The organism is Limnobacter sp. 130, from assembly GCF_902506325.1.
Lineage (GTDB): Bacteria > Pseudomonadota > Gammaproteobacteria > Burkholderiales > Burkholderiaceae_B > Limnobacter.
The window spans coordinates 1,771,357-1,822,080 of the sequence record NZ_LR732328.1 but is presented as its reverse complement, the minus strand read 5'-3'; the positions used below and the strand labels follow the sequence as shown (position 1 = coordinate 1,822,080).

At 52.6% G+C, this 50,724-nt stretch carries 39 protein-coding genes, 3 tRNA genes, 3 rRNA genes and 3 pseudogenes (1 of these 48 only partly in view); 24 read left to right on the top strand and 24 right to left on the bottom strand.

Going from position 1 to position 50,724, the window contains the following annotated elements:
• The first annotated feature begins 226 nt into the window (after window positions 1-226).
• The 6 genes and pseudogenes from FRIGORI9N_RS08635 to FRIGORI9N_RS15460 all read left to right on the top strand — a co-directional run.
• Window positions 227-1,757: ribosomal RNA gene (locus tag FRIGORI9N_RS08635) — 16S ribosomal RNA — on the top strand.
• A 164-nt stretch (window positions 1,758-1,921) separates the two neighbouring features.
• Window positions 1,922-1,998 (top strand) — tRNA-Ile (locus tag FRIGORI9N_RS08630).
• 24 nt (window positions 1,999-2,022) lie between these two features.
• A tRNA-Ala gene (locus tag FRIGORI9N_RS08625) sits at window positions 2,023-2,098 on the top strand.
• Window positions 2,099-2,530: 432 nt separating this feature from the next.
• Window positions 2,531-5,413: ribosomal RNA gene (locus tag FRIGORI9N_RS08620) — 23S ribosomal RNA — on the top strand.
• A 244-nt stretch (window positions 5,414-5,657) separates the two neighbouring features.
• Window positions 5,658-5,770: ribosomal RNA gene (rrf, locus tag FRIGORI9N_RS08615) — 5S ribosomal RNA — on the top strand.
• Together the 16S, 23S and 5S rRNA genes with 2 tRNA genes alongside form the textbook arrangement of a ribosomal RNA operon.
• 47 nt (window positions 5,771-5,817) lie before the next feature.
• Window positions 5,818-5,922, top strand: a pseudogene (locus tag FRIGORI9N_RS15460) (transposase domain-containing protein); the annotation flags it as partial.
• 539 nt (window positions 5,923-6,461) lie between these two features.
• Here the strand turns inward: FRIGORI9N_RS15460 and FRIGORI9N_RS08610 are convergent.
• Complete coding sequence (locus FRIGORI9N_RS08610) at window positions 6,462-7,940, bottom strand: OmpP1/FadL family transporter (protein WP_236550829.1); 1,479 nt, start codon at window positions 7,938-7,940, stop codon at window positions 6,462-6,464.
• A 555-nt stretch (window positions 7,941-8,495) separates the two neighbouring features.
• Between FRIGORI9N_RS08610 and FRIGORI9N_RS08605 the strand changes: the two genes are divergently transcribed.
• Window positions 8,496-8,966 carry a TadE/TadG family type IV pilus assembly protein gene (locus FRIGORI9N_RS08605; RefSeq protein WP_159569491.1) on the top strand — a complete coding sequence of 157 codons (471 nt, stop codon included), beginning with the start codon at window positions 8,496-8,498 and terminating at the stop codon, window positions 8,964-8,966.
• On the top strand, window positions 8,959-10,587 hold the full coding sequence (locus tag FRIGORI9N_RS08600; protein WP_159569489.1) for a pilus assembly protein TadG-related protein: 1,629 nt from the start codon (window positions 8,959-8,961) through the stop codon (window positions 10,585-10,587). Before FRIGORI9N_RS08605 ends, FRIGORI9N_RS08600 begins: the two co-directional genes overlap by 8 nt.
• Window positions 10,588-10,852: 265 nt before the next feature.
• On the opposite strand, the pseudogene FRIGORI9N_RS08595 reads toward FRIGORI9N_RS08600, so the two are convergent.
• From FRIGORI9N_RS08595 to FRIGORI9N_RS08555, 9 genes and pseudogenes are all read right to left on the bottom strand, one after another.
• Window positions 10,853-11,305, bottom strand: a pseudogene (locus FRIGORI9N_RS08595) (integrase core domain-containing protein); the annotation flags it as partial.
• 126 nt (window positions 11,306-11,431) lie between these two features.
• Window positions 11,432-11,881: pseudogene (locus FRIGORI9N_RS08590) on the bottom strand (cytochrome d ubiquinol oxidase subunit II); the annotation flags it as partial.
• A gap of 78 nt (window positions 11,882-11,959) precedes the next feature.
• The gene (locus tag FRIGORI9N_RS15590) at window positions 11,960-12,124 is read right to left on the bottom strand and encodes an MbcA/ParS/Xre antitoxin family protein (RefSeq protein ID WP_371717161.1); all 165 of its coding nucleotides are present in this window, start codon (window positions 12,122-12,124) and stop codon (window positions 11,960-11,962) included.
• A 94-nt stretch (window positions 12,125-12,218) separates the two neighbouring features.
• A complete protein-coding gene (locus FRIGORI9N_RS08580) occupies window positions 12,219-12,791 on the bottom strand; it encodes a 3'-5' exonuclease (protein ID WP_159569484.1) in 573 nt (190 codons plus the stop codon).
• 4 nt (window positions 12,792-12,795) lie between these two features.
• A complete protein-coding gene (locus tag FRIGORI9N_RS08575; RefSeq protein ID WP_159569482.1) occupies window positions 12,796-13,164 on the bottom strand; it encodes a hypothetical protein in 369 nt (122 codons plus the stop codon).
• A gap of 3 nt (window positions 13,165-13,167) precedes the next feature.
• Window positions 13,168-14,697: an AAA family ATPase gene (locus FRIGORI9N_RS08570; RefSeq protein ID WP_159569480.1), complete on the bottom strand. Its 1,530-nt coding sequence runs from the start codon at window positions 14,695-14,697 to the stop codon at window positions 13,168-13,170.
• Window positions 14,694-15,848: a hypothetical protein gene (locus FRIGORI9N_RS08565; protein ID WP_159569478.1), complete on the bottom strand. Its 1,155-nt coding sequence runs from the start codon at window positions 15,846-15,848 to the stop codon at window positions 14,694-14,696. The genes FRIGORI9N_RS08570 and FRIGORI9N_RS08565 overlap by 4 nt, the downstream gene beginning before the upstream one ends.
• Before the next feature lie 2 nt (window positions 15,849-15,850).
• A complete protein-coding gene (locus tag FRIGORI9N_RS08560) occupies window positions 15,851-17,332 on the bottom strand; it encodes an Arm DNA-binding domain-containing protein (protein ID WP_159569476.1) in 1,482 nt (493 codons plus the stop codon).
• 9 nt (window positions 17,333-17,341) lie between these two features.
• Window positions 17,342-17,548 carry a hypothetical protein gene (locus FRIGORI9N_RS08555; protein WP_159569741.1) on the bottom strand — a complete coding sequence of 69 codons (207 nt, stop codon included), beginning with the start codon at window positions 17,546-17,548 and terminating at the stop codon, window positions 17,342-17,344.
• Window positions 17,549-17,761: 213 nt separating this feature from the next.
• Between FRIGORI9N_RS08555 and FRIGORI9N_RS08550 the strand changes: the two genes are divergently transcribed.
• Window positions 17,762-18,004, top strand: coding sequence for a helix-turn-helix transcriptional regulator (locus tag FRIGORI9N_RS08550; protein WP_159569474.1), 243 nt, complete (start codon window positions 17,762-17,764; stop codon window positions 18,002-18,004).
• Window positions 18,005-18,298: 294 nt separating this feature from the next.
• On the opposite strand, the gene FRIGORI9N_RS08545 is transcribed toward FRIGORI9N_RS08550, so the two are convergent.
• Window positions 18,299-18,374: transfer RNA gene (locus tag FRIGORI9N_RS08545), tRNA-Arg, on the bottom strand.
• 77 nt (window positions 18,375-18,451) lie between these two features.
• Between FRIGORI9N_RS08545 and FRIGORI9N_RS08540 the strand changes: the two genes are divergently transcribed.
• The gene (locus FRIGORI9N_RS08540; protein ID WP_159569472.1) at window positions 18,452-21,622 is read left to right on the top strand and encodes a DUF748 domain-containing protein; all 3,171 of its coding nucleotides are present in this window, start codon (window positions 18,452-18,454) and stop codon (window positions 21,620-21,622) included.
• On the opposite strand, the gene FRIGORI9N_RS08535 is transcribed toward FRIGORI9N_RS08540, so the two are convergent.
• Window positions 21,623-22,531 carry a LysR family transcriptional regulator gene (locus FRIGORI9N_RS08535; protein ID WP_159569470.1) on the bottom strand — a complete coding sequence of 303 codons (909 nt, stop codon included), beginning with the start codon at window positions 22,529-22,531 and terminating at the stop codon, window positions 21,623-21,625.
• A 119-nt stretch (window positions 22,532-22,650) separates the two neighbouring features.
• Here FRIGORI9N_RS08535 and FRIGORI9N_RS08530 point away from each other — a divergent pair, with 119 nt between their 5' ends.
• From FRIGORI9N_RS08530 to FRIGORI9N_RS08520, 3 genes are all read left to right on the top strand, one after another.
• A complete protein-coding gene (locus FRIGORI9N_RS08530) occupies window positions 22,651-23,427 on the top strand; it encodes a sulfite exporter TauE/SafE family protein (protein ID WP_159569468.1) in 777 nt (258 codons plus the stop codon).
• A gap of 49 nt (window positions 23,428-23,476) precedes the next feature.
• Complete coding sequence (locus tag FRIGORI9N_RS08525; RefSeq protein WP_159569466.1) at window positions 23,477-26,329, top strand: hybrid sensor histidine kinase/response regulator; 2,853 nt, start codon at window positions 23,477-23,479, stop codon at window positions 26,327-26,329.
• Window positions 26,330-26,454: 125 nt separating this feature from the next.
• Window positions 26,455-27,021, top strand: a complete 567-nt coding sequence (locus FRIGORI9N_RS08520) for a hypothetical protein (protein ID WP_159569464.1) — start codon at window positions 26,455-26,457, stop codon at window positions 27,019-27,021.
• A gap of 15 nt (window positions 27,022-27,036) precedes the next feature.
• On the opposite strand, the gene FRIGORI9N_RS08515 is transcribed toward FRIGORI9N_RS08520, so the two are convergent.
• The 5 genes from FRIGORI9N_RS08515 to FRIGORI9N_RS08495 form a co-directional block, all read right to left on the bottom strand.
• The gene (locus FRIGORI9N_RS08515; protein ID WP_159569462.1) at window positions 27,037-28,320 is read right to left on the bottom strand and encodes a triacylglycerol lipase; all 1,284 of its coding nucleotides are present in this window, start codon (window positions 28,318-28,320) and stop codon (window positions 27,037-27,039) included.
• A gap of 112 nt (window positions 28,321-28,432) precedes the next feature.
• Window positions 28,433-29,419 (bottom strand): amino acid ABC transporter permease, encoded by a 987-nt coding sequence (locus FRIGORI9N_RS08510; protein ID WP_236550828.1) that lies wholly within the window; start codon window positions 29,417-29,419, stop codon window positions 28,433-28,435.
• The gene (locus FRIGORI9N_RS08505) at window positions 29,416-30,243 is read right to left on the bottom strand and encodes an ABC transporter permease subunit (protein WP_159569460.1); all 828 of its coding nucleotides are present in this window, start codon (window positions 30,241-30,243) and stop codon (window positions 29,416-29,418) included. Before FRIGORI9N_RS08505 ends, FRIGORI9N_RS08510 begins: the two co-directional genes overlap by 4 nt.
• Before the next feature lie 12 nt (window positions 30,244-30,255).
• Entirely contained in the window at window positions 30,256-31,257 is a 1,002-nt protein-coding gene (locus FRIGORI9N_RS08500; protein WP_159569458.1) for an amino acid ABC transporter substrate-binding protein, read from the bottom strand.
• 14 nt (window positions 31,258-31,271) lie between these two features.
• A complete protein-coding gene (locus FRIGORI9N_RS08495; RefSeq protein ID WP_159569456.1) occupies window positions 31,272-32,057 on the bottom strand; it encodes a YdcF family protein in 786 nt (261 codons plus the stop codon).
• Between the two features lie 101 nt (window positions 32,058-32,158).
• On the opposite strand from FRIGORI9N_RS08495, the gene FRIGORI9N_RS08490 reads away from it, so the two are divergent.
• Together FRIGORI9N_RS08490 and FRIGORI9N_RS08485 are read left to right on the top strand one after the other, a co-directional pair.
• Entirely contained in the window at window positions 32,159-32,632 is a 474-nt protein-coding gene (locus FRIGORI9N_RS08490) for an acyl-CoA thioesterase (protein WP_159569737.1), read from the top strand.
• Between the two features lie 34 nt (window positions 32,633-32,666).
• Window positions 32,667-33,023: an Hpt domain-containing protein gene (locus FRIGORI9N_RS08485; protein ID WP_159569454.1), complete on the top strand. Its 357-nt coding sequence runs from the start codon at window positions 32,667-32,669 to the stop codon at window positions 33,021-33,023.
• A gap of 5 nt (window positions 33,024-33,028) precedes the next feature.
• Here the strand turns inward: FRIGORI9N_RS08485 and FRIGORI9N_RS08480 are convergent, their stop codons facing one another.
• Entirely contained in the window at window positions 33,029-34,630 is a 1,602-nt protein-coding gene (locus FRIGORI9N_RS08480; protein ID WP_159569452.1) for an ATP-binding protein, read from the bottom strand.
• Between the two features lie 414 nt (window positions 34,631-35,044).
• Window positions 35,045-37,708, bottom strand: a complete 2,664-nt coding sequence (locus tag FRIGORI9N_RS08475; RefSeq protein ID WP_159569450.1) for a penicillin acylase family protein — start codon at window positions 37,706-37,708, stop codon at window positions 35,045-35,047.
• Between the two features lie 228 nt (window positions 37,709-37,936).
• On the opposite strand from FRIGORI9N_RS08475, the gene FRIGORI9N_RS08470 reads away from it, so the two are divergent.
• The 4 genes from FRIGORI9N_RS08470 to FRIGORI9N_RS08455 all read left to right on the top strand — a co-directional run bounded on the left by FRIGORI9N_RS08470 (window position 37,937) and on the right by FRIGORI9N_RS08455 (window position 43,313).
• Complete coding sequence (locus FRIGORI9N_RS08470; protein WP_159569448.1) at window positions 37,937-39,448, top strand: CoA-acylating methylmalonate-semialdehyde dehydrogenase; 1,512 nt, start codon at window positions 37,937-37,939, stop codon at window positions 39,446-39,448.
• 6 nt (window positions 39,449-39,454) lie between these two features.
• A complete protein-coding gene (locus FRIGORI9N_RS08465; protein ID WP_159569446.1) occupies window positions 39,455-41,644 on the top strand; it encodes a cyclic nucleotide-binding domain-containing protein in 2,190 nt (729 codons plus the stop codon).
• Between the two features lie 70 nt (window positions 41,645-41,714).
• Entirely contained in the window at window positions 41,715-42,440 is a 726-nt protein-coding gene (locus FRIGORI9N_RS08460) for a triacylglycerol lipase (protein WP_159569444.1), read from the top strand.
• A 276-nt stretch (window positions 42,441-42,716) separates the two neighbouring features.
• Window positions 42,717-43,313 (top strand): CBS domain-containing protein, encoded by a 597-nt coding sequence (locus FRIGORI9N_RS08455; protein ID WP_159569442.1) that lies wholly within the window; start codon window positions 42,717-42,719, stop codon window positions 43,311-43,313.
• Window positions 43,314-43,317: 4 nt separating this feature from the next.
• Here the strand turns inward: FRIGORI9N_RS08455 and FRIGORI9N_RS08450 are convergent, their stop codons facing one another.
• Window positions 43,318-44,202, bottom strand: coding sequence for a LysR family transcriptional regulator (locus FRIGORI9N_RS08450; protein WP_159569440.1), 885 nt, complete (start codon window positions 44,200-44,202; stop codon window positions 43,318-43,320).
• A gap of 134 nt (window positions 44,203-44,336) precedes the next feature.
• On the opposite strand from FRIGORI9N_RS08450, the gene FRIGORI9N_RS08445 reads away from it, so the two are divergent.
• Window positions 44,337-45,335 carry a TerC family protein gene (locus FRIGORI9N_RS08445; RefSeq protein WP_371717160.1) on the top strand — a complete coding sequence of 333 codons (999 nt, stop codon included), beginning with the start codon at window positions 44,337-44,339 and terminating at the stop codon, window positions 45,333-45,335.
• A 63-nt stretch (window positions 45,336-45,398) separates the two neighbouring features.
• On the opposite strand, the gene FRIGORI9N_RS08440 is transcribed toward FRIGORI9N_RS08445, so the two are convergent.
• From FRIGORI9N_RS08440 to FRIGORI9N_RS08430, 3 genes are read right to left on the bottom strand one after another with little or no spacing between them, the layout of a single operon-like run.
• Complete coding sequence (locus FRIGORI9N_RS08440) at window positions 45,399-45,992, bottom strand: YceI family protein (protein ID WP_201301429.1); 594 nt, start codon at window positions 45,990-45,992, stop codon at window positions 45,399-45,401.
• Between the two features lie 13 nt (window positions 45,993-46,005).
• Window positions 46,006-46,563 (bottom strand): YceI family protein, encoded by a 558-nt coding sequence (locus FRIGORI9N_RS08435; protein ID WP_159569432.1) that lies wholly within the window; start codon window positions 46,561-46,563, stop codon window positions 46,006-46,008.
• Window positions 46,564-46,599: 36 nt separating this feature from the next.
• Entirely contained in the window at window positions 46,600-47,160 is a 561-nt protein-coding gene (locus FRIGORI9N_RS08430) for a cytochrome b (protein WP_236550827.1), read from the bottom strand.
• 171 nt (window positions 47,161-47,331) lie between these two features.
• Between FRIGORI9N_RS08430 and FRIGORI9N_RS08425 the strand changes: the two genes are divergently transcribed.
• Window positions 47,332-47,871, top strand: a complete 540-nt coding sequence (locus FRIGORI9N_RS08425) for a cytochrome c5 family protein (RefSeq protein ID WP_159569428.1) — start codon at window positions 47,332-47,334, stop codon at window positions 47,869-47,871.
• Between the two features lie 65 nt (window positions 47,872-47,936).
• Here the strand turns inward: FRIGORI9N_RS08425 and FRIGORI9N_RS08420 are convergent, their stop codons facing one another.
• On the bottom strand, window positions 47,937-48,614 hold the full coding sequence (locus FRIGORI9N_RS08420) for a TetR/AcrR family transcriptional regulator (protein WP_159569426.1): 678 nt from the start codon (window positions 48,612-48,614) through the stop codon (window positions 47,937-47,939).
• A 112-nt stretch (window positions 48,615-48,726) separates the two neighbouring features.
• On the opposite strand from FRIGORI9N_RS08420, the gene FRIGORI9N_RS08415 reads away from it, so the two are divergent.
• The 3 genes from FRIGORI9N_RS08415 to FRIGORI9N_RS08405 all read left to right on the top strand — a co-directional run.
• The gene (locus FRIGORI9N_RS08415) at window positions 48,727-49,623 is read left to right on the top strand and encodes an SDR family oxidoreductase (RefSeq protein ID WP_159569424.1); all 897 of its coding nucleotides are present in this window, start codon (window positions 48,727-48,729) and stop codon (window positions 49,621-49,623) included.
• A gap of 72 nt (window positions 49,624-49,695) precedes the next feature.
• Window positions 49,696-50,358 (top strand): NAD(P)H-binding protein, encoded by a 663-nt coding sequence (locus FRIGORI9N_RS08410; protein ID WP_159569422.1) that lies wholly within the window; start codon window positions 49,696-49,698, stop codon window positions 50,356-50,358.
• 36 nt (window positions 50,359-50,394) lie between these two features.
• On the top strand, window positions 50,395-50,724 hold the 5' portion of the coding sequence (locus FRIGORI9N_RS08405) for a response regulator (protein WP_159569420.1). It continues 36 nt past the right edge of the window; only the first 330 of its 366 coding nucleotides appear in the window; it begins with the start codon at window positions 50,395-50,397; the stop codon falls past the right edge of the window.

The following is a 50,724-nucleotide window of genomic DNA, read 5'->3' as shown; positions in this document are numbered from 1 at the left end:
TGAAGAGCAGCAAGGTTAGCAGAAATTTCGAAGCGATCTTTAACAAGTTAACAGCCGATAAGTGTGGGCACTGACCAGATGGGTTTAAGGTTTGTTCTTTTCTCAAAAAGAATGACTTTGAATCACGATTCAGAGTTAGTGCTCACGGAATAAAGTAAGTGAAGTTCAAATCGTCAAGGTTTGAATAACATCTACTCCGTCGAGTTTAGTAAATTTTGCAGAGATTAAACTGAAGAGTTTGATCCTGGCTCAGATTGAACGCTGGCGGCATGCCTTACACATGCAAGTCGAACGGTAACAGGGAGCTTGCTCCGCTGACGAGTGGCGAACGGGTGAGTAATACATCGGAACGTGCCCAGTAATGGGGGATAGCTCGGCGAAAGCCGGATTAATACCGCATACGCCCTGAGGGGGAAAGTGGGGGACCGCAAGGCCTCACGTTATTGGAGCGGCCGATGGCTGATTAGCTAGTTGGTAGGGTAAAGGCCTACCAAGGCGACGATCAGTAGCTGGTCTGAGAGGACGATCAGCCACACTGGGACTGAGACACGGCCCAGACTCCTACGGGAGGCAGCAGTGGGGAATTTTGGACAATGGGGGAAACCCTGATCCAGCAATGCCGCGTGTGCGAAGAAGGCCTTCGGGTTGTAAAGCACTTTTGTCAGGGAAGAAATCCTTTGGGCTAATACCCTAGGGGGATGACGGTACCTGAAGAATAAGCACCGGCTAACTACGTGCCAGCAGCCGCGGTAATACGTAGGGTGCAAGCGTTAATCGGAATTACTGGGCGTAAAGCGTGCGCAGGCGGTTGTGTAAGACAGGTGTGAAATCCCCGGGCTTAACCTGGGAATTGCATTTGTGACTGCACGACTAGAGTGTGTCAGAGGGGGGTGGAATTCCACGTGTAGCAGTGAAATGCGTAGATATGTGGAGGAACACCAATGGCGAAGGCAGCCCCCTGGGATAACACTGACGCTCATGCACGAAAGCGTGGGGAGCAAACAGGATTAGATACCCTGGTAGTCCACGCCCTAAACGATGTCAACTAGTTGTTGGGGATTTACTTCCTTGGTAACGTAGCTAACGCGTGAAGTTGACCGCCTGGGGAGTACGGCCGCAAGGTTAAAACTCAAAGGAATTGACGGGGACCCGCACAAGCGGTGGATGATGTGGATTAATTCGATGCAACGCGAAAAACCTTACCTACCCTTGACATGGCAGGAACTTTCCAGAGATGGATTGGTGCTCGAAAGAGAACCTGCACACAGGTGCTGCATGGCTGTCGTCAGCTCGTGTCGTGAGATGTTGGGTTAAGTCCCGCAACGAGCGCAACCCTTGTCATTAGTTGCTACGAAAGGGCACTCTAATGAGACTGCCGGTGACAAACCGGAGGAAGGTGGGGATGACGTCAAGTCCTCATGGCCCTTATGGGTAGGGCTTCACACGTCATACAATGGTCGGTACAGAGGGTTGCCAAGCCGCGAGGTGGAGCCAATCCCAGAAAACCGATCGTAGTCCGGATCGCAGTCTGCAACTCGACTGCGTGAAGTCGGAATCGCTAGTAATCGCGGATCAGAATGCCGCGGTGAATACGTTCCCGGGTCTTGTACACACCGCCCGTCACACCATGGGAGTGGGTTCTACCAGAAGTGGCTAGTCTAACCGCAAGGAGGACGGTCACCACGGTAGGATTCATGACTGGGGTGAAGTCGTAACAAGGTAGCCGTATCGGAAGGTGCGGCTGGATCACCTCCTTTCTAGAGAAAGAGAAGTAGATCAAGTCTTGAATTTGTTTGGTTTTAGTGCTCACACTTATCGGTTTGTTTAGACGCAAGATACAAGCAGCAAAAAGAGAGGGCCTTTAATTGCGGTGCGAGAGCATTGTTTAGAGGTCAGGGCCCTGGGGCTGAAAAGTTTTTCGGGGTCTGTAGCTCAGTTGGTTAGAGCACCGTCTTGATAAGGCGGGGGTCGATGGTTCGAGCCCATCCAGACCCACCATTGGTTATTGTAGTGCAAACACCTGGGGGTGTAGCTCAGCTGGGAGAGCACCTGCTTTGCAAGCAGGGGGTCATCGGTTCGATCCCGTTCACCTCCACCAAGTTTTTGTGCTGTGTTTGGGATGTTTTTGTATCGAGTGTTTAAATAAGATTGGCTGTTAGCGAAGTTGGCAAGTAAGTGATGCGAACAAAAAGTTGCATCGCCCTTGCGGTCAAATGAATAAGCGCACGGTGCTTGGCACTGCGGTGTTTATCCATTTGGCTGTAAGAGTCGCCAGGCCCTTAAGGGGTTTGGACTTGTTCTTTAACAATTTGGAAATGATGAGATATCGAGATAGATACTCCTTAAAATTTAAGGTGTAGCTATTTTGATTGATGCGATTGCATCATCGTTCTTCTCAAGAAGTGGGTGTGTATCGTTCCTGATATGCACCGGCGCTTGAAATTTAGAATACACACAAACTACTTTGCTTTTTATGGTGATTACAGTGTTGTTTCGGGTGGGTAACTTGAAGCAGGGCTTAACGCTATAGAGTCAAGCGAATAAGTGCACATGGTGGATGCCTTGGCAGTCATAGGCGATGAAGGACGTGGTAGCCTGCGAAAAGCTACGGGGAGCTGGCAAACAAGCTTTGAGCCGTAGATGTCCGAATGGGGAAACCCACCCTTTTAGGGGTATCGCACAGTGAATACATAGCTGTGCGAGGCGAACCTGGAGAACTGAAACATCTAAGTACCCAGAGGAAAAGAAATCAACCGAGATTCCGAGAGTAGTGGCGAGCGAAATTGGAACAGCCTGTACGATTTAGCATTTGAGTTAACAAAACGGTCTTGAAAGTCCGGCCATAGAAGGTGATAGCCCTGTATGTGAAAACTCGATTGTGGAACTAGGCGTACGACAAGTAGGGCGGGGCACGAGAAACCCTGTCTGAACATGGGGGGACCATCCTCCAAGGCTAAATACTCATGACTGACCGATAGTGAACTAGTACCGTGAGGGAAAGGCGAAAAGAACCCCGGGAGGGGAGTGAAATAGATCCTGAAACCGTGTGCATACAAACAGTCGGAGCGGACTTGTTCCGTGACGGCGTACCTTTTGTATAATGGGTCAGCGACTTACATTCAGTGGCAAGCTTAACCGAGTAGGGAAGGCGTAGCGAAAGCGAGTCCGAATAGGGCGTCTAGTCGCTGGGTGTAGACCCGAAACCAGATGATCTATCCATGGCCAGGTTGAAGGTTGGGTAACACCAACTGGAGGACCGAACCCACTAACGTTGAAAAGTTAGGGGATGAGCTGTGGATAGGGGTGAAAGGCTAAACAAATCTGGAAATAGCTGGTTCTCCCCGAAAACTATTTAGGTAGTGCCTCGAGTCTCACTACAGGGGGTAGAGCACTGTTATGGCTAGGGGGTCATCGCGACTTACCAAACCATGGCAAACTCCGAATACCTGTAAGTGCAATCTCGGGAGACAGACATCGGGTGCTAACGTCCGGTGTCAAGAGGGAAACAACCCAGACCGCCAGCTAAGGTCCCTAATATCTGCTAAGTGGAAAACGAAGTGGGAAGGCTAAAACAGTCAGGAGGTTGGCTTAGAAGCAGCCACCCTTTAAAGAAAGCGTAATAGCTCACTGATCGAGTCGTCCTGCGCGGAAGATGTAACGGGGCTAAGCAGATAACCGAAGCTGCGGATGTACACGTAAGTGTATGTGGTAGGGGAGCGTTCTGTAAGCCTGCGAAGGTGTGTTGTAAAGCATGCTGGAGGTATCAGAAGTGCGAATGCTGACATGAGTAGCGATAAACAGAGTGAAAGGCTCTGTCGCCGTAAGCCCAAGGTTTCCTACGCAACGTTCATCGGCGTAGGGTTAGTCGGCCCCTAAGGCGAGGCAGAAATGCGTAGTCGATGGGAAGCAGGTTAATATTCCTGCACCGACGTGTAATGCGATGGGGGGACGGATCGTGGAAAGTGGTCCAGGTGTTGGATATCCTGGTCCCTGCATCATAGAGGACAGTTAGGCAAATCCGGCTGTCATATACTCAAGGGTGTGGGGGGAAGTAGCTACGGCTACGAACCCATTGGAAGTGGTCCCAAGAAAAGCCTCTAAGCTTCAGTTACACGTTGACCGTACCGCAAACCGACACAGGTGGGCGGGATGAGTATTCTAAGGCGCTTGAGAGAACTCAGGAGAAGGAACTCGGCAAATTGGTACCGTAACTTCGGGAGAAGGTACGCCCTTGTAGCTTGACCATGAACAATGGAAGGGTGAAGGGGTTGCAATAAAATGGTGGCTGCGACTGTTTAATAAAAACACAGCTCTCTGCAAACACGAAAGTGGACGTATAGGGAGTGACGCCTGCCCGGTGCTGGAAGATTAAATGATGGGGTGCAAGCTCTTGACTGAAGTCCCAGTAAACGGCGGCCGTAACTATAACGGTCCTAAGGTAGCGAAATTCCTTGTCGGGTAAGTTCCGACCTGCACGAATGGCGTAACGATGGCCACACTGTCTCCTCCTGAGACTCAGCGAAGTTGAAGTGTTTGTGATGATGCAATCTCCCCGCGGCTAGACGGAAAGACCCCATGAACCTTTACTGTAGCTTTGCATTGGACTTTGAACCGGTTTGTGTAGGATAGGTGGGAGGCTTTGAAGCAGGAACGCTAGTTCTTGTGGAGCCAACCTTGAAATACCACCCTGATCTGTTTGAGGTTCTAACCTTGACCCATTATCTGGGTCGGGGACCGTGCATGGTGGGCAGTTTGACTGGGGCGGTCTCCTCCTAAAGAGTAACGGAGGAGCTCGAAGGTACGCTAAGTACGGTCGGACATCGTACTGATAGTGCAATGGCATAAGCGTGCTTGACTGCGAGACTGACAAGTCGAGCAGGTGCGAAAGCAGGACATAGTGATCCGGTGGTTCTGTATGGAAGGGCCATCGCTCAACGGATAAAAGGTACTCTGGGGATAACAGGCTGATACCGCCCAAGAGTTCACATCGACGGCGGTGTTTGGCACCTCGATGTCGGCTCATCTCATCCTGGGGCTGTAGCCGGTCCCAAGGGTATGGCTGTTCGCCATTTAAAGAGGTACGTGAGCTGGGTTTAAAACGTCGTGAGACAGTTTGGTCCCTATCTGCCGTGGGCGTTGGAAATTTGAAGGGGGCTGTTCCTAGTACGAGAGGACCGGAATGGACGTATCTCTGGTGTACCGGTTGTCACGCCAGTGGCATTGCCGGGTAGCTAAATACGGAAGAGATAAACGCTGAAAGCATCTAAGCGTGAAACTTGCCTTAAGATAAGATTTCCCTGAGGACTTGATCCTCCTGAAGGGCCGTTGAAGACCACGACGTTGATAGGCTGGGTGTGGAAGTGCAGTAATGCATTAAGCTAACCAGTACTAATTGCCCGTGCGGCTTGGCTCTATAGCATTGAGCCTTGCTAATAAGATACGCACATGAAACAACACACAGTAAATCTACCGGAGGCTCGCGCCTCCATGAAAATCAAGGTAGTTTGTGCACAAAGATATACCCGCAACACGCATCAACAAGATAGTCTTTCTATCGAGATAACTCATCAGTTCCGAATCGAGCCAATCAGCCGCAACGCTGGTTAGCTAACAAGTAAGTGCAATCTTTGCACCGCACTTACAGCCAACCCTCTTTGCCTGACGACCATAGCAAGGTGGTACCACCCCTTCCCATCCCGAACAGGACCGTGAAACGCCTTAGCGCCGATGATAGTGTGCATTCGCATGTGAAAGTAGGACATCGTCAGGCTCTCCAATACCAAAAAACCCCGCTCTCAATACGAGGCGGGGTTTTTTATTTACCCGCTGGAATATCTAAAGGATGTGATGGACCGCCTGCCCACGCAGCCGTACAGCAGGATCAATGAATTGCTGCCGCACAACTGGAAACCAGCGAACTAATCAAGACGGGTTTGCTGGGGGCTTACGTAGTACAAGAGGATGTCCAGCTCGTCATGAACATGATCACTAAATTCTGAAATAACACCCACCGTATTTTTTCAGTTTTAGTTGAAAAGCCGATTGCGGCGAAACGTGGTTGTGTAGCGACTCCTATACAACCTATCACTTGTAACTAGCAGGCATGGTACCCAAAGACCCTGCTGTGTGTTCCCTCGGGCCACAAGTATGTTTGTGTTGCCCCGTGCCCAAACCCGTTTGCTGCGACGAATCACCAGTCTGCGCAACAAGGAGAAAACACCTTATGGAGGGCTTCGCGCCGGTTGGTGCCTAACTACGGAGCCAAAACCGAAAGATCCATTTTGAGCTTCAGGGCTCGCAAGTGTCGTATGCATACTGCGTAGTTTTGCGGGATCAACTCGCGACACGACTGCCGCGTATCCATGAATGGGGAATCCCGGTACAACCCGTAAATTGCATACATACCTTTATGTCCCAATTTATACATATCTAAACTGTTCAGTTGTGCTGGACCACATCTCTTAAAATCTTTGGGTAAAGCCTAGCGAAAAGAATTCGGCATCCAGGTCAGCGATGCCTTTGAATTCCCCGCCAGACACTTCAATAGGAGTGACCTGAGTATTATTTCCTACCTGACCTGCGTCCACATCAATGATACCGAAAGCCAGAGTGACCGTAGTATCTCTGCTTGGTGTAAAGCTTGCCCCAAGTCCGTAAAAGCGACGGTCGTTATCAGGTAATATAGGAACGCGTAGATCGTCGCCGACCACACCATTTTCCATACCATAGCCAGCGTGCAATGTTAGTCGCTTGTAAGGTTTGTAATTCAGACCGATTCTATACGCTTGAGCTACTTTGAAATCTTGAGGTAAGTCTTCAATGACACGGCCATTACTCACACGCTCATAGCGTAAAAATGTCTCGGTATAATCTTGATATGTGTAAGTGGCCATTAAGTCGAGTTTCGGGCTGTAATGGTGAAACAGGGAAATACGGAACTCATCTGGAAAAATTGTGCGTTGTCTAGCTTGCTGCTGTGGTTCTAGATCTCCAGCCGCTTGCGGGCCGTTCACCCCAAGCAGCGGACCACCAATCGCAATCAAACCGCCATTTAGAAACTCGCGGAAGGCCGCCGTATCTGCATTTTCATTGATGGTCAGTTCCCCTTGATTGCCATTGAAGCGTGTCTTTGGTCGATAGGAGGCACCAATTCGTGTGCGATCCGTTGGCTCCCACAGCAGACCAGCTTGGGCATTTAAGGCCCAACCCAAGATCCTCAACTTCGCGTCCGTTTCGCCTGGGATAGGGGGCGCTAGCCCTGACGCGTTTAAAGTATCGAGAAGTGCGGTCGTTCCAGGAGGTCCCAACTTGCTTACTGCATCTCGGTAATTCAAACGAATTTTGATTGATTGAAAATAACGTTCATAAGAGCCGTTGGCACCAATCGACAGAGTCGGGGTTAGCTTATAGCCGAAGCCCAAGTTCAAGCGTGTTATCTTCAGGTCGCTTTCGCGACCTGCACCTCGACCAGGAAAATCTTCCCGATAACGGGTTAAGAGGCCATGTGAGCCCGATGCACTGAAACCCACTACCAGCTTGGGGCTGACCGGAATGGCCACGAACAATCCAGGAATAAACAATGCAGAGTCAGTGCCATCTTTTCTGGAAAAAAACTCGCCGGCTGAGCCCTCACGCCCGTTATCCGTGGGCGGACCGTCATTGTTTTGTCTGGAGGTGTAGTCGTTATCAAAAGTGGCGATACTCGCCACATTCAAAACTTCAATGCGCTTGAAACGTGTCAGCGCAGCCGGGTTAAAAAAGATCACAGAGGCATCTGAAGCCTCCGCCGCCTGGCCTGCACCCGCAGTGGCGATCCCCATCGCACTTTGGTTGTCGTTGGCTGTACCACCCGCAAAAGTTTGATGGCTAAGTGAAAACGCCATTACTGAAAACGCGACTGCACACGCTCTCCGAAGGGAGCTTTGCTGAAAAAACACCATTGGTCTGTCTCCTCGCTCCGACGGTGCAGGGTCGCTGTGCGCCCGACTTTGATTGTCGTGAGTTTTACTGGTTGTTTTTAGAAATTTTACTTACTTTCCAACGAAACAATACGTGAGAAAAGAAGCTATGTTTACAACAATTAACATTGATAGTACTGAAAATGTAAACCGAATTCAACCAATCGTTCAATTGATTTTTGTCAAGCTGCTAAGGAGGTTAACTTCGTCTGTGGTCGACAACACACGTCTGGTGGTAAAAGTTAAGCTCAATATCTGTCAGAGACAAAACTTGGGCCCAATTCAGTATTTGTACTTTTTCAATCCTCAACTAAGCAGTAATTTGTAAGTAAAAAGCACATAAACTACTAGTATTGAGAGCACTGCTCAATTGTGTGATTGGGTCTCGATCTTGGGTCGCTATAAGATCTATGTTTCTGAAACATTACTGGAATATTTTTCTTTTACACAAATAAGGGGGTAAAATTTACTCTATTTTTCCTATTGTTTTCAGTGTTGAATGGCAAAGTGATTAGGTAATGTTTTGGTTAACACTTTTTGACTAACCCATTCGACAAAGACAATCCCATCATGAAAACCCTGTCCAAATTACGTCAGCGAGGCGCGCTCATGATTGAGCTTGTGCTGACACTGCCCATTTTGCTGGCTGTGATTTTCGCGATTGTCGAGTATTCGGTGTTGTTGGGAGCCATGCTGATCATGAACAACACCACCAGTGAAGCGGCGCGACAAGCCACGGTGTACCGCAGCGGGTTTGCAGTTGGTGATTATGAAAGCTTTGCGCAAGACGCTCTGGAAGACTTGTTACCAACTTACGTCGGCTCATTTCGGGAAAGCGTGGTGCCCTCGGTAAATTCCTTTGCTTGCGGCGATTCAACCTGCCTGCGGGTACGTCTTGATTATCCCAACTACAGCAGTAACCCCCTGGTCGGAAACTCCTTCTTCATTCCTTTGCCTGAGAATTTGTCAGCAGAGTCCACTACACGTGTGGAGCCGAACGATGGTTAAGCTAAATTCACAGCAATCACAACGCGGCGCCTATTCAATTCTGACGGTGTTTGTCCTCACCATGAGTCTTGGAGCCATGGGTGTTTTGGCGGTGGGGCACATAGCTTGGGAAAAAACCCGCTTGCAAGGTGTTGCTGATCTGGTTGCCTTGACTGCTGCCCGTCAAATGTCCAATGGCCCCGAGTTTGCCGAGGCGCAGGCCATTGCCCTGGCCAACGGTGTGAGCGAAGACGACGATTTGACCATTGAGTGCATTATTGACGATGCACCCACCAATGATTGCGACAACTCCATTACCAGCAGGGTCACTATTGTTCGACCGGTCAATGGTTTGCTGGTTTTTTTGCCAAATCGTGAAGTCACAGTGCTGGCTGAGGCCACAGTGGCGCCAACTGTGGTGGGATCTGTATCAAGTGGCTTGCTCAGCCTAGACACCAATCAATCTGCTCTGTTGAATGGCTTGCTGACCGCACTGGGTGGCGGTGCAATCAATTTGAATGTGGCCCAGTGGGGCAGTTTGCTGGGCAGCGACATTCGCGTGGACTTACTGGATTTGGCAATTGGCCTAGACGCTCTTAGTGTTAATGAGTTGTTGTCGCTAGAGATTTCGGCTTTGGGTTTGCTGCAAGAGGCCTTGTTGCTGGGCAACGCGGAGGAAGCCGACAAAATGGAAGTCCGAGGCGTTCTGAGTGCCTTGAGTGGACCTTTGAACAATGTCAATGTGTCTGTGGGCGATATCTTGGCTCTCGATTTATCGGGCCGAACCAACACTACATTGGACGTTAACCTGGGTCAGTTGGCGCAAGTCACTTTGCTTAACGCAGTTGAAGGCGTAGGTTATGTGCTGCCCATTTCATCGGGATTACTGAATCTGGATGTAGGAGTGAATATTCTGGAAGCCCCACAGATATTTGTCGGCCGGAAAATGCCTTACAAAGACCCAATCGCCACTGGCCGAACAGCGCAGGTGGCGTTGGATGTGCGTGTTCGCCAGCTTTTGAATCTTAACTTGCCACTGATTAATTTGAGTGCGCTTGATTTGGGGCTTCAACTGCGTGTGGCAGGTGGCCTGGCCGAGGTAAATGAACTGACATGCAGGTATCCCCGTTCAACCAACAATATGGTGATGACAGTGGTCCCTGCCTTGACCGAAGTTTGTATTTCTGACAGTGCCAGTAACTTGAACACCACCGTGGGGTCGCTGGAATGTGGCGCGCCCGCAAATATTCTAAATGTGAATCTTCTGGGTTTGGTGAATGCCGGTGTTACCTTGGCTGCGGAAATCAGCTTACGCTCTGATCCCGTTCAATACAGTTTCGATGGCGTTGCGCCCTTTAGTGAAATCATCGATTTAAGCGTGGGTGAAACGCTGAGCAATTTGTTGCAGAATATCGAGTTAAACTTAGGTATTGATCTGCCACTGTTAGGGCCTTTAATCACCGGTACTGTCAACGGATTAGTGGATGTGTTGCTCAAAGCGCTTGATCCCGTGTTAAGCCCGATCCTCGGACTGGTAGGCAATATTCTCGATGGTTTGTTACAGGTACTGGGTGTCGATTTAAATACGGTAACTGTGAATGTGGATTCCATGGACTGTCAAAGCGTGGTCTTGACCCGTTAATTGATGGTTTGATCTACTGGTGAACCACCCGAGGTTTTTAAAGTGTCAATCAGCACTCGATACTTTCCACCGCTGAGAGTCCAATATTTTCCCCTTTGTCAGTTCGCTTAGAACGACCTTTGCGCGACTTGAATCGGTGGGAGTCGTTGTCTGTTTCACTTAGTTCACCTGTTCCATCTGATTTCTAATGATCCGACTTTTCTTCGGATTGAATTCAGAAAAATTGTCGAGGAGTGATGTTCCTAGTGACCTGCCCTGGAATTTCCTACCACTGAGAACTTAACTTTCTGGTCTCGGTTGGTAAATCGCTTTTCAATCCTGCCACGAATTCATTCGAAGTCAGGTAGTTCAAACTGGAGTGCGGTCTGACTGCATTGCAATGCTGTCTCCAGTCTTCAATAATTACCCGTGCTTCAAGTCGATTTCGAAACCACTCCATCGACAGGCATTCATTCCTGAATTCACCGTTGAAGCTTTCGTTGGTACCGTTTTGCCATGGTTTGCCCGGATCAATTAACACGCTTTCAAGTTTCTCTTGCACAGCCCATTCCAAGAGCTTGGTAGCCACGAATTCCAGACCGTTGTCACTCCTGAGGTACTTGGGTGCTCCTCGCACACTGATCAGCCTACTAAGCACATCAATGACTCGTTTCGAACGAATGCTGCCAGCCACATCGATTGCCAAACATTCCTGAGTGTATTCATCCACAACGGTTACGCCGTGGCGTTTGGCCACTTCCACTACGGTGTCTTTATCAGTTTCTCTCTGGATTCGAACAATCTGTTCATCGCTGAATCGGGCTCGTTTCATTTCGTCTCTCACTGCGTTGAGAGACAATTGTAGTTAAGTAACGTTGGATCGAAAAATCCGGGGCAGGTCAACACCCCAGAAGATCACCACCAATGAATCATGGTGACTTGCGGCTTGCCATACATCGATTTTGTCCAATACCAGGTGGGGAAAAAGGCTGTAGGCCAGGCCATGGAACGACAGGAAGAACACACCGACCGCGCATGCAAACGGCACCCATGCACCGTACTCATTGCCCGAACTCAACCGGCTTGGCAGGCGACGCAATGTGCGATCCGCGATAAAGAACAAGCCAAGGGTTGCCAATGGAATAGGCATCAATAAAAAGAAGTAATTGACGGCAAACCACTTTTCGAAAATACGGGTGCTGATGAAAGGTGTTACCAGTGAAATGGCTGCAATACCCACGCCAGCCAACCACAAACTTCTGCGCGCCCAGGTAATTAGATGTACACCAATACAGTCTGCTTTGATCTCACTTAGACGCCACGCCGCTGAGTTCGAATCATCCTTGGATTAAGTTAGGACGATTAATAAATCACTGAATGCGAATAATTAAATCTAGGAACAAAGCCCATGATCTATTTGGTTTAGAAGTTCCTTGACTCGCTCACATCCTTCAGCAGTTTCCATGACCTCAAAGGCGCTTTTATCGCCAAAAGCCTTTTTCGGTTTATGCATCCAAGACCTCACTTTTCTGGTATCTCCAAACACCACGAGCGCCATGCGCAGAGCTGAGAATTGATAACTTTTCATGGAGTATCCGGCGAAATTTCCAAACGGAAATCTTGGTTAAAGATAGGCATCCGCTTGGTGGCCATTACAAAACCACCCTTAGCAACTTCGAAATATTGATCGCGTCATCCAGTGCCCGGTGATGCGCTCCCGTGTGCTCAATCCCAGCAATTTGAAGTGCACCCATCATTCCTACCCGTTTAATCTTTCGCTTCTTGGCAAAGATCTTTTTCAGGTTCGCATGCGGAAGATGAGCCACGGGATTTTCCACACCGTGGCGAGCCGAGTCATGCTCAAACTGGCTTCGATCGTAATTGCCCCAGCTCGTCCAAATGCTGTTCTCCTCAAGATACTTGACAGCGAATTCTTGAAGTAGAGGAGCCACTTGATCGAAGGTTGGTGCCCCATCCACTTCGTCCTGCGTGATGGTAGTGAGCTCGGTACAGAAGGGTGTCAGAATTCTATTGACCACAGGGCGTACGAAGCTTTGAAACGTGTCGAGAATCTCCCCTTCAGGATTTACCCAACATGCACCAATCTCAATAATTTCCATATTCGAGCCAGTGATGCATTCATCGTTTGAACACGTTGCCTCTAAATCAATCACCAAAACATTGGCTCTGGGAATCGATGTGATTTCTTCTTGTTGTGTGTCCATCTTTTCAATTCCACTTTAATTTGTAGGTTTCCCACTCGGTCACAAACTGATCAAAGCCGATGGCTCTAATTGAATAGTTTGGGTTCTCAAATCTGTCTTGCCATTGAGCCAACATACTGGCCATGATCGGATTGAGCATCTCATCCTTAAGCCTGCATCGGTACACTGATCCTGAGTATCCATGAAAGTCCACAAACCCCTGTTCGAGGGTGAAATCAATAATCCCGGAATTCAATCGCCACCGGTCAAAGACATCGTCATCAACGGTAGACGACAACAAGCGGTAGGTCACTTCATGATCATTGATCACCTTAAGCACGGACCAATAGTCCACGTGACGAATGCCATCTTCACAGTATTTAATCAGTGTCATGGCTTACACCTCCACAAACCCGAAATGGGCTTTGGTCTTGCAACCCAGGTCCTGCAAACAAATCCGTACCGTCAATTCGTCGATAACCTGCTCACCGTGCAATGAAGAGGAGACCCCCTCATTGGCCTGCTGTGTAGCGTGTTCACCTTCAATGCCATTTGACGCCTTGGCGCTGCTTGGTACCATTTGATTCATTACGGTATCAACGTGTTGCCTAACTACTTTGTCCAGCAGGCTCTGTAAGTTACGCAGATCAACATCCTGGCTAGCCATCAAACTGATTGCGGCTGGCGAAAATCGGATGTTCATATAAGACTTTCTCAGCATATTGCTGATAATCACCTCTCGCTGATTTCGGTTGGGGTAACTGATCTCGAATGTGTCAAAGCGCGATCTGACCGGATCCGAAATCAAGCTTGCATCGTTGCTTGTGGCCACGTAGATGATCCGTGACGCATCAAATTGAAGGTTGCCAAATTCATCGTGAAATTCCTGAGATGTTTGCGGCTCAAGCAAGGCCAGCAACGCGCCCTCAACTGGGAATTGAGAGTTCCTGTCGGCCTTATCAATTTCATCGAGCAAGATCAAAGGCGATGCGGTTTCACTTCTGGCCACTGATGAAAAAATCAGGCCTGCTTGCCCATTACCCCATTTGTTACTGATACCCGTTAACACTCCCCCCATGGATGTGGAGGCGATGTTCACATAGTCATAGCGGGTATTAAGTGCCTCAGCCAATGCCTTGGCAAAAGCACTTTTGCCCGTTCCCTTGGGACCATTAAGATTAAGGGGTTTGAGCCGCTGTTTATTCTCTTGTTTCAAGGGCCATACGCGCAACTGTCCAATCACGTGATCAACCACATGCGCGAAATTTGGAAATTGCTCACGAAGCAACTTCAACCTTTCCTCAAGCTCGTTGCTTTGCTTGATAATTTTTCTGAATCCGTTGAATTTGGCCATGTGGACAAACATGCGCCATGCCCGCGCTATACGATCGCTGTCCTCACCAATTTCTTCAACAAAGTTCATGACTGATTTCGCAGTGAACAATCGAACCGTTCCCTCATGCATCGCACTGTATTCATCGATATCGCTCATGCAGCTTTCGACGTGTGAAAGGAAAGTTTTGGAATCACTGGGGGCTTTCAAATCCTCAGCATTGCTCAGGACCTTCAGCACATGAACTTCTTCATCGATTTGATCTTTAAAGGCACGATGGTCACTATTCTCCGAATTTGCTAGCCACTTCTTTCTCAAATACTCAAACTCTTCAGAGTCCACGAAGTCCCAAAGATCTTGTTGAAAATCTGGGCTTGAAAGTTGTGTTACAAACCGATCACGCTCCAGCATGCGCAGCTTGTCCAACGTTTCTTCTTTCCGTTTACGGGGGACAAGAATATTGGCTGCACCCACATACACATACTCATTCCAGATCGGATCTGTATCTGATTCGCGGAAAATTTGTGATCTCATTGTTTCGCTCAACATACGAGCACCCCTGTCTGTACCATCTCTAAAACGTCTATTACTCATGCTGCTTCTCCCTGAGCAAATTGGTGGGCAAGCAAGACACTGGTCTCGCCTTTGTCGAAAGCCCGCGCGCTGGCGCAATCGGCTTCATGCAATACAAAACTTTCTGGTGTTTTGCGTTTTCGAGCCCCAGATTGATCGTGCTGTTTTTTGACAGCACAGATGGCATGCTCCAGTTGTAGTTCACGATCGGTTGGATAACATCCAGATACAACGCAGGCCACCGCAATCCACTTGAGCATGGTTTGTTCATGCCCCAAGAGTTCACAATTCAAGTTGGTTGAATACACATGGGGAGCCAAGCGGTAGTACTCATCGACCTTGGCCGCATCGTGCAACAGAGCGGCCAGAAGAGTAAGACTCAAATCGAATGGTGGCTTGCTAGATGCACGTTCCTCTGGCGTTGTGGCTAAGGCCTTGAGCAGGACATTTGCAACAGTCTCTGCGGTGTGCAACAGCAACCCATGCTCTTGGTTGTGGTGGCTGCGTGTGGAAGCTGCATATTTCAGGAATTTGTTGAAGCGCTTGCCCTGCCCCATGATTTCCAGATACAGCGCGCGGTCTTCGGGGTTAAGAAATCGAAACACCTCGCTGAGAAATCCACACAGGCTTGAAGTGTCGATTACCTCATCGCCACCAGATTGCTGCAAGGTGGCCGGAAGCACTGCCTGGGCGTAGTCAAATGGATTGCAATCCAAGCCACTGTGCGATGGGATCATTGTGGTGACCCAGTAGTAATCGCCGACTTTCATTGCACAATCCAACACGCGTGTGTCAATCTCAAGCGAACTGTAATCGCTAAGTGTGTCAGCGCCCCGGTGTGCCAGATTGACAAACAACATGCCTTTGTAGCTTTTGCGCAGTGAGCAATACACAGGCAATGCCACTTTGGCGTAATTCACACCATCTTCATAAGTGTTCTCTGCGATAAAGCCACGTTTGGACACACTGATATCTGATCCATACTTGGCAAACTGCGGCTCATTCAACCCTTCCAATGCACCTTTAAATGGCGAACCCTGATTGCGACGGATATAAATGCTTTCGGGCATGGCCACATCGCGCATTCGGGACCCAAGGGCGTCATGTGCTTTGTAGATTCGGGCCTGGGTGCTGCGGCTATCAAAACTGGGTACAAGTCTATGGATTTTCATTGTTATTCTCCTTGTGGGTTATTACTTTGGTAGCTTTCAAACATCTGCAGCCAGGGGTTTTGAATGGCAGTTTTGGAAGCTGGGTTTACATCGACTGCGGGTGTAATGACGGGTGTGACGGCGGGCGTAACTTCAGGAGCCGGGACATTTGAGGCCTTATCCGCCTGTGCTTTCGCCGACACGGCTGTCTTCGGCACCGCCGCCGCAGGCGAATGAACCACAGGTGCAACTACAGGAGGCGCCGCACCTGGCCCCAAGTTCGCAGCCAACATCCGCTCAAACGCTGAGCCATCACGACGGGTCAAATTGGGTACGTAACGTGAGTACACCTTGAACAGCATTTCTGTGGACGAATGTCCCATCTGAAATGCAATCCATTCTGGTGATTCACCTGCGGCCAGCATCAACGTGGCGAAGGTGTGCCGGGTTTGGTACGGCGTACGAAGTTTTAACCCCAGTGAGCGCAGCATGGGATACCACACCCGGTTACTCATATTGCGGTTGGTAAGCGGCCCACCGTTGCCGTTGGCAAATACATAGGGCGACTTTTTGCCAGTGACTTCCCATTGGGTTCTGAGAGCCTCATACACCTGTGGTGCCATCTGGATATCTCGGTTGGAATCGGCCGTTTTTGGCGTTTCCTCATAGTCATCCACAATGGTTTCGCGAATGGTGATCAGTCGCTTTTCAAAATCGATGTACTTCCACTTCAGCCCATGAATTTCTCCCGGGCGCATGCCCGTGAAAAACTTCACCGTGAAGTAATCCCGAAAATCTTCGCGGCAGAACTTTATGATCATCTCCACCTCTTCAATGGTGAAGGGCGTGACATCCGTCTTTTTGATCCGCATCCGTTTGATATTCTGGTACGGAGTGGTAAAGTTGAATCGATCAGCGGCTTCATCTAAGACCTGTTTCACAGACGTCATCACATGATTGATCCGTGAAGCTGACATTGTTGTTCCTGGTTTTTTGCCCGGGGCTTTGGCGAGAACTGAGCGAAATTCCAGAAGGTCCTGTTTGGTGATACTGCTGATCACCCTCTTTCCAAACTGTGGGATCAACCACTTTTCCAAGATGTCGCGCTTGGTGCGAATGTTCGAGCGCTTCCAAAGCGACTCATTTTCTTCAATGAATTTCTGAGCAAATTCAGTGAAGGTGGGATGACCCGCTGAAGAAATATTCTCAATCGCTTGGCGCAACGATTGGTTGGCCATTGGAACGGAAACCATTGGCGAGGCGGGTTGATATTGTTGAGTTTCGAGGGCTTCGATTTTCCTCAGTAATTTACTTTCAGGAAAATAACGTCGATATTCAAAAGTGCCAAACTTGATTTCAAGCTCAATACTTTTTAATAAAGCTTCAAGTCTCTTGCGGTTTTTTGGTTCGTCTTTGAACTGCGTTTGTTCCCGACAGCGCATGCCGCGATAATAGAAATCAATCTGAAGATTGCCCGTCTCTTTTCTTGCGCGAATAATTCCCATGACGCCTCCTTACATCCTTGGCGAACTGTTATTCAGTTGGGCAAATCGAATCATGTCGGATTGAATGACCTCCCAAATGAAAAGAATTTTTCGGCCATTAAACGGACGAATGTAATGACGCCCCTCAAGCAACACAGAATCTTTCAGACGATCGCGAATGGTTCGAACGTCATATTTAATTCTTGCGGAAAGTTCTTCAGTGGTTAGATAAGTCACCTCGGAATTTTTCGCAGTGTCACTTGCAGTAGGTACCTGCACTGCTGGAGCATGTTTGGTCTTACCAAAAGTTTTGACAGCAAAGTTTGTGTTCATGGGCAATTCCTCTTTTGAGTTTCAAATGTCACGTATTAATTACATACGTTGATTTAAATTTACACCACAACTCAACGAATGTCAATTAAAATTGACCTTCATAAGGAGATATTTTCAATGATCAGGTTTTATTTACAGGAACGAATGGCAGAAAAGCAATTCAAAGAGGGCAAGAGAGTGACTCTCAAGGAGGTTTCAGAGGCAACTTCTATAAACAGAGCAACGCTATCCAAAATGCTGCACCATCGTGGATACAACACAGTGACGGACAACCTGGATCGCTTATGCAAATACTTCAACTGCCGCTTAGATGAAATCGCGGAATTTGTGACGGATGAAATTGAATCGACGAATCAATAATCGCTGAATTTGCCGACAATCTTTTTGAATTGAATGAAGCTGATTTAACTCAATTAGCATCTGACAATTTGGCAACACGAGATAAAGAAATCTCGTCAGATGCATTTGAGAAAGCTGAGCTTGTGACCAAAGCGTGACCAGTTTGCAAGCCGATACTCCTCGCAAAGCTTGTGACCATAATTTTGGTCACAATGTAGTCACAACATGGTCACAAAATTTTTGGGCCCGTTGGAATTTCAATTGACTCAAATTCGCAAGAACCCCGGCTGGAGACGCTTTTGAAGGAAAATGAAGTGGCGCGGCTGGCGGGGATCGAACCCACGACCCTTGGCTTCGGAGGCCAATACTCTATCCACTGAGCTACAGCCGCGCGAGAAGGCGTTAGTGTACACCAGCGCTGGGATCTAGGATACTGGCGGTATGTCAGCACCTCCACGTACTCTAAAAATGAAATTCGCTCAAATCTTGCGCAGCAAAGTGCTGTTGATTCCACTTGCCATCGTTGTGTTCTTCTATCTGTTTGCGTGGGCTGGCCTGCCACGCCTGGTGCACTGGCAAGCTGAAAAACAGGTGCTTGAGCGTTCGGGCCATGCGTTGAACATGGGCCTGCCCGAGATCAACCCCTTCAAGCTGACCGTGCGAATCCCGAATCTGAACCTGGCCACGCCGGAAGGCGAGCAGCTTGTGTCATTCGAGCATTTGTTTGTCGATGTGTCGGGCACCGACCTGTTCACCGGGCTAATTGCGCTGGATCAAATCGACCTGAAAAACCTGAACCTGAATGTGGCCCTGCTGCCCGAGGGCAAGAACAACTTCACCGCCCTGCTGGATGCCTTTAAAACCGACGAGCCCGAGGAAGAAGAAAACACCGAGCCACCGGCCTTTTTGCTTAGCCACCTGCTGATTTCCGATGCAGCGGTAAATTTCGAAGACCGCCGCAAACCCGATGGCCTGAAAACCACCATCACGCCGCTGAACCTGGAGTTGCGCGACCTGGCCACCCGTTCAGAAAACGATGGTGACTTTGTTCTGAATGCAGTCACCGGCCTGGATGCTGAGTTGAAACTACGCGCGCAAATTCAACTGGCCGACCCTTCTGCGGTGGGTGAGTTTTCACTCACAGGTTTGAACATTGCCAAGCTGGGACCGTTGCTGGCCCCATTGCTGCCCACAGCCCCACCGGCTGGCAGTGCCGACCTGGCTTTGAATTTTGATGTAAACCTGAAAGACGCCAGCGAGGAAATTCCGCCCAAGGTATTGATCAACAACATCAATGCAGAAGTGCGCGAATTCAACATTGCTGCCAAGCCACAAGGCGCGGCCGCAGCAGCCCAATTCGGCAAGCTGAACATCAACAACGCAAGCTTTGATTTGCAAACCAACAAGGCCGAGTTGGCTGGCATTGTGCTGGCAGGCTTGCAACTGAACCACGGCAACAAGGCCAAAGCCATTGGGCTGAACACCATTGAAGTGGGCCCCATTGCGGCGGACTTGAATGAGCAGCATGCACAGGTAAACAGCGCCACTGTGCAGGGCGGGCAAGTGAATGTGAAGCGCAACGCCAAGGGCGAGCTTGATTTGATGGCGGCGATTAACGACTGGATTCCCCCAGCCAAGCCAGCGGCAAAACAAGCTGAGGCAGACAACGAAACTGCCGAGGAATCGGAATCCAAGCCCTGGACCTACGCAGTCGACACCATTGCCATTTCAGGCATTAACGCAGCCTTTGAAGACCAAAGCGTGAAACCTGCGCTGAACATCGGTCTGAACAACATTGCGGTTTCAACAAGCGGCCTTACGCAAGACCTTTCGAAAAACCTGCCCCTGAAGGCCAGCCTGAATGTGGCCAGTGGCGGCAGCATTGCAGTGAACGGCACAATCAACCCCAGCACCGCCGCCACGCAAATGAATGTGGAAGTCAATGCGCTGGCACTGAAACCCGCGCAGCCTTTCATCGGTCAGTTTGCAAAACTGGACCTTGCAAACGGTGCCATTTACACCAAAGGCAAAGCCACCTACAACGCCAAGGAACAAGGCTATGTGGGCAGCCTCACCGTGGCAAGTTTGCGCCTGAATGAAACCGGCACGAAAAACTCGTTTCTGGAATTCAAAAAGCTGTTTACACCCGGCCTGCGCGTGAATGCCCAAGGCTTGAACATTCAACGGTTAACACTTGAAGGGCTGGACACTGCGCTGCTGATTGCGAAAGACAAATCGACCAACATCAGCCGTATTTTGGTGAACAAGGAAGAACCGAAAACTGCAGCGGAACAAACAACTGCACCCGCAAAATCCTCCGACAACTCGCCCCCTGCATTTGCAGTGAACATTGATCGCTTTGCGATTGCCGACAGCGAGTTGGACTTTGCAGACGAATCGCTGTTCATTCCGTTTGGCACACGCATTCACAGCCTTGAAGGTGTGGTCAATGGTTTGTCGAACAAGCCCGGCACACGCGGTGAGCTGGCCCTGAAAGGTGCAGTAGACGAATTCGGCGAGGCCGATGCGCAAGGCACAGTCAACCTGCTTGATCCCACCGCTTACATGGACATTGCGGTGAAATTCAGCAACGTCGAAATGAGCAATCTGACCGCGTACTCCGGCACGTTTGCAAACCGCAAAATTGAATCGGGCAAGTTGTCGCTGAACCTGAATTACCAAATTGAAAACCAGAAGTTGAACAGCACCAACCAAGTGATTGTGGACAAGCTGAAACTGGGTGAGCGCGTACAAAGCCCGCAAGGCCGAGACCTGCCTTTGGAGTTGGCTATTGCAATTCTGGAAGACAGCAACGGCCGCATTGATTTGGGCCTGCCCATTACCGGCGATTTGAACGACCCGCAATTCAGCTACGGGGCCATTGTGTGGAAGGCCCTTGGCAATGTGCTCACCAAAATTGTGACCGCCCCTTTTCGCGCGCTGGGCGCCTTGTTTGGCGGTAGCGATGCCGATGAACTGGGCAAGATTGAATTCACCGCGGGTGCCAACACGCTAAGCCCCTCACAACGTGAAGGCCTGAAAAAACTGGGCGAAGCATTAACCACCCGCCCGAACCTGGCACTAACCGTACAAGGCACATGGGCACCTGCCGACAAAACAGCCATTCAAAATTTGCAAATGCGCCGTGCGGTGGCCACACAAGCTGGCGAGAAATTGCAAGCCGGTGACAACCCAGGCCCCCTGGCTTTGAACAGTGAAACCACTCAAGAAGCACTGGAAGCCCTGTTTGAGAAACGGTTCAGCGGCGGTGAACTGGCCTCGCTGAAAACAGGCTTCAGAACAGCCAACCCGGGCAAGCTTGAACAAGGCCTTGCTGGCAAAGCGCTGGGGCAAATTACCAACTTGTTTAAAGACACGCGCGAGTTAAGCGATTCTGAAGTGAACGCACTGAAAGACAAAAACTTTTATGCAGTGCTTGCTCAAAAACTGCAAGACTCGGAAGACGTAAGCACCGCGCAATTGCAAGCCCTGGCCACACAGCGCCAACAAGTGGTAAGCACCGGGCTTGCTGCTGCTGGCGTGCCAGCCGAACGTGTAAAAACCGATGCACCCAAGGAAACCAAAGCAAGCGATGAAAAAACCGTGCCGATGGAATTGGGTGTGGCGGTGAACAAATAACTAAACAATAAACCCCGCCTTGCTGGCCAGCACCTCGCGGGTTACCCGAATGAATTCACGGGTTTTGGCGGGCATGGGGTTGGCATAGGGGCACACGGCAAATATGTCGGCCGGCGCGCCCGCCCAGTCGGTCAACACGCGCACCAGCGCACCGGTTTTTAGTTCTTGCTGAATGTCCCATTCAGAACGCAACAACACGCCCTTGCCTTGCAGGGCCCATTGCACAGACACATCGCCGTCGTTCGAACTCACTGGCCCGTGTACTTTCACGGTGGTTTCCTGCTTGCCGCTGCGCAACTGCCAGTTGTTGAAGGTGTGGTTCTCTTGCCGAATCACGAGGCAATCGTGGCGGGTCAGGTCGGCAGGCGTGTTCAACTCGCCAGCAGCCGCTGCCAAATACGAAGGTGCGGCGCACAATATGCGCCGGTTGCTGGCCAGCTTCTGGGCAATCAACCGTTGGTCGGGCGGCTCGCCAAAGCGCACCGACAAATCAAAGCCACCCTCGATCAAATCAATGGGGTGGTCGGTCAATTCCAGTATCACTTCCACGGCCGGAAATTCAGCATGGTAAGCCGACACCACATTGGCCACGTGTTTGCGGCCAAAACCCAAACTGGCATTCACCCGCAGCAGGCCGCGCGGGGTGTCTTGCCCGGCACGCAGCGTGGCTTCCAGCACGTCAATTTGACGAAGAATATTGCTCCCTTCCAACAAATAGCGTTCGCCCTCGGCACTTAAACCAATGCGTCGCGTGCTTCGGTGCAGCAGGCGCACACCCAGCCGCTTTTCCAATGCAGCCAGGCGACGGCTAACGGCAGGCGGTGTTACATCAAAGGCCATGGCGGCACTGGCCAAGCTTTCATGGCGCAGCAATTCGCTGAAAAAGGCAAGATCGGACAATTGCTTCAAAAAGAACTCTCACATTGATTCGTGCGTATTTGTTAATAATATTTTAAATATTGAATCATTGTAGATATTTTTATAATGAATACACTGGGCGCTTCCACATCACCAGCACACCACACCCCATGTCTTGGCTCGCTCTTCCTGATTTGCTCCTTGTTTTGTCGTTGGGCGCTGCCTTGGGTTTCTTTGGTGGACTGTTTGGTATCGGGGGCGGCATTATCGCTGTCCCCCTTTTTATTATCGGGTTTGGCATGGACCAGGCCCTGGCACAAGGCACCGCACTGGTGCTGATGGTGCCAAATTTGCTGATTGGCTGGTGGCGTTACAACCAGCACCACAAACTGCCCTGGCTGGCCGTGGCTGCCATTGGCATTACCGCCACAGTGACCACCTGGCTAACCGCCAAACTGGCTGTGCGCCTGGATCAAGACCTGCTGCACTGGATATTCAACCTGTTCATTTTGGCAGTGGGCCTGCGCATGTTGTTGCTGCGGAAAAACCCCAGCGCAAATTCAAATAGCTCTGACCAACCCCGCACAGCCACCATGCCCATTGTGGGCGTACTGGGCGGCACCAGCATGGGGTTGCTGGGCATGGGGGGTGGCTTGGTGGCCACGCCCATGCTGACCACCGTGTTCAAGCACACCCAAACCACGGCGCAGGCTTTGTCGCTGGCGCTGGTGGCACCAAGCTCAGTGATGGCGTTGACCACCTATGCCAACGCCCACCGCGTGAACTGGGAACTGGGCTTGCCGCTGGCCTTTGGTGGCCTGTTCACGGTATCTGCCGGGGTGGCCATTGCCCACTACCTGCCTGAAAAAGCCCTGCGCCGAAGCTTTGCAGCGGTCATGATTGTTGCGGCGTTTTGGCTGATTTTGCAATCACTACACACGCACTAAGCTTTTCCGGTAAGAATAGGGGCTTGTCCACACTTGCCTTGTTTGCTTGATGAAGCTGGCGGCCCTGTTTCGTTTTGTGTTGTTTGCTACTTTGCTTGGCCTTGCCTCCAATGTGTGGATGAGCGAGCGCGCCGACCAATTGCAAACCTCGCAAACAGCGCTGCTGACTGCCCGCCTCAATGCCATCAATGAATTGAGCCTGCTGCAATCGGAATTCGATGCGCTGCAAACGTTGGTGGCCGCCTTTGTGGTCAGCAAAAACAGTCAACACCTGGTGAATTACTACGAGCTGCTGGATGCACATGCTGGTGTACGCAAGTACGCCCGACCTGTCGACGATGTGTACTGGAGCAAACTGATTGCAGGCAACACCCAGGCAGTGCCCCTGATCCTGGCAAAAGGCGAAACACTGGAAAGCCGCCTGCTCGCCCCACAAAATGAAGCGCCCAACCTGAGCGACGATGTGAAAGCCTCGGTGATCACAATTTTGGCGTTGAGCCGCAAGCTGCGCGAACGCGAGCAAATTGTATTTGCCTTGACACAAGGGCTCTACGACCCCGAAGCGAGCAAGTATGTGTCGGAAGCCCCGGTGCGCGACGACTTGGCCATTCAAATGTTGTTCTCCGAAGAATACCTGGGCATGAGCAATGCCATTCGCGCTGAAATTCAAGGCCGAATTCGCGCCGTGGAACTGGGCTTTCAAACCGTGATTGCTGAGCAGACCGACAACATCAAGGCCACTGCGAATTTCGACCTGTATCTGGGTTTGCTGGTCACGTTAATGGCGCTGCTGGGCCTTGCAGTGCTGCAACGATTTGTAGTGGCCCCGCTGCGCGACCTGAACAAAGTCAGCAAGCAAATTGCACAGGGCAATTACAGCGTAACCTTGCCTGAACCACGCTTTGTGACCGAGATGAGCAACCTGGTCAAAGGCTTCGCCTTGATGATTGGTTCATTCAAACGCGAACTGGAGCAAGGCGATGCCGCACGGTCTGCCGAGTTGATTGCGCTGGAAGCGAAAATGGGGCGGGAACGCGCCGAGGCCCAGGTGGAAGCACGCGGCATGTTGCTGGCCAATATGAGCCATGAAATCAGAACGCCCATGAATGCCATTTTGGGCATGACCGCACTCACCTTGAAATCTGATTTGCCCGAGCAGGAACGCAACTACCTGCTGAAGGTACAAGACGCAGCGAAATCACTGCTGGGCTTGCTCAACGACATTCTGGATTACTCCAAGGCCGAGGCTGGTATGGTGGAGTTCGAGCACATCCCGTTCACGCTCGATGAAGTGCTGGCCAATTCCTTTCTCGCCGTGCAAAGCCAGGCGGCCAGTCGCAAACTGATGTTGTTAAACGAAGTTGCACCGGGTTACTCCAACCAGTTGGGCCAACGCCTGGTGGGCGACCCTTCCCGGCTGCGGCAAGTGCTGAGCAACCTGCTGAGCAATGCCGTGAAGTTCACGGAAAGCGGCTCAATTCGGGTGTATTCAAGGTTGCAAACCCGCTCGGACACGGGGCTTGATTTGCGAATTGAAGTGCACGACACCGGCTCGGGTTTGAGCAAGTCGCAAGTGGAACGCATTTTTGAAAAGTTTGCGCAAGGCGACTCCAGCATAAGCCGTGTGTATGGCGGCACGGGCTTGGGCTTGAGCATTGCCCGTGAATTGGTGATTCGCATGGGCGGCGAAATTTCAGTGGGAAGTACACCGGGTGTGGGCAGCTGCTTTTGGTTCTCGGTGCCGGTGATGTACGACAGCGATATTCTGATAGAACCCCTGCCGCTGGGTTACCAAAGCGGCGTGCTGTTGCACCAACCCGGCCCGGTGGCCGACTGCGTAATGTCGGTGCTCAATGCCAGCGGCATGGAAGCGGTGGTGGTGAGCACACTGGGCCAATGCATACAACATTTGAACGACAACACCTGCGACTGGGTACTGCTGCAGTCGGATTTGCTCGACCTTGGCGCCCCCCTGCCTGCCGAGCTGCTGGCGCACTTAAGCAACCCGGCCTTGCGATTGGTGGCCATTGATCGCGACCTGCTGTCAGCCGACAGCACCTTGTTGCAACTGCTGCCCACTGAGTTGACCAAACAATTGGTGCACCTTGCCCACCCTGTGTTGATGCAAGACATCTGCGCGGCACCCAGGGCCGATTTTCAGCTTGTAGAAAAGCCCAACGCTGTGCGGGAATATCCCGAAACCCTGCAAGGCAAAAGGGTGTTGGTGCTGGAAGACCACCCAGTGAACCAGGAACTGGTGAGTTCATACCTGAAGGCCGCTGGCATGCAGGTCACCTTGTGCGAGCATGGGCAAGAGGGTGTGGAATTGCTCGACCCCGATGACGCACCCCACTTTGACGTCATCATTACCGACCTTGAAATGCCGGTGATGGATGGCTATGAGTTCACAGAATGGTTGCGCGACCAAACCCGCTGGATGGACACCCCGCTGGTCGGCCTGACCGGGCACGCCTTTTCTGAAGTACGCACCCGTTGCCTTGAATTGGGCATGGACGACTTTATCGCCAAACCCGTGGAAGCCGGCGTGCTGTACCTCACGCTTGCTGATTTACTGCACACCAGCCCGTCAGCCCCGGAAATATTGCCTGCAACACCCGCCTTGCCCAATTTGTTCATTCAACATTGTGCCGACCTGCCCGCCAAGTTGCGTGGCCACCTAGACCAAATGGACGAAGTGGCCTTTGTGCGTGAAATACATTCCATGGTCAGCCTGCTCGCCTTGCTGGGCGAGAAAGCCTTACACCAAGTGTTCAGGGAATTTGAGCAGGGCTTGAACAACCAAACCACCGACGCCCAAGAAGTGCTGGACCAAATTCGAACTGTGTGGCCCGCGTTGGTGAAGAAGTATTCCGAACTACTCGAGAACACCACCCCCACCTAGGGGAAACCTACCCCCTGAAATGGTGAACCTCCCCGTAAACGGTGAACCCTCACCTATGCGATGCCATATCCGTAATTTGCCGACGACAATACATAAACGATGAACGGCAAGGCATTGGATACAGCATGACCATTCGAGCACCCTACCAAGTGTTGCACAGCAGCCCTTACAAAAAATACTCCTTCGAGCGCGAGGTGTTTTTTGAAACGCTGGGTGCCTGCTGGGCCTTGAGTTCTCGCAACATCAGCGGCCTGTTCGCCATGCAGTTGCAAATCGACTTAAGCCGTGTGCAGTTGTTGTACGGGGTGCCCAGTTCGCATTTGCCCGAACCCCTGCTGTTTCAGTTTCTCAATGTGTTTCAAACCCGACCACGCAATGGTGCCCATGCACAGCACATGCATGCCGAGCACAATGCGCTGGAATTGGTTGAAGACATGAATGAGGCAGACTTCCTGAACTTCACCACGGGTTTTCAAGACGCGGTGAATCAAATTCTTGAGCCACTGGATTGCTGGACCAAAGAATGCCAGCAAGCCCACCTGGCCCTGAAATACTACGGCCTGAACCTGGTGGAGACGGGCATGCGTGAATCGAAGTTCAAGCGCACGTATGCCGACCTGCTGGTGAACTACCTGCTGACCACACAACGCGTGTTTTTGCAGGAAAGCAAAACCTCGACCTACAATTTTTAATCGCGCCGCCAGGTTTCACCCTAAGCGCGGGCGCAGGTGCTGGCGCAACACCATTTTCAATTCAAGAAACACGTCTGGATCGTTGAGCAAAATCATGTGATGTTTTTGCGCAAAGGTCACCCGTTGTGCTTTGCCAGTGTCGTCGGCCAAGGCGGAATCGGGTGTCACCAAACCGTCGCCCACTGTGGTGTTGAGCCAGGACGAAGTGTGATCGCCAATGGTGGAGCCCACCAAGTGAAACATCACTTCTTGCCCGTCGCGGGTTTGCAGCGCGCCCATGCCGTAGTCCAAATCGCGAATGCCGCGTGAGCGCACACCCAGAACCCGGCCAATGGGGCGGGCCAATTCAAACTTGCCAAACAATTGCTCGCCTGCAGCAGCAAGGCGGGCCAGTGGCGCACCGGCATGGGGTGAACCCAGGCACACCACGTCGCGAATGGCACGTTTCAAAATAATGTCGTCGTCGGTCAATGCTTCGACCACCGAGCGGCTGATCAGGCCGCCCATGCTGTGGCCCACCAAAGTAATTCCTTCCACCGCCACAGGCCAATTGCGCACCAGCTTGTTCAACATGCGTTTGAACTGGCGGGCATTGGAATCAATGTTGCGGCCCGTGTTGTAACGCAGATAAAGCGAGGTGACCGGGAAATCGTCTTGCAGCTTGTCGCCATAAGGGCGGGTGGCAGGTTCGCTGGGGTTGTAATACATTTGCCAGCTGTCTTCGTTGCAGCACAGGCCATGCACAAAAATGACCAAATGATTATGTGCATCGGGAAACTGGGCCAGCAAAGCGGCCTGATCGGGCTGCAAGGCCTGCCCGTTGGCGTACAAATTCATGTGCACTTGCATGGGGTTGCGTGTGGCTGCCAAGTGGTCGCCAAACACACCATTGATTGCGCTTGAAATGGCAGAAACACGCTTGTCGGTTTTTGCGTTGGGTGCAACAGGCACTGGCAAGTGGTCGACATCGTCCATCAACTCGCCACCCATGGCCTGATCAATAATTTGTGGCGATGCCAAACTTTGGTTGGCTTGCCGCACGACCCAGGCCGCACCGGAAAACACGCCTTTGCCCGCTTCGCGCACTGCGCCATACACCAGGTCGGTAATTTCATTGTGTACCGATTCCACCGGCTTGCTGGCATTGAGCGTGGCCGCACCCACAGCCTTGAATGGCATGTCGCTGATGGCGCGGTGAAATTCATGCACCCGGGTGGTGGCTTGCGCAATGGTGTCACCCACAAACATCAGGGTGCCTTCCAGTTTCTCGCCGGTGCTGGGATCTTCTTTCTTGCTCATGCAGTGTCTCCGAATCGGAATTCGAGTGTGGATTGACTTATTAGTGTACAAATGTACACTGAATGTATTTTTTGCGCTAGAAATTCAATTCTAACGAGAGCAATCCTGTTTTCTATTTGACCGTTTTCGACAGACCAAAGCAATAGGCCCAGTACACCAAGCCGATGAACAAATAACCTTCCAGATAAAAGCTGCGCCATTGCACATCGCCCGCCAGGGCAAGGCTTAGCGAACCAGTCAGTTCAAACAAGGCCACAATGGTGACCAGCGAACATTCTTTGAACAAGGTCACGAAGCTGTTGGTGAGGCTGGGCAGGCATGCGCGTATGGCCTGCGGCAACACCACATGCACATTGCGCTGAATCACATTCAGGCCCAGTGCTTTGGCGGCCTGCCCCTGAGCAGCTGGCACGGCCTGCAAACCACCGCGCAACACTTCAGCCAGATACGCGGCACTGAACAAGGCGATGGTAAGCAGCACCCGCGTGAACAAATCAAGGCCCTCGCCCGGCAGCCACAAGGGCAAAACAAACGCGGCAAGAAACAGCACGGTGACCAGCGGCAAGGCACGCAACACCTCAATGTAAGCAATGCAAAACCTGCGCAAGGGTGCAAATGCAGATTGCCGCCCCAAGGCCAGCAACAGCGCCAGCGGAAATGCCAAGCCAAACCCCACCGTGCTTAATATCAAGGTAAGTGGCAGGCCACCCCACAAGTTGGTGGGCACCGTGGGCATTGTGGCAAAGCCACCATAAAGCAACACCGCACTGCCGGGCACTGCGAATGCCCACAAGGTGAACGCTGTGTTGGGCTTGAAAATTCGGGCGGCGGTTGCAAACAACAAGGCCGACCACAGCACCAGCACCGTGGCTGCGCGCCATTGTTCTTCTATCGGGTAACGTCCGAACAAGATGAGTCGCCATTTTTCTGCCACCACGCCCCAGCAGGCACCTTGCCCCGCAGCTTGTTGGCAAGCTTGCAAATCAGGGCGAAACACTGCGCTGAGCAGTGCCCAATCCAATAGCATCCAGGCCACTGGGGCCAATAACACTGGCAACGCCACCCACAAAAAACGATTGAACAACACGGCAGGGTTCACAAGGCCCCCCGATTCACACGTGTGTTAAGCACATTCATTAAACCTGCGGCGACAGCGCTCAGCAGGGCGTAAGTGACCAGAATAATGAGCACGCACTCCACAGCCTTGCCACTTTGGTTAATTGCAGTGTTGGCCACGGACACCAATTCCGGATAGCCCACAGCCACACCCAGCGATGCATTTTTCAGCAGGTTCAAATACTGGTTGGACAATGACGGCACCACCACGCGCAAGGCCAAAGGCAGCACCACGTAGCGGGTGGTTTGGGCGGTGTTCAGGCCCAAAGCCAAAGCACCTTGCCGCATGCCAGGTTTCACGGCCTGCACACCGGCACGCACTATCTCGGCAACAAAGGCAGCGGTGTACACCACCAGTGCCAGCAGCACGGCCAAATATTCCGGGCTTAGTGCCCAACCGCCCTCGATCGAAAAACGCCCGCGCACAGGTGCCTCGGAAAATGCGGGAAAAGCCAAACCACTTTTGCTTAAGAACACCGAGTCGCCCCAAGACCAGGCCTGGCTGGCAATGGGCAAAAACTGGGTAATGGCAAAGTAAATGGCCAACAGTTGAAGCAACAAAGGCACATTGCGAAACAGGTTGATATAACCCCTGCACAGACCTTTCAATAGCGGATGTTGGGCCAATTGCCCCAAGCCAATGAACAGGCCCAAGAAAGTGCTCAGCACAAGGGCAGGCAAGCCGACCTTCAACGTGTTGAGCAAACCCGCCAACAGTATTTGCCAGTAAGGTGAACTGAAAGCCACTTGCAGCCAGCCTTCGCTCAGGCCAAAACCGGCGGGGTCCGTAAGGAATTCAAAGTTCACCGGTTCGCACCTTCAACGCAAAGGCGGGGCATACATCAACCCACCTTCAGTCCACAGCGCGTTCAAGCCACGCTCCAGTTTCAAAGGCGATTGCTTGCCCAAATTGGCCTCGAACACCTCACCATAATTGCCCACTTGCTGCACAATTTTAAGCACCCAATCGCGCGGCAAACCCAAGGGCTTTCCCAGATTTTCCGCACCGCCCAGCAAGCGCTGCACGGCCGGGTTATTGCTGTTCAACGCTTGTTCAACATTGGCTTTTCCCACGCCCAGTTCTTCGGCTTCGATCATGGCAAACACCACCCATTTCACGATGGCGAAAAATTCATCGTCACCGCGCAGTACGGCAGGACCCAGTGGTTCTTTGGAAAACACTTCAGGCAGCACCACGTAGTCATCGGGCTTACCGCTCTGGCTGCTTTTCAAACCAATCAGTGCCGACACATCGGTTGAAAATGCCTGGCAACGTCCACTGAAAAAAGCTTTGTAAGCGGCCTCGAAGTTGTCATACACAATGGCCTTGGCCGTGATGCCTTGCGTGCCCAGGTAGGTGCTCAGGTTTTTCTCGTTGGTGGTGCCCGACTGCACACAAATTTCCGCGCCCTTCAATTCTTTGGCGCTTTTCACGCCAAAGCGTTTGTGCATCAAAATGCCTTGCCCGTCGTAATAAGTGATCGCGGCAAAGTGCGCATTCAAACCGGCATCGCGGCTTAATGTCCAGGTGGTGTTGCGTGAAAGTATGTCGATTTGCCCAGCCTGCAAGGCGGCAAACCGCTGTTGCGAACTAAGCGGCGTGAACTGCACTTTTTGTGCATCGCCCAGCACGGCTGCGGCCACGGCACGGCACACAGCCACGTCCAGCCCGCGCCACTGCCCGTCACTGCCCAAGGCAGAAAAACCGGCGACACCACTGCTGACCCCACAGCGCACGGCATCGCGTTTCTTGATCGATTCAAGCACCGGGCCAGCCTGTACCGCACCCGCAAGCATGAACCCCGTTAACACAACAAGCATGTGCTTAAACACTTTCACTGGCTGCCCCCCGATTCATACACACCACTGGCCTTCAACTGCAAACGGCCAAGGTGCTCTTTGATGGCAATGGTGCTTTCGTCCAGGGCTTGCGGTTTGGGCAACCACTCCCAGAAGGGACGCGCTTCGTTCAACACACGAATGTCGGTGCGCACCGGGTACACGGTGAAACCTGCCTTTTCAAACCACAACACTGCGCGGCCCATGTGAAAGGCCGAGGTGACCAGTGCAATATTGCGCGCGCCTTCACCCAGCAATTCGCGGGTGCGCAGCGCATTCTCGAATGTGGTGCGCGAACTGCCTTCAAGCAACATGGCGTTTTCTGGCACACCCATGTCGAGCATGAACATTTTCATGCCGGGGGCTTCGGCTTCTTTACGCGGGTCTGCAGCAAACTGCCCGCCACTTAGCACCAGGCGTGGGGCCACGCCCTGCTTGTACAGCCGTGCGCCCTGCCACACCCGGTCGCCTGCATCGTTCAAATCGGGCAATGCGCGCACACCGTCGTACCGGCCCTCCAACCCGCCGCCCAGCACCACAATGGCGTCCACTTGTGCGGGCAGGGGTCGGTTGGCTTCCATCACCAAGGCTTCATCTTCCAGCGGGCCCAGCAGGGCTTCGCCAACCCAGGGCAGGCTGAACGCCAGCAACTGCAATTGGGCCAAAACCACCGCACGCATCCGCCAGGGGCTGGGCAGCAACATGCCCAGCATCGACAGGGCAATCCACAGGCCCAGGGGGCTCAGCAGCCAAATGGCGTACTTGGTCAGCTCTGCAGCCAAAGCATTCTCCGCAAATGAATCCAAGGCTCATTGTAGACGTGTCACCGCGCCTGCAAGCGCGCTACACTGTTTTCTTCGACCACTCCTGCGCGCGCACCACCATGCCCTTTCCCAACCACCAACTCAGCATGACCGTGCTGATGACCCCCGACATGGCCAACTTCAGCGGCAAAGTGCATGGGGGGCATATTCTGAAATTGCTCGACCAGGTGGCTTACGCCTGTGCAAGCCGTTATGCAGGCATGTATGTGGTCACGTTGTCGGTTGACCGGGTGCTGTTTCGACAGCCCATTCGCGTGGGCGAACTGGTTACTTTTTTAGCCAGTGTGAATTACACCGGCAACACCTCGATGGAGGTGGGCATCAAGGTGGTTTCCGAAGACATTCACAAGGGCATTGCCACCCACACCAACAGCTGCTTTTTCACCATGGTGGCCATGAATGCCGATGGCACACCCGGCAAAGTGCCCCAGCTGGAACCCCGCACCGACGAAGACAAGAAGCGCCATGCCAACGCAGAATTGCGCAAAACTCTGCGCAAAGAACATGAGGAGCGAATGAATAATTTAAAGTAAACTTATCGGTAATCTCACACATTAATTCTTGCCAATGAACCTGAGCAGCTTGTCATCGGAAATCGATTTGGAAACCACGCTGGATCGCATGTGTGATGATCACGATCTGCTGCTGGAAATTCTCGACCTGTTTTTGGCCGAGTTCACAGCCGAGCGCGCAAACCTTCAGGCGCAAGTCGAGCAAGGCGATTTCGCCAACCTGGCCACCAAGGCACATTACTTCAAGGGTGTCGCTCAAAACCTGGGGTTGCTAAGGTTCTCGCCACAGGTCAAACGGCTTGAAGAATCCGCCAAACAAAACGACTTGGTGAACTGTCAGCAAGCGGTTGACGAACTGGCTGACATTGCCCGCCAAATTTTGGCGCTTCGCCAATGCGTTCAACCCACCTGAAACAGTTAAACCTGCTTCAGGTATTTGCCTAGCACGTTAATCAACTTGTCGCGTTCAAGTGGTTTGCTCAGGTAGTCGTTCATGCCGGCATCCAGACACTTCTGGTCCTCTCCAACCATTGCATGGGCGGTCAGTGCCACCACGGGTATGTTTTTGTTAATGCCGGGCACGGTACCGCTTCGAATGAGCTTAGTGGCTTCGTAACCGTCCATCACCGGCATTTGTCCATCCATCAGCACCAGGTCGAACGATTCTTTCGCAAGCAGGTCAAGCGCCTCTTGCCCGTTGTTGGCAATTTTGGACTCCAGGCCCAGGCGTTCCAGCACTTTGCACACCACCATTTGATTCATGGCAGCGTCTTCAACCACCAGTATTATTCCGCGAAATTTCGCAACGGCGGGTGCCGCAAAAATCGGCCCAGCGGCGGGTTCCACTGCGGCAGAATCAATCGGTAATTGCACTGCCAGCTTCAAAGTGAATACCACCTCGGTTCCCTGATTCGGCTTGCTTTGCATGTGCACCTGCCCACCCATAAGCTCCACCAGTTCTTTCACAATGGCCAAGCCAAGGCCGCTGCCTTGCGCGCGCCTTGTGCTGGAGTTGTCTACCTGTGTAAAACGTTTGAACAGGTTCTTTTGATGCTCGGGAGCAATACCCACACCGGTGTCTTTCACGGTGAATTCGAGCACAGCCTGTTGCCCGGTTCGGGACACTTCCCGACAAGTCACTTTCACATGGCCCACATCGGTAAACTTGATGGCATTGCCCACCAGGTTCAGCAAAATTTGCCGCAGTCGCACGGAGTCGCCCAGGTAAGTGGCATCAGGCACAGCCTCGGCAGGACAGTGTAATTCGATGTTTTTGCTTTGTGCTTCAAAGGTCAATGCCGCTTCAACATCGGTAAACACCTCTGCCAGTTCAAGCGGGTTGTTGCGCAAAGTCATCTGTCCGCTTTCCACTTTTGAAATGTCGAGAATGTCGTTGAGCAAGCTGAGCAATGAAGCAGCACTGCGCTTGGAAGCCGCAGCAAGTTGGTGTTGTTCAGGTTTCAATTCCGTGTCGAGCAACAGATCGATTGTGCCCAATACCCCATTCATCGGGGTTCGAATTTCATGGCTCATATTGGCCAGAAAGGCCGCTTGCGTTTTTTGGGCCTGAAGTGCGAGTTCTTGAGACTGTCGCATCGTCGCTTCGCTTTGTCGTCTCGATTCAATTTCTTGCGCCAAGGAAGAATTGATCTGGGTCAGTTTGCCCAGATCGGGCAAAGCCATGAGGTGCTTCAATTTGGGTAGCAGGTAAATTGCCGTGGCAATTGACACCAAGGCGGTGACCATTTTTGTAATGCCTTGGGTGTAATACAGCGGAACCCAAAGGGTAAGAATACCCATGACATGCGTTACTCCGCAGGCAAGAATGAATGCCGCAAACAAATAATAAACGGGTTGTAACACCGCATCGGGTCGGCGCTTGGCCACATAGACGATACCGATCGGGATCGAAAAGTAGGCGATTGCAATCAGCAGGTCTGAAATAACATGCATGGCCAGCAGTTGCGGATTCCATGCAATGCAAAAGCCATGCGGCAGGTACTCGGTCACGTTATTCATTTGTATCTACCGACAGTTATAGGTGTGTATTTCAAGTTAACTCAAAAATTCTCTGGCGTATCTTGTCTACATCAATTGGCTTGCTTAAGTGATGTGAGCGGTCATGCTCCAGAATAATGCCCAAAACCTTCAAGTTCAGGGCATATCATCTACGATCAAGATATGACGAGGGGGAGATAATGCCACGGCACCGCGTACGCCACGTACAACGTATTCATGCAGGTGTATCGGTTGAACGATCAGAAATTGCACCTCGTCGATGTTTCTGTGAAACAAATTATCAACTCTTTGTGCATTTCGTTTTGAGTGGGTGCGCCGAGTGCGAAGGACAAGCCGCATGCACGAATAAAGGGCGGTTTTAGCCCCTTATTCGGTTACTTTACAATTGTTGCCAATTTAACACTTATGGCATGCTCAGTTTGACGCCCTTTGCTGGCGTAGCACTTTGGTTTCACCAACCTTAGCGGCTTGAATCTGCGCGTTGGTATAAGGCAACCGTGCCCAGTTTTTCTCGGAATACGCCTTGGTGTAATCATCAAAATGCGGGTTGGCCGGGTCAGTCGACAGTGAATAAGTCAACATGGCATCGGCCTGCGGCTTGCCTTTGTCATCCCAGGTTACCGCCTGAATGTAGCTGTTGCCATATGTCACCTTGTAGCCCTCTGAATTCAGGCGGCCAGGTTCGGTGCTCACAATGGTGAATGCACCTTCCGGGCTTGTGCCGCCGAAAATTGGCGTGGCACTCGCTTGCACCCCTGATTTCTGAATATTGCCCAATGGTTCGTCCAGCGCGAAACCCGCCGCCTGCACCGCCAGAATGGCATCCGCCAATGCGGCAGAAGTGAAGGGGTTGGCAAGATTCAAAGTGTTCGGTGTATTCAACGGATTTGCAGCGTTGAACCCATTGGCCCACAAATTGGTCGGCAATGACAAAGGCACTGGCACATCAAAAGGCAAATGCAGTTGCGGTGCACCCACGGGCAAGCCCCCGGGGTTTGCAATGGCACGGCTCCAGAATTCACGCCACAGGTGCGCGCCTTTGCTGTCCAGGTTGGCCCTGCCATCCCAGGCACCCAACGCGGCACAGGCATCGGCAGTTTGCACGGGCATTAAGCCGGTGCTCAGCAACACAGGCACCTGGCACAACGCATCCACCACCGATTGCTTGGCCAAAGTGGCTGAATAAATCTCGCTGCCCAATGCAATTTCTTTCAGGTTGTCTTGCGTAAAGCGATTGCCTGGCAGGCCATCGGCACCGCCCAAGCGGCGTTCAGCTTGCAGGGTACACAAGCGGGTGCGCAAAGTGCGTTCTGCATTTTCATCGCCAATAATGCGGTTGAAACCGGTCAGTGGCTGGCGTGGGTTACTGAGCCAATGGCTGTCGTTGCAGTTGGTTACATAATCGTCGCGCTGTAGTGTGGGCAGGTTGCCCGCGCCAAAAATGCCAGGCGCAGGTGCATCAGGGTCGGTGCCCCACTCGCAGGCTTCGCGGGATCCGTCCAACACAGGCAAACCGGGCGACAGCTGGCCCACCACAGAGTTGAATGGCTCGGCGGCACAATCCGCAACTTTTTCATCGGTCACATGCGGCACCACGGTGACATCGCCATAGTACACAGGCTTGCCTGGGCCACTGGCCACAGTATTCACCCAAGGCACACCCAGTTCGCTGGCATGCAAGTCAATGAATTCCTCCAGCGACTTGGCCAGGTTCCACTTGGCAAACTGGTTAATCAGGCGATCATTTTCAAGATTGGCATCGCGCAGGGTAAAGGCCATCAACTGGTTCCAACCCAATACCGGCACGCCACTGGCCTCCAGTACCAGCATGGGGCCATAGTGGCTCCGGTACATGGTGCGTTGCATGGTGGTAATGCTGCCATCGGGTTGCTTCACTTCAATTTCGGTGGGCAATGCGATCAAGTCGCGCATTTCGCCCTCGTACAGGTACTGGGTGGGGTTGACCGGGTTGATTTGCAACTGGTACAGCGTAAATCGAAAGGCGGTTGACACCGTGTGGCTCCAGGCCACATGTTCATTAAAACCAATCAACACCGCAGGCACGCCGTAAAGGCCCACACCCATGATATCCATGGTTTTTTCGCCATTTGCTTCCAGAATATTGTGGCTCAGGTAAAGGCGCTCAGTGCCCTTCCACGGAAAGTGCGGGTTGCCGTAGACCAACGATTGCCCATTCGCAGTTGCATCCTTGCCAAAGGCGTACATATTGCTGCCAAAGTGGTCTTTGTTCTGCATCGCAGTGAAGGGGTTGGGATTGGCCTTCAGCAAAGCCACCTGCTGGGCGGCACTGCGGCCCTGCTTTTGGGGGCTTGCACTGGCCACGGGCAATGTAGCGGGGGGTTGGGCATTTCCAATTTCGCTTACAAACACCGAACTGCTGGCCAGCACGGCCAAGCGCACAAATCGGCGGTACATGTCGTCAGCCGTAATTGGGGCCAGCCATTCGGCATCGGAACAGGCGGCATGTGCGGGCAATTTGCTGCCATCGGCCTGCTCATACTCATGTTCACCGGCCTTCAGTTCCGCAATGTATCGGTTCACGCCGTCAGCATAGCCAGCCACCACATTCTGAAAATCGGGAATGGTCTTGTCGCGCGTGCGCTGCCAGGCATTGCGGGTTACACCATCGGCGCCCTCCTCCTCAAAAGCAAACAGGCTTTTCCAGAAAAAGTCACTGGCCACGTTGTTGGCTGTCGATCCATTGGGTTCAATCGTGTACGTGCCATCCGGGCCAAAAAAGCGTGAACGTTCACCGCGAATAGTCAGCAAATCTTCAAGGAATACGCACAGGTTGTCTTGCGCAAAAGCATAGCCCTGGCCATAACCCAAACTGCCGTAATCCTTGGCGCGAATGTGCGGCACACCGTAGGTGGTTCGGGTAATGCTGACATCGTATTTCAGGTTGGGGTTTTCATTCGGGTTGGTGCGGGTGTCCGATCCCGTAACCGCGTTGTCACTGCTGCCCAGGCAGCCCGCCAACACCAGCACCGCAGCACTGGCTGCAACCCACAATTGACCACGCCGCAACGCGGCCCTGTTCTTCAAGCCATTAATCACCGCTGTCTCCTCTGCTTTAATTCTGGGCCTGCCTTGGTGGCGAGCCTTATGCTATTGGTACTGCCAATAGCAACAATTGGATTAAAAATCAGGGATTTACTGACACGACTGCAGTAATTTGCGGGTATTGCCTAAAAAATCAAAAGCTTGGTGTAAGCACCGATTCAACCCAGCCCCGCCTTGCGCGACAATAGTCAGCTTCAGAAGCAAACCAGCAGGCCCAGACACATGCAACCCTACAACAACGATCAAACTGTCGCCCACTTCATCAATGGCACCACCGTAAGCAAGGCTGGCTCCAAAACCGCCAATGTGTTCAACCCGTCGCTGGGCGCAGTGGCCCGCCAGGTTGAGCTGGCCGATGTGGTCACCGTGAATCAAGCTGTGGAAGCTGCCAAAGCCGCACTGCCCGCCTGGGCCAACAAGCCGCCGCTGCAGCGCGTGCGTATCATCAACAAATTTTTGGCCCTGATGAATCAGCACCGGGACGAACTGGCCGCCATCATTACGGCTGAACACGGCAAGGTGTTCACCGATGCGCAAGGCGAAGTCAGCCGCGGCATCGACATTGTTGAATTCGCTTGCGGCATTCCGCAGTTGCTGAAAGGCGATTACACCGAGCAAGTTTCTACGAACATCGACAACTGGACCCTGCGCCAACCCGTGGGCGTGGTGGCAGGCATTACGCCATTCAACTTCCCCTGCATGGTGCCTTGCTGGATGTTTCCCGTGGCGATTGCCTGCGGCAACACCTTCATTCTCAAGCCCAGCGAACGCGACCCCAGCGCCGCCAACTTCATGGCCAGGCTGTTCAAAGAAGCAGGCCTGCCCGATGGCGTGTTCAACGTGGTACACGGCGACAAACTGGCCGTTGAAACCCTGCTGAACCACCCCGACGTGGCTGCACTCAGCTTTGTGGGTTCTACTCCAATTGCGAAATTCATTTATGAAACTGGTGCACGCAACGGCAAGCGCGTGCAAGCCTTGGGCGGCGCAAAAAACCACCTGCTTGTGATGCCCGATGCGGACCTGGACCAAGTGACCGACGCACTGATTGGTGCCGCCTACGGCAGCGCAGGCGAGCGTTGCATGGCCATTTCCGTGGCGGTCATGGTGGGCGACGTGGGCGACAGGCTGATCCCCAAGTTGGCGGCCCGCCTGAAAACCCTGAAAGTGACCGATGGCATGGACTTGTCCGCCGAAATGGGGCCAATTGTGACCTCGGAAGCGCTCAAGCGCATTGAAGACTACGTGCAGATTGGCGTGGACGAAGGCGCCACACTGGTCGTCGATGGTCGCGGACAAAAACCCGCGGGTTTCGAAAACGGCTTTTACACCGGCGGCACCTTGTTCGACAACGTAAAACCCGACATGCGCATTTACCTGGAAGAAATTTTTGGCCCGGTACTTGGCTGCGTGCGTGTGGGCAACTTTGCCGAAGGCCTGGAGTTGATCAACAGCCACCAATACGGCAATGGCGTCAGTTGCTACACCCGCGACGGCAATGTGGCCCGTGAGTTTGGCCGCCAAGTGCAGGTTGGCATGGTTGGCATCAACGTGCCCATTCCGGTGCCCATGGCGTGGCACGGTTTTGGTGGCTGGAAGGCCAGCCTGTTTGGCGACATGCATGCTTACGGTGAAGAAGGCGTGCGCTTCTACACCCGCCAGAAATCCATCATGCAGCGCTGGCCGGACAGCATCGAGAAAGGCGCAGAATTCGCGATGCCCACCTCGAAATAACACCGCTTGAACACCGAACTCAAAGCAGGCGCACTGGTCGCATTCGGTGGATACGCTCAAGCAATTGTTTACGGCATGCTGGCCTTTGCTCCTTTGGGGCAAGCCGGGCTGGCCTACGGCATTTACGCTGGCCTGGCCAGTGCCCTGATTGGCGGTGTGCTGGGTACCCTCCTGGGAAAAGCACCTGTTCAATTCGGAGGCCCACGTTCTTCAACCGCGCTGATTATTGCCGGGTCCCTGCTTGGTTTATTACAAATCACCACCAATCACTTTGAGTTGATGTTGTTGCTGGCGCTTGAAATCGCGCTGGCAGGCCTGCTGATTGCATTGGCCCAGCAACAGGGTGTAGGCAAGTTGATGCAGTTTCTTCCCGCGCCGGTCCTGATCGGAATGAACACCACGCTGGGTTTGTTTTCAGCCTACAAACTGCTGCCAGCCATGATGGGCTTTGCGGTGTACACCACCGCTTTGCAGGCGGCGGCCACACCCGCACTTTTCTCGCCCATGGCACTGGGTGTGTCGGCAATTACAGTCTGCGTGCTGCTGTACTTCCGCGCCATACGGCCCAACCCCTTGGGCCTGGTCTACGGCCTGGCCTGCGGTTTTACGCTGCATGCCATGCTGCTGTGGGCCTGGCCAGGCGCACTGCCCGTGCAAACCGTGACTGCCATGCCGAGCCACCCACTGTTGCAAACCCTGCAAACACAAGGCTTTGCGGACAGCATTCAGGCAATTGTCGCATTGTTGCTTAGCACCCCCGGTCTGCTGCTCCAGGTGTTGGTGGGGGCTGCGGTACTGGCTTTGCTGGTGGTGCTGGAAAGCATGCAATCACTGTTGCAAGTGGACCAAACCCTGGGCACACGCCACAACACACGGCAAGAATTGAACACTTTGGCGATCAGCAATGTGTTGTGTGGTCTGGCGCTGGCCTTGCCCAGTTCCAACTATTTTTCCAGAAGCAATGCAGGCTTGGGCATGGGTGCAAGAAGCCGTCAAAGCGAAGCTTGGTACGTCGGTGTGCTTACCCTGCTATTGATATTCACCTGGCCAATTCTCGCGCAGTTGCCACTGCACATTCTGGCCACCGCCGTGGCAGTCAGTTCGCTGTTTCTGATTCAGGGCAGCACACTTCGATTGATCCAACGGTTTGCCTTGCCCTCCACACGCAAGCAAATGGCGCCCACCGAACGATTCACCGTGTGGGTGGTGCTTTGCATGGTGTTTGTCACCGGCATCAGCAACCTGTTAATTGGCACTTTGGTTGGCGTGCTGTTTGTGGCCGCCTATTTTCTTCAACAACAATCGGGCAGCGGGTTGCGCAACATCGAGTTCAAGCCCGCCGCACGTTCGCGCAGCATGCGCCCGCGCGCGCACCGCCAACACCTTGATACGGCCTTTGAACATTTGGCCTGGGTTCGCTTTGAAGGCAATCTGTTTTTCGGAAATGCACCAGCCATTGCCATTCGCCTGCACGACGAACTTGTTCCCGCGCAGTCTGTCGTCCTCGATTTCACACACTTGCGCTACATCGACGACACCGCCTGCGACTGCCTCGAAAGACTATTGAAACAAGGTTTGCAACATGCGCGCGCCGTTGCCGTGTTGCCCACCCATGAACAAGCCATGGGTGGCGAATCCTTGTTGCGTAGCTGCCTTGGCCGCTTGGGCATTGCCACGCAAGGCCACATCGACGATGCCTTCTGGCACATTGAAAACCAGCTGCTGGCGCCCCTTGCGCTTGAACAGGCAAGTTGCAGCGCCGAAGATGCTTTGAAAAACAGCCACCTGTGTGACCACATGAACCCGGATCAAATCGCCGGTTTTTCTGCCCACTGGAACACCACCGTGCTGCCTGCTGGCCAGGCCCTGTTCAGCGAAGGCACCGAGCCTTGTGGCTTGTATGTGTTGCTGGAAGGACAACTGAGCGCCTGGCACCACACCGGCCACAGCAATGAAAGGTTAATGCGCTTCTGCCCCGGCAGCATGGTCGGGGAAATGGCGCTGATTGATCGCAAGCCTCGCTCGGCAACAGTGCGCGCCGACAGCCCTTGCACGCTTCTTTTTCTACCCACGGCGCAATTCGAGCAGTTACTTTCCCGGGCACCAGACTTGGGTCACACCCTTCAAAATAACCTGTCCAGAGAACTGGCCTTGCGAATTCGCCTGGCCAACCAAAGCCTTGCTTTGGTGCAATAGAGGAATTCCTCTTTGTGCGCAGCCCCGGCTTGCCGTATTTTCTCGGGTGTGCACAACCCTGTAACACCCCATGAACAAAGCAGAATTTCAAAAACGCTACGGCAACACCATTGGCAAACCCAAACTAAGCCTGTTGTTGGGCGAGGCCAAAACCCCATTTGAAGCTGCCAAGCTGGCTGTGGGCTGGCGTTTCCTGGCCCGCAAGAATGTGGGGCAAGGCCAAACCATCTTGCTGCTGCCGGGCTTTGGTGCCAGTTCCAGCAGCATGACGTTCATCAAACGCTATCTTGATTCCCTGGGTTACAAAACAGTGCATTGGTCAGCCGGTTTTAACCACGGCGAAGTGGGCAAGCTGCTGCCACAGGTGATTGCAGACATCAAAGAACACTCCGAGCAGGCCCAAGCCCCGATCAAACTGCTGGGCTGGAGCCTGGGTGGCTACCTGGCGCGCGAGGCAGCACGCGAAGTGCAACAAAACGTGAGCCGCATTGTGACCATTGGCAGCCCCGTGATTGGCGGCCCCAAATACACCGCCGTGAAAACGCTTTACGACATCCGCGGGCTGGATGTGGAATCGATCGAGAACAGCACCCTGAAACGCTTTGAGCACCCCATTGTGTGTCCCATTGTGGCCCTGTACTGCAAGAAAGACTCCATTGTGAGTTGGCAAGCCTGCATTGATCGCTTCAGCCCGAATGTTGAACACATTGAAATTGACACCCCCCACCTGGCCATGGGTGTCAGCAAGGAAGTGATGAACCTTCTGCCTTATGCACTTGGCACCCCGCTGAAGTAAGCCCCGCAAGGCTGAACACCTTTTCCAAAAACTTGAGCCCTTTCATCTGCGGAAAAGGTGGGTATTCGATTGTGTCCTCCGGGCTTTTACTGACTTGAAACTTTTTACGAGCAGCGTAGACTAAATTATTAGTGGACGGTGCTAGCACTGCCACGACACAAGGCAACAAACCCTTGTGCCTGTACCCCCCTTTTGCATGCGGTCCGTCCTGCAAACTCACCCGCCAGCTCTCAGGCTGCGGATGCAACGCCACTTGTGTGTCAAAAAGGGTTCCACATGATCAGACAACACTACCAATCACTCGAACACATCAGCGCTGGCGCCACCGACATGATTACGGTGAGCGATCCCAGTCGCCCTCTAAAGCTGACCGCCGATTCTCCCGCCTTCGACGCCATGACCGATCTGCGGCGAGTGCACCCTGTCAGCATTTCCGACTCGGAAACACTGGAACAAGCCCGCACCACCATGATTGTGTGTGGCGTCAAACTTCTGTTTGTGCGCAACAGCCTGGGGCATTTACAGGGCCTGCTGACCGCAAACGACCTGGCTGGTGAAAGGGCCATCAAGGAAGCTTCGTCAAGCAACCGCAACGTGCCTGAACTCACGGTCAACGATGTCATGGTGAAGCTGCCCGATCTCGAGTTTCTTGAGTTCGGTGCCGTCTCCCGGGCGGAAGTAGGCCACATCATCGCTACGCTGCGTGAACACAACCGGCAACATGCGTTGGTGGTTGACAACCGCACCGGCAAAATGCGCGTAGTGGGCCTGTTTTCATCCACGCAAATTGCGCGCCAAATGGGAATTCCAGTGATGGACCCAGTTAAAGCAAGCACCTTTGCTGAAATTGAAGCGGCGGTGGCTGCGGCTTAACGGTTCAATCACCAAGCCTGTTCAACAATTCGACCACCAAGGGGTGGTCGATTCCCCTTACATTCCACACCCCATGAATTTCCTCGTGCAGGTCATCACACTGCCCCAGCAATCGCAGGCCGCTTAAAGTGCCTGTGTCGTAAACGCCCAAGCGGCTCACCGGAAAAACCCCAAAACCCCGCGCGGCAAACACCGACATCAAAGCACTGTCCTCGAACTCACCCACCACATGCGGCACAATGCCCAACTGCTCAAACCAGTGATTCAAATCGACACGTAGCCTTGAATGACCGGTGGGCAGCAACACAGGCAGGTCATGCAGACATTCCGGGAAATGTGTCAATGCATCTTTTTTCACCCACTTTGATGCGCCGTACCAGTCCACTTCTGAACTGATAAGCAGGCGACTTTGCATGCGCAAATTCGGGTTTGCTGGCGGTGGCTGCCCAGCGAACACAAAATCCAGGTGATGCAGGGCCAATTCCGCCAGCAACTGCTCGGGCTCGCCCTCGTGGCAAGTCAGGTGCAAGTCTTCCGTATTCAACACCGGCTTAAGCAGCGCATGCACCGCCAGTTTTGAAATACCGTCGCAAAGGCCGACCTTGAAACGCCGTACAGGTTTGCTCGCCACCGCCCGCACCAGCTCAGGCAGGCTTTGCCCAATCTGGAAAATTTCCTCCGCTTTGGCAAAAGCCACTTGCCCCGCCTCGGTCAGTGCCACGCCACGCCCTTCGGGTTTTAACAACTGGTGGCCCAAATCCTTCTCCAGCTCACGCACCTGGGCGCTAATGGTTTGAATGGCCATGTCCATGCGTTCGGCCGCCCGCGCAAAACCGCCCTCTTTGGCCACCATCCAGAAATAATGCAAATGGCGATAGTTCAAAGTCATGCAAGCCCCACAAAGTAACTTCGTAAAAACCGAATCAACAGTTCATTAAATACTGGTTTTTCCGAAATCACAACTGATACACCATGGCGCCGTGTTCAATTCAACCCTTATGGAGTATCAACGTGGACGTTTTAATGGAATTCATGCACACCGACTTTCTCGGCACAGCCGCATGGATTTGGCTGTTGTTTGTCGGCATTGTAATTGCACTGCTCACCTTCGACCTTGGCGTGCTGCACAAGGATGATCACGAAATTGGGGTCAAGGAAAGTTTGCTGCTCTCAGGTGGCTACATCACCGCAGCCTGTCTGTTCGGCGCATGGGTGTGGTACTACCTGGGCTCGGAAAGCGGCATGAACTACTTCACCGGTTTCGCCATTGAAAAATCACTGTCGATGGACAACGTGTTTGTCATCGCGATGATTTTCTCGTTCTTCGCCATTCCCCGTCAGTACCAGCACCGCGTGTTGTTCTGGGGCATTTTGGGCGTAATCGTATTGCGCGCCATCATGATCGGTCTGGGCGCTGCGCTGGTGAAAGAATTCAGTTGGGTGCTTTACCTGTTCGGCGCCTTCCTTGTGATCACGGGTATCAAAATGTGGTTCATGGCCGACAGCAAACCCGACATTGAAAACAACCCGATCCTGAAGTTTTTGCGCAAACGCATGCGCGTGACCGAAGGCCTGCGTGGCAACGCGTTTGTTGTGAACGAAGCCGACCCCAAAACCGGCAAGGTTGTGCGTTTTGCCACACCCCTGTTACTGGCGCTGGTGTTGATCGAGTTTGTGGACCTGATCTTTGCGGTCGATTCCGTACCCGCGATTTTCGCGATCACCACCGACCCCTTCATTGTGTACACCAGCAACATCTTTGCCATTTTGGGCCTGCGTGCACTGTACTTTGCCTTGGCCGCGATGATCCACCGCTTCCACTACCTGAAGTACGCTTTGGCCATGGTGCTGGTGTTCATCGGCAGCAAAATCTTCCTGGTGAATTTCATCGGCAAGTTCCCGCCCGCCTTTTCACTCAGCATTACCCTGGGCTTGATTGCAGGTGGCGTGGTGTTCTCGCTGTGGAAAACACGGAGCGAGGCTAAAAATGAAAAACTGGAACATGCAACTGACAGCAAATAACCGTCGCTGAAACAAAAAAGCCGGCCCCCACAAAGGCGCCGGCTTTTTTCATTCAATCCATTTTTACTTCGGCTGTTTCACCGCTTCAATGGTAATCAACACTTTCACTTCCGGAAAAAAGCCGCGGTCCACGCCATAGCCCAAATCGAAGTCCGTGCGCTTGAATTCAGCCACCGCATCGGCGCCACACACTTCCGCTTTTTTCATGGGGTGCATAATGCATTTGAAGGTGTTGATCTTCAATGGAACCGGCTTCGTGATCCCTTTCAAGGTCAGGTTACCCAACACCTCCACCGGCTTGTCACCTTCAAAGCGCATTTTGCTGGCCGTGTAGGTAATGGTGGGGTGGGCTTCCACATCGAACATGTCTATATCTTTGGCATGCTCGTTCATCTTGCCATGACCAAAGTCAAGGCTGGCCGCATCAATTTCAATGTCCACTGTACCGGTTTTATTGGCACGGTCCAGGGTCACCATGCCCTTGGTTTTCTCAAACTGGCCACGCCACAGTGACAACCCGCCCATGTGGTCCGCCTCAAACGAAGGGAAGGTGTGACTTGGGTCGATCACATAGGTATCCACCGCCGCATGCGCAGCACCCAACATACCCAATGCAATTGCACTGCCCAACACGGTTTTCGATACTTGCTTGAACATCCCTAACTCCTTTTTATTTGGCTGGTACTACCAGTTTGAAATCAATGGTCACTTCATCGGCCACCAAGCTGGTGTCACCCCATTCCCCGTCTGCGCCCACCTTGTATTCAAGGCGCTTGATCTGGGATTTGCCGGTGAACGTGTGCTTGTCGCCCGCAGTTTTAATTGTTACCGGAAACTTCAGGGGCTTTTTAATGCCTCGAATGGTCAAATCGCCAGTGGCCTGCAAATTATTGCCACTGCCTGTGACACCCGTAATTACAAAGGTCGCCTTGGGGTGGTTTTTTGAATCAAACCAGTCCTTGCCAGCCACTTCTTTGTTGTACTCGGGGTCCCCCAGGTCGTAACTTGCGGTGTCCACGTTCAGAATGGCTTTGGTGTCCGCAGGCTTGGCCGGGTCAAACTGCACATCGCCGCTAAATTTCTTGAAATTGCCACTAACCGGCACATTGAATTGTTTGAATGTTGCCTTGACTTCGCTTTGCGCGGCATCAATCGGGGCGGCCAACACCGGCAGAGTAAAAACAGACAACGCCAGGCCAGCGGCCACTGTGGAAAATCGGTGAATCATCTTGGTTCCTGCGGGTACTGGATCGGATCGTACAGATTAATCGGCTCGCATTCCGGGGATCATGCGGCCCAAAATACCGTCCCGGTCCAGAATGTGATGTTTCAAGGCCATCAATACATGGCCCGCCACCAAAAAGACCAAGCCTTTGCCTGAAAGTTCATGCAAGGTTTTAAACAGTTCCTTGAGTTCAGCGTTCTTCTCGATCAAAACAGGCAACTCAATCACACCAAACCACACCACCGGGTAACCCGAGGCCAGGCTGTACAGGTAACCAAAAACCGGAACGCCCAGCATGAACACATACAAAGCCAAATGCCCCAGCTTGGCCAGCAGCACCGTGTTGTGCCCCCAATGCGCAGGGTATTTGGGGGTTTTCGACAACATTCGAACCACCATGCGCAACAGCACCAATGCAAACAAGGTGACACCCAACCACTTGTGCCAGTTAAAAAGTTTCAGCTTGAATGGTGTAATGCCCGGGATGTCCACCATGTACAAACCCATGCCAAATGCCGTCAAAATACCCACCGCCATGAACCAGTGAACCACGACCATGGGCAAACCGTATCGGTGGTTCTCGCTTAATGCGCTCTTCAAAATCTCATCCCTTTGCAATACAGCCTTGCATTTTCAGCAATAAATAGTTGGGTTTAAAGCCTTTTTCAAGATACAATTTACAGTTGTTTTGATGCTGCGTACATGCCACTGTATGCTTTTGCATCCCGTTATAATCTCGTTTCAACCCAGCGCTATCAATCAGGACGTCGTATGAGCGATTCAAACGAACACGAACTTTTAATCAAGACACCGAAGCAGCTCATCATTGCGATTGTTGCCTCTTTCGTTGTCCCGATTTTCGTCATTATCTTGTTGGCCAACTATGTCAGCAGCAGCGAAAAACCCGCCGCCGGCACCAATGCTTTCTCCGAAGAAGCCATTGCCCAGCGCCTGGCACCTGTAGGCACCATTGATTTCGTTGACGCCAATGCGCCCAAAGTATTGAAAACTGGCGAGCAAGTGTATGCAGCTGCATGCGCGGCCTGCCACACCACCGGCGCTGCAGGTGCTCCCAAGTTTGGCGACCAGGGCCAGTGGGGCGATCGCCTGAGCAAAGGTTTCGACACCTTGTGGAAAAACGCTGTGAACGGCATTGGTGCAATGCCAGCCAAAGGTGGCAATGCTGACCTTGATGACATCGAAGTGGCTCGTGCTGTGGCTTACATGGGCAAAGAAGTGGGCGCTGATTTCAAAGCACCCGAACCAGCCGCCCCTGCTGCAGAGGCACCCGCTGCTGAAGCTGCCAAGTAAAACGCGTTTCAAACGCCAATAAAAAACCCGCCCGAAGGCGGGTTTTTTATTGCATGCTCAGCGCATCAATCGTCGCACTGCAACAGCATTTCTCCCGCGCCGCGGAAAATCAGCATGGCATTTTCCACCACATCTTCCACGGATTTTTTGCAACCATCCATACTCCAGCGGGCCGCCATATACAGCACTGAGCCCACCAGGCCCGAGGCCAGCAAGGTTGAATCCAGCCCCTTCACGCCGCCGTCCTTGCGCTGATCAATCAGCGGTTTGGCCAGTGTTTCCAGCATTTCTACAAAACTGTACAGGGTTTTCAAGCTCAACTCTTCGAGGTGCCGGTTCACGGTCAACACCTCGACCAACAAAATACGGGCTGCCTGCGGGCTTTCCTTGAACTGGCTGAAAAACACGGTCAAGCCGGTTCGGGTGGCCTGCTCCAGATTGTCTGCATCTGTGCTCAACAACACCTTCTGCAACTTGTCGCGCAGCGTATCCGTAATGTGCAGGTAGCACGCAGTGAACAGGGCCTCGGCATTGCTGAAGCTCTCGTAAAAATAGCGCTCGGTCAAACCCGCTTCCTGACACAGACCCTTCACCGTGGCGGCATGGTAACCAGTCGAACCAAACATCTTGATGCCAGCCTCAATCAGTTTCAACCGGCGCTCCGCCTTGCGGGTTTCGTTGGACACCCCACGGTAACGACGCCCTGCGGCTTTGGCAATTTGCTCGGGTGCTTTCGCATTCATAATTGGAAGATATACTCAAAAAATAGGCATTGACAGTATGCAGGCCCAACATTAAATTGACAACCACGATTGTCAAATTACAGCTACAACACAGCACATTGGAGACCGACACATGAAATCATTCAACGGCAAAGTGGCCGCAATTACAGGCGCCGCATCTGGCATGGGCCGTACGCTGGCCCTTCAACTGGCCAAGGACGGATGCCACGTATCCATCTCCGATGTTGACACCAAAGGCCTCGCCGAAACCGTGAAGTTGGTGAAAGCCGCTGCGCCCAATGTCAAGGTTACCAGCCAGCAACTCGACGTGTCCAACCGCGAAGCCATGTATGCCTGGGCCGATCAAACAGCCAAAGACCACGGCAAAGTGAACCTGATTTTCAACAACGCGGGTGTCGCTTACGCCACACCGGTTGAACACATCGATTACGACAAATTCGAGTGGATCATGGGCATCAACTTCTGGGGCGTCGTGTACGGAACCAAGGCATTTTTGCCACACCTGAAGGCATCTGGCGACGGCCACATTATCAACACCAGCAGCCTGTTTGGTCTGTGTGCACAGCCCACACAAAGCACCTACAACGCCACCAAGTTTGCTGTTCGCGGTTTTACAGAAAGCCTGCGCCAGGAACTGGACATGATGAATTGCGGCGTATCGGCCACCAGCGTTCACCCAGGCGGCATCAAAACTGCCATTGCCCGCAAAAGCGTCGCATCGCCTGAAATTGAACAGTTCACCGGTGCCGATTCCGAGCAGGGCAAAGAGTTCTTTGAGAAATTCTTCATCACCACTGCAGAAAAGGCGGCCGATATTATCCTGAAGGCGGTAAAAGGCAACAAGCGCCGCGTGTTGGTTGGCCCCGACGCAGTGGCCATGGACGCCATGGTGCGCACATTGCCCGAAAGCTATCAAGCCATTATCGTGAGTCAAATGAAAAAAATGCGCGACAAGCAAATTGCCCGCAAAAAGCGCAAGGCCGCTGAAAAGGAAACCCAAAGCGCATAACAACGCCTTTGGACTTTGACGTTAAAACGCGGTTAGTCTTAAGACTGCCGCGTTTTTTATTGGGGACTTGATTTGAGTTCAACGAACATTCAGAAAACTGTGCTGCTGGTGGGTGCCACTGGTGTGGTGGGTCACAGCGTGTTGGCGCAGGCGCTAGCGCACCCGAATATAGGCAAGGTGGTTGCGTTAACCCGCAAACCCATTACACCGCACCCCAAGTTACTCAACCAGGTCATCGACTTCAACGCCATTCCTGAAGAGGCCCCTTGGTGGCAAGCCGATGCAGTCATCTGCACCTTGGGCACCACCATCAAAGCGGCCAAAACAGCGGAGCAATTCCGTTTTGTGGATTACACCCTGGTGGCTCAATTTGCGGCACTTGCCGCCCAGCATGCCGTGCCCTGCTTCGTACTGAACTCAGCCATGATGGCCAATCCCAAAGCGAAAGGCCTGTACTTGCGCACCAAGGGCGAAGCGGAACAGGCAGTTCGAAACGCGGGCATTCCCAGTGTTGTGATTGCGCGTCCTGGCCTGCTCGATGGTCAGCGCGAGGAATTTCGTCTGGGTGAAGAAATTGGTTTGATCGCCAGCCGCATGCTCAACCCGCTATTGCCCAAACGCCTGCGCAGTGTGAAAGTCGACATGCTTGCACGCACAATGCTGATAGAAGCGCTAAACGCCGAACCGGGCGCAAAAGTACTGGAATCCGAGGTTTTTCAATCTGGCACGGTATGATGGTAAAAATAAATCACCATCAAACCAAATCACGCCATGCCCAATATTCTTCTAATTGACGATGCCAATACCATTCGAAAAGTTTGCGCACATATTTTGACCCAAGCGGGTCATGTTGTGCGCACTGCGGCATCGGCTCAGGAAGGCATACGAGAGATCGTAGAAAACGGCGCACCCGACCTGATCATCACTGACATCGACATGCCCGGTATGGACGGTCTTGAGTTGTGCAACCGAATTCGAAAAACCGGAGCCATGGTACCCATTGTGGTGATTACGTCGTATTCCGACAAAGAAATGATTAAACAGGCCAAAGCCCTCAACCTTGCGGGGTGGTTGCTGAAACCGGTTACCCCCGAGGCGCTG

What these genes read in the sequence shown, in the direction of transcription:
- FRIGORI9N_RS08610 (WP_236550829.1), bottom strand. Translation starts at nt 7,940, where the DNA reads ATGGTGTTTTTTCAGCAAAGCTCCCTTCGGAGAGCGTGTGCAGTCGCG.
- FRIGORI9N_RS08600 (WP_159569489.1), top strand. Translation starts at nt 8,959, where the DNA reads ATGGTTAAGCTAAATTCACAGCAATCACAACGCGGCGCCTATTCAATT.
- FRIGORI9N_RS15590 (WP_371717161.1), bottom strand. Translation starts at nt 12,124, where the DNA reads ATGGCGCTCGTGGTGTTTGGAGATACCAGAAAAGTGAGGTCTTGGATG.
- FRIGORI9N_RS08580 (WP_159569484.1), bottom strand. Translation starts at nt 12,791, where the DNA reads ATGGACACACAACAAGAAGAAATCACATCGATTCCCAGAGCCAATGTT.
- FRIGORI9N_RS08575 (WP_159569482.1), bottom strand. Translation starts at nt 13,164, where the DNA reads ATGACACTGATTAAATACTGTGAAGATGGCATTCGTCACGTGGACTAT.
- FRIGORI9N_RS08570 (WP_159569480.1), bottom strand. Translation starts at nt 14,697, where the DNA reads ATGAGTAATAGACGTTTTAGAGATGGTACAGACAGGGGTGCTCGTATG.
- FRIGORI9N_RS08565 (WP_159569478.1), bottom strand. Translation starts at nt 15,848, where the DNA reads ATGAAAATCCATAGACTTGTACCCAGTTTTGATAGCCGCAGCACCCAG.
- FRIGORI9N_RS08560 (WP_159569476.1), bottom strand. Translation starts at nt 17,332, where the DNA reads ATGGGAATTATTCGCGCAAGAAAAGAGACGGGCAATCTTCAGATTGAT.
- FRIGORI9N_RS08550 (WP_159569474.1), top strand. Translation starts at nt 17,762, where the DNA reads ATGATCAGGTTTTATTTACAGGAACGAATGGCAGAAAAGCAATTCAAA.
- FRIGORI9N_RS08540 (WP_159569472.1), top strand. Translation starts at nt 18,452, where the DNA reads ATGAAATTCGCTCAAATCTTGCGCAGCAAAGTGCTGTTGATTCCACTT.
- FRIGORI9N_RS08530 (WP_159569468.1), top strand. Translation starts at nt 22,651, where the DNA reads ATGTCTTGGCTCGCTCTTCCTGATTTGCTCCTTGTTTTGTCGTTGGGC.
- FRIGORI9N_RS08525 (WP_159569466.1), top strand. Translation starts at nt 23,477, where the DNA reads ATGAAGCTGGCGGCCCTGTTTCGTTTTGTGTTGTTTGCTACTTTGCTT.
- FRIGORI9N_RS08520 (WP_159569464.1), top strand. Translation starts at nt 26,455, where the DNA reads ATGACCATTCGAGCACCCTACCAAGTGTTGCACAGCAGCCCTTACAAA.
- FRIGORI9N_RS08515 (WP_159569462.1), bottom strand. Translation starts at nt 28,320, where the DNA reads ATGAGCAAGAAAGAAGATCCCAGCACCGGCGAGAAACTGGAAGGCACC.
- FRIGORI9N_RS08500 (WP_159569458.1), bottom strand. Translation starts at nt 31,257, where the DNA reads ATGCTTGTTGTGTTAACGGGGTTCATGCTTGCGGGTGCGGTACAGGCT.
- FRIGORI9N_RS08490 (WP_159569737.1), top strand. Translation starts at nt 32,159, where the DNA reads ATGCCCTTTCCCAACCACCAACTCAGCATGACCGTGCTGATGACCCCC.
- FRIGORI9N_RS08485 (WP_159569454.1), top strand. Translation starts at nt 32,667, where the DNA reads ATGAACCTGAGCAGCTTGTCATCGGAAATCGATTTGGAAACCACGCTG.
- FRIGORI9N_RS08480 (WP_159569452.1), bottom strand. Translation starts at nt 34,630, where the DNA reads ATGAATAACGTGACCGAGTACCTGCCGCATGGCTTTTGCATTGCATGG.
- FRIGORI9N_RS08470 (WP_159569448.1), top strand. Translation starts at nt 37,937, where the DNA reads ATGCAACCCTACAACAACGATCAAACTGTCGCCCACTTCATCAATGGC.
- FRIGORI9N_RS08460 (WP_159569444.1), top strand. Translation starts at nt 41,715, where the DNA reads ATGAACAAAGCAGAATTTCAAAAACGCTACGGCAACACCATTGGCAAA.
- FRIGORI9N_RS08455 (WP_159569442.1), top strand. Translation starts at nt 42,717, where the DNA reads ATGATCAGACAACACTACCAATCACTCGAACACATCAGCGCTGGCGCC.
- FRIGORI9N_RS08450 (WP_159569440.1), bottom strand. Translation starts at nt 44,202, where the DNA reads ATGACTTTGAACTATCGCCATTTGCATTATTTCTGGATGGTGGCCAAA.
- FRIGORI9N_RS08445 (WP_371717160.1), top strand. Translation starts at nt 44,337, where the DNA reads ATGGAATTCATGCACACCGACTTTCTCGGCACAGCCGCATGGATTTGG.
- FRIGORI9N_RS08440 (WP_201301429.1), bottom strand. Translation starts at nt 45,992, where the DNA reads ATGTTCAAGCAAGTATCGAAAACCGTGTTGGGCAGTGCAATTGCATTG.
- FRIGORI9N_RS08435 (WP_159569432.1), bottom strand. Translation starts at nt 46,563, where the DNA reads ATGATTCACCGATTTTCCACAGTGGCCGCTGGCCTGGCGTTGTCTGTT.
- FRIGORI9N_RS08425 (WP_159569428.1), top strand. Translation starts at nt 47,332, where the DNA reads ATGAGCGATTCAAACGAACACGAACTTTTAATCAAGACACCGAAGCAG.
- FRIGORI9N_RS08420 (WP_159569426.1), bottom strand. Translation starts at nt 48,614, where the DNA reads ATGAATGCGAAAGCACCCGAGCAAATTGCCAAAGCCGCAGGGCGTCGT.
- FRIGORI9N_RS08415 (WP_159569424.1), top strand. Translation starts at nt 48,727, where the DNA reads ATGAAATCATTCAACGGCAAAGTGGCCGCAATTACAGGCGCCGCATCT.